53 protein-coding genes and 1 pseudogene (1 of these 54 running past the window's edge) are annotated in these 55484 nt (G+C 73.3%); 33 read left to right on the top strand and 21 right to left on the bottom strand.

Features of this window, described 5'->3' with window-relative positions; genetic code table 11:
- On the bottom strand, positions 1-1399 hold the 5' portion of the coding sequence (locus tag ACZ3YO_RS22250; protein WP_465571878.1) for a M28 family peptidase. 1811 nt of this gene lie to the left of the window's left edge; only the first 1399 of its 3210 coding nucleotides appear in the window; its start codon is at positions 1397-1399; its stop codon lies off the left edge, out of view.
- Positions 1400-1718: 319 nt separating this feature from the next.
- On the opposite strand from ACZ3YO_RS22250, the gene ACZ3YO_RS22245 reads away from it, so the two are divergent.
- A complete protein-coding gene (locus ACZ3YO_RS22245; RefSeq protein ID WP_465571875.1) occupies positions 1719-3119 on the top strand; it encodes a helix-turn-helix domain-containing protein in 1401 nt (466 codons plus the stop codon).
- Between the two features lie 134 nt (positions 3120-3253).
- Positions 3254-3730, top strand: coding sequence for a rhodanese-like domain-containing protein (locus ACZ3YO_RS22240; protein ID WP_465571873.1), 477 nt, complete (start codon positions 3254-3256; stop codon positions 3728-3730).
- Here the strand turns inward: ACZ3YO_RS22240 and ACZ3YO_RS22235 are convergent.
- Positions 3693-4220, bottom strand: coding sequence for a hypothetical protein (locus ACZ3YO_RS22235; RefSeq protein ID WP_465571871.1), 528 nt, complete (start codon positions 4218-4220; stop codon positions 3693-3695). The two genes, ACZ3YO_RS22240 and ACZ3YO_RS22235, sit on opposite strands and share 38 nt — an antisense overlap.
- Positions 4221-4252: 32 nt before the next feature.
- Between ACZ3YO_RS22235 and ACZ3YO_RS22230 the strand changes: the two genes are divergently transcribed.
- Positions 4253-4726 (top strand): hypothetical protein, encoded by a 474-nt coding sequence (locus ACZ3YO_RS22230; RefSeq protein ID WP_465571869.1) that lies wholly within the window; start codon positions 4253-4255, stop codon positions 4724-4726.
- 139 nt (positions 4727-4865) lie between these two features.
- A pseudogene (locus ACZ3YO_RS22225) lies at positions 4866-4958 on the top strand (integrase); the annotation flags it as partial.
- Positions 4959-5011: 53 nt separating this feature from the next.
- Here ACZ3YO_RS22225 and ACZ3YO_RS22220 read toward each other — a convergent pair.
- Both ACZ3YO_RS22220 and ACZ3YO_RS22215 read right to left on the bottom strand, forming a co-directional pair.
- Positions 5012-5818, bottom strand: a complete 807-nt coding sequence (locus ACZ3YO_RS22220; RefSeq protein WP_465571867.1) for an alpha/beta fold hydrolase — start codon at positions 5816-5818, stop codon at positions 5012-5014.
- A gap of 90 nt (positions 5819-5908) precedes the next feature.
- The gene (locus ACZ3YO_RS22215; RefSeq protein ID WP_465571865.1) at positions 5909-6445 is read right to left on the bottom strand and encodes a hypothetical protein; all 537 of its coding nucleotides are present in this window, start codon (positions 6443-6445) and stop codon (positions 5909-5911) included.
- Positions 6446-6695: 250 nt separating this feature from the next.
- Here ACZ3YO_RS22215 and ACZ3YO_RS22210 point away from each other — a divergent pair, with 250 nt between their 5' ends.
- A complete protein-coding gene (locus tag ACZ3YO_RS22210) occupies positions 6696-7373 on the top strand; it encodes a hypothetical protein (protein WP_465571862.1) in 678 nt (225 codons plus the stop codon).
- A 69-nt stretch (positions 7374-7442) separates the two neighbouring features.
- On the top strand, positions 7443-7970 hold the full coding sequence (locus tag ACZ3YO_RS22205) for a hypothetical protein (RefSeq protein WP_465571860.1): 528 nt from the start codon (positions 7443-7445) through the stop codon (positions 7968-7970).
- Positions 7971-8062: 92 nt separating this feature from the next.
- Here ACZ3YO_RS22205 and ACZ3YO_RS22200 read toward each other — a convergent pair whose 3' ends face one another.
- Positions 8063-8566 carry a hypothetical protein gene (locus ACZ3YO_RS22200; protein WP_465571857.1) on the bottom strand — a complete coding sequence of 168 codons (504 nt, stop codon included), beginning with the start codon at positions 8564-8566 and terminating at the stop codon, positions 8063-8065.
- 300 nt (positions 8567-8866) lie between these two features.
- Between ACZ3YO_RS22200 and ACZ3YO_RS22195 the strand changes: the two genes are divergently transcribed.
- The 5 genes from ACZ3YO_RS22195 to ACZ3YO_RS22175 all read left to right on the top strand — a co-directional run bounded on the left by ACZ3YO_RS22195 (position 8867) and on the right by ACZ3YO_RS22175 (position 12120).
- Complete coding sequence (locus ACZ3YO_RS22195) at positions 8867-9229, top strand: hypothetical protein (RefSeq protein WP_465543378.1); 363 nt, start codon at positions 8867-8869, stop codon at positions 9227-9229.
- Positions 9230-9464: 235 nt separating this feature from the next.
- A complete protein-coding gene (locus ACZ3YO_RS22190; protein ID WP_465571854.1) occupies positions 9465-10337 on the top strand; it encodes a heavy metal-binding domain-containing protein in 873 nt (290 codons plus the stop codon).
- Between the two features lies 1 nt (position 10338).
- Positions 10339-11202 carry a heavy metal-binding domain-containing protein gene (locus tag ACZ3YO_RS22185; protein WP_465571851.1) on the top strand — a complete coding sequence of 288 codons (864 nt, stop codon included), beginning with the start codon at positions 10339-10341 and terminating at the stop codon, positions 11200-11202.
- The gene (locus ACZ3YO_RS22180) at positions 11195-11587 is read left to right on the top strand and encodes a hypothetical protein (protein ID WP_465571848.1); all 393 of its coding nucleotides are present in this window, start codon (positions 11195-11197) and stop codon (positions 11585-11587) included. Before ACZ3YO_RS22185 ends, ACZ3YO_RS22180 begins: the two co-directional genes overlap by 8 nt.
- 119 nt (positions 11588-11706) lie before the next feature.
- Complete coding sequence (locus ACZ3YO_RS22175; protein WP_465571845.1) at positions 11707-12120, top strand: hypothetical protein; 414 nt, start codon at positions 11707-11709, stop codon at positions 12118-12120.
- Positions 12121-12266: 146 nt separating this feature from the next.
- On the opposite strand, the gene ACZ3YO_RS22170 is transcribed toward ACZ3YO_RS22175, so the two are convergent.
- Together ACZ3YO_RS22170 and ACZ3YO_RS22165 are read right to left on the bottom strand one after the other, a co-directional pair.
- Complete coding sequence (locus ACZ3YO_RS22170) at positions 12267-12479, bottom strand: DUF397 domain-containing protein (protein ID WP_465543368.1); 213 nt, start codon at positions 12477-12479, stop codon at positions 12267-12269.
- Positions 12476-13312 carry a helix-turn-helix domain-containing protein gene (locus tag ACZ3YO_RS22165; RefSeq protein WP_465571842.1) on the bottom strand — a complete coding sequence of 279 codons (837 nt, stop codon included), beginning with the start codon at positions 13310-13312 and terminating at the stop codon, positions 12476-12478. Before ACZ3YO_RS22165 ends, ACZ3YO_RS22170 begins: the two co-directional genes overlap by 4 nt.
- A gap of 112 nt (positions 13313-13424) precedes the next feature.
- Between ACZ3YO_RS22165 and ACZ3YO_RS22160 the strand changes: the two genes are divergently transcribed.
- From ACZ3YO_RS22160 to ACZ3YO_RS22145, 4 genes are all read left to right on the top strand, one after another.
- Positions 13425-13628, top strand: coding sequence for a hypothetical protein (locus ACZ3YO_RS22160; protein WP_465571839.1), 204 nt, complete (start codon positions 13425-13427; stop codon positions 13626-13628).
- A complete protein-coding gene (locus tag ACZ3YO_RS22155) occupies positions 13628-13876 on the top strand; it encodes a hypothetical protein (RefSeq protein ID WP_465571837.1) in 249 nt (82 codons plus the stop codon). The genes ACZ3YO_RS22160 and ACZ3YO_RS22155 overlap by 1 nt, the downstream gene beginning before the upstream one ends.
- A 107-nt stretch (positions 13877-13983) precedes the next feature.
- A complete protein-coding gene (locus ACZ3YO_RS22150) occupies positions 13984-14472 on the top strand; it encodes an NUDIX domain-containing protein (protein WP_465571834.1) in 489 nt (162 codons plus the stop codon).
- An 80-nt stretch (positions 14473-14552) separates the two neighbouring features.
- The gene (locus ACZ3YO_RS22145; RefSeq protein WP_465571832.1) at positions 14553-14981 is read left to right on the top strand and encodes a VOC family protein; all 429 of its coding nucleotides are present in this window, start codon (positions 14553-14555) and stop codon (positions 14979-14981) included.
- Between the two features lie 271 nt (positions 14982-15252).
- On the opposite strand, the gene ACZ3YO_RS22140 is transcribed toward ACZ3YO_RS22145, so the two are convergent.
- Positions 15253-15405: a hypothetical protein gene (locus tag ACZ3YO_RS22140; RefSeq protein ID WP_465571829.1), complete on the bottom strand. Its 153-nt coding sequence runs from the start codon at positions 15403-15405 to the stop codon at positions 15253-15255.
- A gap of 685 nt (positions 15406-16090) precedes the next feature.
- Here ACZ3YO_RS22140 and ACZ3YO_RS22135 point away from each other — a divergent pair.
- A complete protein-coding gene (locus ACZ3YO_RS22135; RefSeq protein ID WP_465543352.1) occupies positions 16091-16960 on the top strand; it encodes a nuclease in 870 nt (289 codons plus the stop codon).
- A 210-nt stretch (positions 16961-17170) separates the two neighbouring features.
- Here the strand turns inward: ACZ3YO_RS22135 and ACZ3YO_RS22130 are convergent, their stop codons facing one another.
- The gene (locus tag ACZ3YO_RS22130; RefSeq protein WP_465571826.1) at positions 17171-17818 is read right to left on the bottom strand and encodes a response regulator transcription factor; all 648 of its coding nucleotides are present in this window, start codon (positions 17816-17818) and stop codon (positions 17171-17173) included.
- The gene (locus ACZ3YO_RS22125; RefSeq protein ID WP_465571823.1) at positions 17803-19059 is read right to left on the bottom strand and encodes a sensor histidine kinase; all 1257 of its coding nucleotides are present in this window, start codon (positions 19057-19059) and stop codon (positions 17803-17805) included. Before ACZ3YO_RS22125 ends, ACZ3YO_RS22130 begins: the two co-directional genes overlap by 16 nt.
- A gap of 586 nt (positions 19060-19645) precedes the next feature.
- Here ACZ3YO_RS22125 and ACZ3YO_RS22120 point away from each other — a divergent pair.
- Positions 19646-20092: a hypothetical protein gene (locus ACZ3YO_RS22120; RefSeq protein WP_465571821.1), complete on the top strand. Its 447-nt coding sequence runs from the start codon at positions 19646-19648 to the stop codon at positions 20090-20092.
- Between the two features lie 121 nt (positions 20093-20213).
- Positions 20214-20720, top strand: coding sequence for a DinB family protein (locus ACZ3YO_RS22115; protein WP_465571818.1), 507 nt, complete (start codon positions 20214-20216; stop codon positions 20718-20720).
- Positions 20721-20855: 135 nt separating this feature from the next.
- On the opposite strand, the gene ACZ3YO_RS22110 is transcribed toward ACZ3YO_RS22115, so the two are convergent.
- Complete coding sequence (locus tag ACZ3YO_RS22110) at positions 20856-21647, bottom strand: TetR/AcrR family transcriptional regulator (RefSeq protein ID WP_465571815.1); 792 nt, start codon at positions 21645-21647, stop codon at positions 20856-20858.
- Positions 21648-21775: 128 nt separating this feature from the next.
- On the opposite strand from ACZ3YO_RS22110, the gene ACZ3YO_RS22105 reads away from it, so the two are divergent.
- Positions 21776-22483, top strand: a complete 708-nt coding sequence (locus tag ACZ3YO_RS22105) for an NAD(P)-dependent oxidoreductase (RefSeq protein ID WP_465571812.1) — start codon at positions 21776-21778, stop codon at positions 22481-22483.
- Between the two features lie 93 nt (positions 22484-22576).
- Here the strand turns inward: ACZ3YO_RS22105 and ACZ3YO_RS22100 are convergent, their stop codons facing one another.
- Positions 22577-23512 carry an oxidoreductase gene (locus ACZ3YO_RS22100; RefSeq protein ID WP_465571809.1) on the bottom strand — a complete coding sequence of 312 codons (936 nt, stop codon included), beginning with the start codon at positions 23510-23512 and terminating at the stop codon, positions 22577-22579.
- Between the two features lie 104 nt (positions 23513-23616).
- Between ACZ3YO_RS22100 and ACZ3YO_RS22095 the strand changes: the two genes are divergently transcribed.
- Positions 23617-24312: a TetR family transcriptional regulator gene (locus ACZ3YO_RS22095; RefSeq protein WP_465572182.1), complete on the top strand. Its 696-nt coding sequence runs from the start codon at positions 23617-23619 to the stop codon at positions 24310-24312.
- Between the two features lie 51 nt (positions 24313-24363).
- Here ACZ3YO_RS22095 and ACZ3YO_RS22090 read toward each other — a convergent pair whose 3' ends face one another.
- On the bottom strand, positions 24364-25161 hold the full coding sequence (locus ACZ3YO_RS22090) for a carotenoid oxygenase family protein (protein WP_465571807.1): 798 nt from the start codon (positions 25159-25161) through the stop codon (positions 24364-24366).
- A 471-nt stretch (positions 25162-25632) separates the two neighbouring features.
- Between ACZ3YO_RS22090 and ACZ3YO_RS22085 the strand changes: the two genes are divergently transcribed.
- The 4 genes from ACZ3YO_RS22085 to ACZ3YO_RS22070 all read left to right on the top strand — a co-directional run bounded on the left by ACZ3YO_RS22085 (position 25633) and on the right by ACZ3YO_RS22070 (position 36685).
- Positions 25633-28923, top strand: coding sequence for an amino acid adenylation domain-containing protein (locus tag ACZ3YO_RS22085; RefSeq protein WP_465571804.1), 3291 nt, complete (start codon positions 25633-25635; stop codon positions 28921-28923).
- On the top strand, positions 28920-34481 hold the full coding sequence (locus ACZ3YO_RS22080) for an amino acid adenylation domain-containing protein (RefSeq protein ID WP_465571801.1): 5562 nt from the start codon (positions 28920-28922) through the stop codon (positions 34479-34481). The genes ACZ3YO_RS22085 and ACZ3YO_RS22080 overlap by 4 nt, the downstream gene beginning before the upstream one ends.
- Before the next feature lie 70 nt (positions 34482-34551).
- Positions 34552-34761, top strand: a complete 210-nt coding sequence (locus ACZ3YO_RS22075) for an MbtH family protein (RefSeq protein ID WP_465571798.1) — start codon at positions 34552-34554, stop codon at positions 34759-34761.
- Between the two features lie 394 nt (positions 34762-35155).
- Positions 35156-36685: an MFS transporter gene (locus ACZ3YO_RS22070; RefSeq protein WP_465571795.1), complete on the top strand. Its 1530-nt coding sequence runs from the start codon at positions 35156-35158 to the stop codon at positions 36683-36685.
- Positions 36686-36803: 118 nt separating this feature from the next.
- Here the strand turns inward: ACZ3YO_RS22070 and ACZ3YO_RS22065 are convergent, their stop codons facing one another.
- Positions 36804-37082, bottom strand: coding sequence for a hypothetical protein (locus tag ACZ3YO_RS22065; RefSeq protein WP_465571792.1), 279 nt, complete (start codon positions 37080-37082; stop codon positions 36804-36806).
- A gap of 737 nt (positions 37083-37819) precedes the next feature.
- Here ACZ3YO_RS22065 and ACZ3YO_RS22060 point away from each other — a divergent pair.
- The 4 genes from ACZ3YO_RS22060 (at position 37820) to ACZ3YO_RS22045 (ending at position 40579) form a co-directional block, all read left to right on the top strand.
- Complete coding sequence (locus ACZ3YO_RS22060; RefSeq protein WP_465571789.1) at positions 37820-38860, top strand: cyanobactin maturation protease PatG family protein; 1041 nt, start codon at positions 37820-37822, stop codon at positions 38858-38860.
- A gap of 36 nt (positions 38861-38896) precedes the next feature.
- Positions 38897-39145: a hypothetical protein gene (locus ACZ3YO_RS22055; RefSeq protein ID WP_465543341.1), complete on the top strand. Its 249-nt coding sequence runs from the start codon at positions 38897-38899 to the stop codon at positions 39143-39145.
- A 99-nt stretch (positions 39146-39244) separates the two neighbouring features.
- Complete coding sequence (locus tag ACZ3YO_RS22050) at positions 39245-40201, top strand: S8 family serine peptidase (RefSeq protein WP_465571785.1); 957 nt, start codon at positions 39245-39247, stop codon at positions 40199-40201.
- A gap of 15 nt (positions 40202-40216) precedes the next feature.
- Positions 40217-40579, top strand: coding sequence for a hypothetical protein (locus ACZ3YO_RS22045; RefSeq protein ID WP_465571783.1), 363 nt, complete (start codon positions 40217-40219; stop codon positions 40577-40579).
- Between the two features lie 34 nt (positions 40580-40613).
- Here ACZ3YO_RS22045 and ACZ3YO_RS22040 read toward each other — a convergent pair whose 3' ends face one another.
- The 4 genes from ACZ3YO_RS22040 to ACZ3YO_RS22025 all read right to left on the bottom strand — a co-directional run bounded on the left by ACZ3YO_RS22040 (position 40614) and on the right by ACZ3YO_RS22025 (position 44766).
- Positions 40614-41204, bottom strand: a complete 591-nt coding sequence (locus ACZ3YO_RS22040) for a TetR/AcrR family transcriptional regulator (protein ID WP_465571780.1) — start codon at positions 41202-41204, stop codon at positions 40614-40616.
- An 80-nt stretch (positions 41205-41284) separates the two neighbouring features.
- On the bottom strand, positions 41285-43345 hold the full coding sequence (locus tag ACZ3YO_RS22035; protein WP_465571778.1) for a discoidin domain-containing protein: 2061 nt from the start codon (positions 43343-43345) through the stop codon (positions 41285-41287).
- Positions 43346-43557: 212 nt separating this feature from the next.
- The gene (locus ACZ3YO_RS22030) at positions 43558-43917 is read right to left on the bottom strand and encodes a zinc ribbon domain-containing protein YjdM (RefSeq protein ID WP_465543332.1); all 360 of its coding nucleotides are present in this window, start codon (positions 43915-43917) and stop codon (positions 43558-43560) included.
- A gap of 99 nt (positions 43918-44016) precedes the next feature.
- Positions 44017-44766, bottom strand: a complete 750-nt coding sequence (locus ACZ3YO_RS22025) for a FadR/GntR family transcriptional regulator (protein WP_465571775.1) — start codon at positions 44764-44766, stop codon at positions 44017-44019.
- A 334-nt stretch (positions 44767-45100) separates the two neighbouring features.
- On the opposite strand from ACZ3YO_RS22025, the gene ACZ3YO_RS22020 reads away from it, so the two are divergent.
- The 5 genes from ACZ3YO_RS22020 to ACZ3YO_RS22000 all read left to right on the top strand — a co-directional run bounded on the left by ACZ3YO_RS22020 (position 45101) and on the right by ACZ3YO_RS22000 (position 50935).
- Positions 45101-46552, top strand: a complete 1452-nt coding sequence (locus ACZ3YO_RS22020; protein WP_396321096.1) for an amino acid permease — start codon at positions 45101-45103, stop codon at positions 46550-46552.
- Complete coding sequence (locus tag ACZ3YO_RS22015) at positions 46549-47907, top strand: glutamine synthetase family protein (protein ID WP_465543329.1); 1359 nt, start codon at positions 46549-46551, stop codon at positions 47905-47907. The genes ACZ3YO_RS22020 and ACZ3YO_RS22015 overlap by 4 nt, the downstream gene beginning before the upstream one ends.
- A 156-nt stretch (positions 47908-48063) precedes the next feature.
- Positions 48064-48792, top strand: coding sequence for a gamma-glutamyl-gamma-aminobutyrate hydrolase family protein (locus ACZ3YO_RS22010; RefSeq protein ID WP_465571770.1), 729 nt, complete (start codon positions 48064-48066; stop codon positions 48790-48792).
- Positions 48789-50162 carry an aldehyde dehydrogenase family protein gene (locus tag ACZ3YO_RS22005; RefSeq protein WP_465571767.1) on the top strand — a complete coding sequence of 458 codons (1374 nt, stop codon included), beginning with the start codon at positions 48789-48791 and terminating at the stop codon, positions 50160-50162. The genes ACZ3YO_RS22010 and ACZ3YO_RS22005 overlap by 4 nt, the downstream gene beginning before the upstream one ends.
- On the top strand, positions 50159-50935 hold the full coding sequence (locus tag ACZ3YO_RS22000; RefSeq protein ID WP_465543323.1) for a 3-oxoacyl-ACP reductase: 777 nt from the start codon (positions 50159-50161) through the stop codon (positions 50933-50935). Before ACZ3YO_RS22005 ends, ACZ3YO_RS22000 begins: the two co-directional genes overlap by 4 nt.
- Before the next feature lie 93 nt (positions 50936-51028).
- On the opposite strand, the gene ACZ3YO_RS21995 is transcribed toward ACZ3YO_RS22000, so the two are convergent.
- The 3 genes from ACZ3YO_RS21995 to ACZ3YO_RS21985 form a co-directional block, all read right to left on the bottom strand.
- A complete protein-coding gene (locus ACZ3YO_RS21995) occupies positions 51029-51862 on the bottom strand; it encodes an MBL fold metallo-hydrolase (RefSeq protein WP_465571764.1) in 834 nt (277 codons plus the stop codon).
- Positions 51863-51903: 41 nt separating this feature from the next.
- Positions 51904-54747: an AfsR/SARP family transcriptional regulator gene (locus ACZ3YO_RS21990; RefSeq protein ID WP_465571761.1), complete on the bottom strand. Its 2844-nt coding sequence runs from the start codon at positions 54745-54747 to the stop codon at positions 51904-51906.
- A gap of 260 nt (positions 54748-55007) precedes the next feature.
- Positions 55008-55484: hypothetical protein (locus ACZ3YO_RS21985; protein WP_465571758.1), on the bottom strand; the 477-nt coding region annotated here is incomplete at its 5' end.

Here is a 55484-nt window from a genome sequence, read left to right as displayed (position 1 = left end):
GGCCGGCGTCCTTGATGCCGACGCCGGTGACCGAGGAGTTGTTGCAGGTCGGGCTGGTGGGCTTGCCGCCGCCCGGGTTGGAGCCCTCGGAGAGCAGGTAGAACCAGTGGTTCAGCGGGCCGGCCGCGGCGTGCACCTCGGTGCTCGGGATCGACGAGGAGTAGCAGTTCGGGTTGTTGCCCACCAGGGAGGGGTTGTACATGTTCCGGATCGGCCCGCTGCCGACCAGGTTGATCATCTCGCCGACGGTGAAGTCCGGGTTGTCGTACGGGGCCGGCTCGTTGGCGTAGGCCTCGGTGAGCGCGCCGAAGATGTCGCCGGTGGCCTCACCGAGGCCGTTCTCGTTGTTGGCGCCGCCCGGTGTGTACTGGTCCAGGCCGTGGCCGAACTCGTGGCCGACCACGTCGATCGCGGCGATCCACTCGTTGGCGTTGTTGTGGCCGATCGAGACGGAGGAGCCGTCCCAGTAGGCGTTGACGTCGTTCAGGCCCACCTTGACCGGCCAGCTGCCGCCGTTGCCGTTGTGGCCGTTGCGGCCCAGCCACTCGCGGAGCATGTCCCACTCCTTCTGCGCCGCGAACATCACGTCGGCGCAGCCGGTCTCCTTGCTGGTGGGGCTGCCGTTGCCCCAGGAGTCGCTCGATTTCGAGAACACCTGGCCGCTGCTGTAGTCCGCGCAGCTCAGCCCGGGCCGGCTGGGGTCGCGCAGCGAGTACGAACCGCCGGAGCCCGTGGTGCTGATGGTGACCGGGGCGGGGCCGTTCCACTTGCTGTCGGCGGTCCCGGCCTTGACGTCGTCGTAGCTGTCGATCACCTCGCCGGTGCGGGCGTCCACGAAGACGTGCAGCCGGCTCGGGGCCGCGGAGGTGCGCCCGGTGAGCACGGTCTCCCAGGCGAGCCGCCCGGTGCCGTCCTGGACCCTGACCACCAGGCGGCGCGTGTCCACGCCGTCGACCGCGGCCAGCCTGGTGCGGGCGGTCCTCTCCGCGTTGGCGGCGCTGACCAGCGGGGTGGTCGGCAGCAGGGCGGTCGCCCCGCCGACCGGGCCGGTGGCGGCGGACTGCAGGCCGCGGACCTTGCCCTGGCCGTCGGCTATCACGACGGCGTCGCCGCCGACCACCGGCAGGCCCCGGTAGGTGCGCTCGTACGCGACCGAGTAGAGGCCGCCGAGCCAGGGGGTGACGGACTGGCGCTCGTACGTCTCGCCGGGGCCCTTGGCCAGGGCGTCCAGGCCCGCGGCGGCCGCCCGGTCGGCGGCGTTGACGGCGGCGGCCAGCGCGCTCGGCGGCGCGGTGACGGCCGGTCCCGGGTCTGCGGCGGCCTGCCCGACCGCGGTGGCGGTGAGCATGCCGGCCAGGACGGTCAGGGTGGTCCCCGCCGTCAGCAATCTGCGTTTCATTCCGAGGCTCCTCGAACGTGGGGGTGCCCGACCGCGGAAAGGCGCGCCTGACCGGCGCTCACCTCGGGCCGCATCGGGGGACGGCCGTGCGGTCGTCCGCGTTCGGGTGCCGGAACCCTCACACGCCGTCATGCCCCGGTCAACGGGTCCGGCGGGCCGTCCGTGCGGTTGGCAAGTTCTGTCAAGCTGCGGGTTTTGTGAAGAGGTTGAGACCAAGAGGTCGAGACCAATTGAGGCCGCCTCATGTACGGGGGCAGGCCCGGTCCAGTACCGTCCTCCTCATCGGAAGGACCGGGATCGGACTCGGGAGGGCGGCCCCGTGCACCGGAACCACGCCGACGCACCGGTCGGTGACGCATCGTCAGCAGACTTACTGTGGCGGGCCTTCGGCGCGCGCCTGCGGCACTGGCGCCGCCGCGCCGGGCTCACCCAGGCGCAGCTCGGCGCCGAGATCGGCTACGACCACACCGCCGTGAGCAAACTCGAACACGGCACCCGCCGGACCAGCCCGCGGATCGCCGACCGGCTGGACGACCTGCTCGCGGCCGGCGGGGAACTGCGAGCCGCCTGCCGCCGGGCCGAGGACGGACCGCCGGAGGCCCCGGTCGTCCCGGTCGTCCCGGCCGGACCGGCCGGCTGGGCGCGGCCGCCGCTGCCGGGGCCCGCCGACGCCCCCCGGGCCGTCGCCTCCCCGCTCGCCGGGGGCGAACCGCCCCGCCGCCTCCCCGACTACGGGCTGCTCTGCCCGCTGCACGGCGCCGCCGGGTGCGCCGTCCCCGCGCCCGACGACCTCGCCGCCCTGCACGCCGCGTTCTGCGCCGCCGACCCCGACACCGCGCCCCCGCTGGACGCCGACACCGCCCACGCCCTCACCGGCCTGCTCGCCGCCCGCCTCCGGGCCGGTGAGCACGCACGGGACGGCACCGCCGTCGTGGAGGAGACCCTGCGCGCCGTCCTCGGCCGGCTCGCCCGCACCTCCTCCTCCGCCCTCGCCCGCCGGCCGCTCGCCCGGCTCGCCGCCGAGTACGCGCACGCCGCCGGCGCCCTGCGGATGCAACGCGGCCGCAACGCCACCGCGATGGCCTGCTTCGACCGGGCGCTCGGCTGGTCCGAACTGGCCGACGACCCGGCCACCCAGGTCGCCGCACTCAGCGACATGAGCACCCTGGCCCGTCTCGACGGCGACCCGGCCGCCGCCCTCGGCTACGCCCGCGAGATCGCCCGCGCCGCACCCGGCCGGCACTGGGCCGGGGCGATGTCCCAGGTCGGCCAGGCCCGCGCACACGCCCTGGCCGGCGACGTCCGCGCGACCGTCCGGCACATCGCCCGCGCCCGGCTCCACCTCGACCACATCGGCGAGCCCGACGAGGCCGACGCGCCCTGGCTCACCATCGCCTCGATGCGGCTGCGGGTGGAGTCCGGCGCCGCCGCCGCCCTGCGCGACGCCGCCGCGGCCGTCGACGACCCCCGGCTCGCGCTGCGGGCCGTCGACGCCGCCGAGACCGCGCTCCGGCTCCTGGGCCCCGGTCAACTCCCCACCACTCGCGTGCTCTTCACCATCCGGATCGCCGACTGCCACCTCTGCGCGCACGACCCGCAGGCCGCCGTCGCGCTGCTCGCCCCGCTGCTGGACGACGCCGCCGCGCTCCCCGCCCTCGCCCGTCACGAGTTGCGGGGGCTGCGGGCCCGGCCGGCCGCCGTCGGGCTGGCGGGATCTTGACGGTTGTGGGCGATCGCGCCGCTCGCGGGGTCGGGTCCGGACCGGCGAGGATCGAACCACCGCCGAACAGGGCGGGCCCCGGGGCGGGTTCGCCCCGGTGGGACTTCGCCCGCGCCGAGCCGAGGAGCACCCCGATGACCAGCCAGAGGACCACCAGCGCCGTTCTCGGCGTCCCCGCCGCCGACCCCGTCGTCGCCGCCGCCCACTACCTCGCCCGGCTGTCCTTCGAGGCCGACGTCTCCGACGTACACGCCGACCTGGCCGCGGGCGTCCCCGGCGTGGTGGTGGTCGACTCCCGCAGCGACACCGCCTGGTCGCAGGGCCGCATCCCCGGGGCCGTGCACATCCCCACCGCGCGGATCGCCGAACTCGCGCCGCGGCTGATCACCCCCGGCACGACCGTGGTCACCTACTGCTGGGGCCCCGGCTGCAACGGCGCCACCCGGGCCGCCCTCGCCTTCGCCCGGCTCGGCTACGCGGTCAAGGAGATGCTCGGCGGCTTCGAGTACTGGGCCCGCGAGGGCTTCGCCTACGACACCGACCACGGCACCGAGCAGCGGCCCGTCGACGACCTCACCGCGCCCCGCTCGGGCATCTCCTGCGCCTGCTGACGTGGCGGCTCCCGGCCTGGCGACCTGGCGACCTGGAGGCCTGCCGCCCCTGTTGACCTGGCGGCCCGTCTGGCCTTCCGGCCGGCCGGCCTCGCCTTGCCGACCTCGCCGGCGGCCGGCACGCAGCTCGGAGCGAACGCTGCGGTGCCGTCAGGCGCCAGGTCTCGGGCACGAGCAGCGAGGCGATCGAGGACAGGAGGATCGCCGCCGCGCACAGCAGCGTCGTCGTCTCGATCCCCAGCAGGGCGGTGAGCGGCCCGGCCGGCACCAGGCCGGCGGGGGCCATCGCCATGCTCCCCAGCCAGTCGTAGGAGCTGATCCTGGAGAGGGAGTCGGCGGGGACCTCCTGCTGGACGCGCCGGGTGACGAGCATGAGGGCATCGGCCGGTTGGAGCTCCTCGGGCGGCACGCACTCGGGCAGCAGGCCGCTCATCGCGGGGGCGAACAGGGCGCCCGCGGCACCGGCCGGAACGGCGCCGAGGGCCAGCACGAGAAAGCGGAAGGCCTGCTGTCATCGCCACGGTGAGAAAGCCGCAGGCCAGCGGGTACGAGATCCGCGCACACCATGAGGCGGGCTCTCGGAAGGCGGTCCGCGAGCACTCCGCCGAACAGCGGCAGGCCCTCGACGCGTGGATGGTCGCGTGGGCGGAGGAACGCCGCTTCTGGCGTCACGAGTACCGCTCCTCGCACGCCGGGCGTCTGCTGTCGATGATCGCCGCCACCCCGGGCGGAACGGACACCGGCGCCGGCCGGGCCACCCCGGTGCGGAGGGCCCCGGGCATCGTCGTGAGGGCGCGCCTCAGCGGTGACCACTACGTCGTCTCGGTCGACCACAAGGACATCAGGCTGCCCGCCGCCGTCGCCGAGGACGTGCGCGTCCTGCTCGGCGGCAAGCCGGTGCGCGCGCAGGACCTGCGGTCCCTCTCGGAGAAGAACGCCGACGCGTTGCTGCGCCGGCTCCTCCAGGAGGGGATCCTCCGACTCGCGGATTCCTGAACGCTTCTGATCGACACTCATGTCGGGCCGTCCGAGGGGCCCCCGGACGGCGGCCCGGCCGTGCGCACCGGCGGACCCGCCGCCACCCGCCGGGCCGCCGTCCGGCCTGCCGCTTCCCTGTGCCGGGGCCTGCCTGGACCTCGCCGACTCCGACCACCCGAACCACACGGTCCAGACCCGCGCACTCCACGCCTGCCTGCGCCGGCGCAACGCCAACGCCCGCCACCCGGACGCCGGCACCCGCAGCCTGACCAACCTGGCGAACCCGTGCGGTTACGGCGGCAGTCAGGAGTGCAGAATCCGTCGCGCCGTGTCCCGGATGGAGTCGGCCAGGGTGTCAGGAGCGGTCAGGTGGGCGATGTGTCCCTGGCCGGTGAGCGTGGCGATCCGCGCATTCGGCAGGGCTGCCACCAGGTCGGCCAGGCGTTCGCGCAGGTGGGACGGGCTGAGATCGCCCTGGATCAAGGTCGTCGGTGTTTCCAGCGTCGTGAAGCGATCGACATCGACACCAAGCGCGTCGATCGCCTCGTTGTCCGCGATCTGTGCCGCCGCGTACGCGCAGCACGCCGCTCGCAGGTGTTGGTCGGCGAACATGGCATCGACCACGTTCGCCGGCATGCGGACGATCTCCCTCATGTGGATCCGCATCGCCTCGACCGGATCGCCCGTGTCGAGAGCGGCACGGGCACGCGCTCCCGCCGTCCCTGCGACCAACTCCTTGGTGGGCATCGGAGGTTCGTAGAGCCACAGTCCGGCGAACGCCGACGGGTCCAGCAATGCGGCTTCCAGTGCGGCGACGGCTCCCGAGGAATGCCCCACGAGAAGCACAGGGGACTCCAGGAGCTCCGCGACGGCGACGATGTCGGCTGCCTCGAGAGCCATCGAATGAGGTAGTGCGATGTCTGCTTCGGGACCGTAGATCCGTCGGCGGATCCTGACGACACGGAAGTCCTCGGCGAGGTGGCGGGTGACGCCGTCCCAGGTCGTCACATCTCCGCCGCCCGGGTGAACCACTAGCAGGTTCGGCCCGGATCCGTCGTCGAGAGCGGTGATGGGGTGGCCGTCATCAGATGATGCGAGAAGCTCACTCATGCGCCCAAGCTTGCACGTCTCGGCCGGCATCGCGCCGGCAGAGTGCCGATATTCCGTATGGCGGACGGCGACCCGGTGAACCCCTCCAGTTCAGAGCAGCCAGGGCCTTCCTGCGGCGTGCTCCCGCAGGAAGGCGCCCGCGTAGGCGGCGGCCTCCTCCTTCGTCCCGTACCAGGTGTCGTCGCCGGCCGTGCCCTGCGATCCGTCGGCGCCCCGGCCCGTCCACGTCCAGTCGCCGGACGACGGCTCCTGCGTCAGTTCGGCCTCACCGCCGAACAGTCCCAGGGTGGTTGACGTCGCGGCCGAGGGGCGGCCGACGGCGTCGGGCCACTTCTTGCGGGCGCCCTGCCGGGTGATGCCCCAGGCCGCCCCCAGCTGCTCGTAGCTCGCGCCGTACGAGCCGGCGGTTCCCGCGGCGATCGCCGCCAGTCGTTTGACCTCGGCGTCCACCACCTTCCAGGTGGCGAGGACGGTCAGGGCCACCTCGGCCGGGTCCGCCTCCCACATGCGGCTCTCGGGGAGGCCGGTCAGCCGGGACCGGATCGCCGACGCGAGGGGATTGAGGGCGTCGAGGAGGGCCTTGTCGAGCTCGATCTGCTCGTCGGGGGTGATCTCAGGCACTGTCATGCGACAACTATAGTTAACGAAGGCTGGTATTGGTAACAAAAGTTCCCGGTCGTTTTCGCGGGTGTGCCGACAGGACACGTGGGCCGCGGGCCGACCCCTGCCGAATGGCAGGGGTCGGGGCGGAGGAGGGCGCCGAAGACCTGCCGGACGGCACATGGACCGGGCGGCGGGCCGGGCGGGAGGCTGGACCCGTCACCAGGAAGACGCCCCGGCCGCCGGCCGGCGGGCCCAGCAGACAAGGAAGTTCGCCATGTCCGTCACTCTCACCACCGCCCGTGCGAAGGCCTTCGGGGCGCTCGCCGCCACTGCTCTGCTGGTCGCCGTGGGAGGCGGCGCAGGGGCCTCCGCCTCCGCCGCCGGTACCGCGCCCGCCCCCAGGCCGTCCGGCGCGGCGGCGAAGACGGCGAAGGCGGCGGTGAGCGGGTCGGTGCGGATCGCCTACGCCTATTCGCCCGACGACGACATCCGCTTCACCTTCGACGTCGAGGCCGCGCCGTTCACCCGGCCGCTGCCGGGGTTGCCGCAGGGCCTGCCGACGGACGCGCGCGGCACCGTGCGGATCTCCCACCACGTCGCGGCGCTGAACCACACCGTGACCTCGGAGGCCGCCGTGGACTGCCTGGTGACGGGGGATCGGACGGCCTCGTTCACCGCCGTCATCACCCGGGCCGACCCCGAGGTGGCCGACACGGTCGGTCAGCGCCGAGGCTTCAGCGTCCTCGACGGCACCTCGCCCCGGCACCCCGACCGCGTCGGATTCTCCTGGGGTGTGGCGAACCTGGACACCGACCCCGCCGGCGGGCCGGCCGAGGGCAAGGTCGGCACCTGTATGGCCCCGGCCCCGTTCGCCCCGGTCATATCCGGCGGCCTGACCGTCCGCCCGGCCGGGCTTCCCCCGCTGCCCGCCACCCAGAGTGTTGAGAGGTAGCTCCGGCGGGGGAGGTGGATCGTGCGGCCGGCTGGCGCGGCATCGGCCGGGCCCGGCGACAGGGGAGTCATGCCGATCAACCTCTCTTCGGGCGAAACCGAGCGGCCGGTCCAGTCGTGGGCGCTCCGGCTCGCGAAGCTCCTTCCGTGCGTGGTCCTGCCGCACCGCCAGTGGCGGTTGCCGTTCGCCTTCGACTTCGAGATGGGGACGGTCGATCCGTCGGCGCCGCCCCTCCCATGGTGGGGCGCGTACTACGTCTTCGGGCTGAGCCTGTTCACCGAGGCGCTGGCCCTGCTCTGCACCGGCCTGGCCAGCGGGTGGGGTGAGACCGTCCCGGCCTGGCTGCCGTTGGTCGGCGGCAGGCGGATCCGGCCGGCTGCCGCGGTCGTCCCGGCCACCGTGGGCGGCCTGGGCCTGGTCGCACTCTGGGACCCCATGCCGCTCGCCTGGTTTGGTGTGCTCGGCTTCCACGAGGTGCCCTACAGCAACGGGTGGTGGAGGGCGCTGGCCCATGTGTGCATCGACCCGGTGATGCTGTGGGGCCCGATCGTGCTGGCCCTCGCTTACGCCTACGGCCGGCGCCGCCGCATCGGCTGATGGTCCGGTCCCGCCCCTGCCCGGTCCCCGCTCCGCCGGCTCCCGTCGAGTTCAGCGTGTCCCGGACCGGCCGGCCCGGGTCCCTGCTCCCGTCACTGGCAGACGGTGTGCTGCTGCTCGGCGAGGACGCTCTGCGCGAGCGATGCCAGTGCGCGTATGTGGTTGTCCTGGTCGGTGGAGGCCTTCGGCCAGATGCTGGGGTCGGACCGGACGGAGACCACCGTCGCCAGGTCGCGGGTGCCGGGGCAGAAGCCCGCCACCGAGGCACTGCCCAGGCTGGCCACCACACCCTGCTCGACCAGGCCCCCGACGGAGGGGGCGGTGGCGTCGGTTCCGCTCGGCCGGTCCGGGTCCTGGCCGGACATCAGGACACGGACCATCGCGTGACCGCCCACCGAGATCACACAGGAGAGCTGTGGGTGGCCCCCCATGGCACCGTCCGGCGAGACATTGCGCTCCTCGACCCCCGGCCGCCCCGCGGGCAGCATGGCGCCGAGCGCGGTCCCGTCCGCCCGCGGCAGCCCGCAGAGCGTCTGCCTCAACGCGGGCTCCCGCGCACCGACCACGAAGGTGCCGACCACCGCGGCAGTGGCCACGACCACGACCGCCGCCCCACCGACCACCCAGCCCCGGCGTACCCGGCCGCGCCTCACTCGGTCACCTGTCACCCTGCTCGGCCCCCACTCTCGGTTCTTGATCAGCAGAGCGTAGTGCCACGGAGAGCGGCGAGCCCGGCCGCCCTCCGTGGGTGACCGCCCGGTCCGACGACCACCGTCCGGTCCGACGACCGCGGCACGGTCCGACGACCGCGGCACGGTCCGATGACCGCGGCACGGTCCGGCGACCGCAGCGCCGGGCCCATTGCCCTGAGTGCGGAGGGCCGAAATCATGACGCCATGGCGAAGAAACCCGAACCACAGGCCTTGATCGTCAACAGGGTTCTCCGGGGAAACGGAACGAGCCGCGACATCGAGCAGGCCAAGGCGAACTTCCGGCAGTGGATGGTCAAGGAGTGGGGCGGCAGCGAGTACCGCGCCATCGCCGCCTGCGTGGGTGCGTTGGCCACGGCCTGCGGAAGTGACTGGAGCACCATCGAGGAACGCGACAAGGAAGCCCACATCTGGCTCTTCGGCTTCCTCTGCCCCAGCCCGGACGACATTCATTTCGAGGCCGGCGGCTACCGGGACGAGGTCCTCGTCCAGGGCGGCTTCCACCGGTTCGCGGTCCTCATCCGCAGGGTCCAGGGAATTCCGGAGTGACCGCCGCCCGCCCGCGCCCGGACGGCCCGCAGCTCCGTCGCACCCTGTCCCACCAGCGAATGTCGGGCAGGTCGGGGGATTCGGCGCCTTCGGACGGCGCACCCGCCCAACAGCCCGGCCGGGAAGATCCGTTGGAGAGCGTGATCGCCATGTCGGCGATCACTCCGATGACATAAGCTGCCGAATGGCGCCGCGATCCGCGCGGTGAGCCGAGAGGTCGATGGCACAGGAGCCGATGACACACCGACGAGACGCCGGCCCGCCGGGATCCACTGCCGACGCGACGTCAGAGCCCCGGGCCGGCAACACCTGGGACTCGGCGCTGTCGTCCGAGGAGTTCGCGGCGATCAAGGGTGCCGGGTTCGATCCGGTCGGGCAGGTACTCGGCACGGCCGTCTTCAACATCGGGTACACCGGCCTCTGGGGCTGCCCCGGCGCGTGGTCGGTCACCGACGGTGCGAAGGTGCCGTCCTCGGCGTGGGCGTCGTCCTACTCGTTGTTGGTGAGGACGATGTACGCGGCGCGCAGGCTGGCGCTGTCCCGCGCGGTCGCCGAGTGCCGCGCGCTCGGCGGCGACGGGATCGTCGGGGTCGAGCTGCGGGTCGAGGAGTTCCCGGCGGGGGGTCTGGAGTTCACCGCGTTGGGCACCGCCGTCCGGGCCCGCTCGCGGATCCGGCCGCGCCTGCCCTTCACCTCGCACCTGAGCGGCCAGGACTTCGCCAAGCTCATACACACCGGATGGGTTCCCACCGGGCTCGCCTTCGGCATCGCCATCGCGATTCGGCACGACGACTGGCGCACCTCCCGCCGGGTCCGCTGGACCGCCGGGAACCAGGAGGTCGACGGCTACACCCAGCTGATCAACCACGTCCGCCACGACGCCCGGAACCAGCTGGCCCTCGATGCGGCGAGGCACGGCGGCGACGGTGTGGTGCTGGACGACGTGGAGTTGACGGTGAGCGAGAGCGAGTGCCCCTCGTTCGGGTACTCAGGCGACTTCACCGCGGAGGCGGTCCTCGTCGGCACCTCCATCGCCCGGTTCGGCCGCTCCGGGCGGCCCGCCGGGCCCAGGCCACTGACCATCATGAGACTGGAGCGCGAGCACTGACATGACCGAACGAACGGGGCAGGAACCGTCCGGGGATCCCGCGCAGCCGGCTGCGGAGGGCGTGCCCGAGGACGCGATGCGGCGGCTTGCGCAGCTTCAGCCGGGGGAGAAGGGCTCGCTCTTCACGTCGGACCTGACGGTGAACGAGTTCCTGCTGGTGCGCGAGGCCGGCTTCCGCCCGCTCGGCCTGGTCCTCGGTTCCTCGGTCTACCACGTCGGCATCCAGCTCGGCCGGTGGACGAAGAACCAGGAGCTGACCAAGCTGTCACAGGCCATGTACCACGCGCGCGAGCTGGCGATGAGCCGGATGGAGGCGGAGGCGAGCGCTCTGGGGGCGGACGGGATCGTGGGGGTGCGGCTGGACATCGAGTTCAAGGAGTTCGGCTCGGACATCGCCGAGTTCATCGCGGTCGGCACGGCGGTGAAGGCGGACGGTGCGGACCCGGGAGCGGGCGGGACCTGGCTCAACAACAAGGGCAAGCCGTTCACCTCGGACCTCTCCGGCCAGGATTTCTGGACACTGATCCGCGCCGGATACGCACCCCTGGACATGGTCATGGGGTCGTGCGTCTACCACGTGGCGCACCAGCGCCTCGGCCAGGCGCTGAGCACCACGGGCCGCAACGTCGAGATCGAGCCGTTCACCCAGGCGCTCTACGACGCACGCGAGCTGGCGATGAGCCGCATGCAGGCGGAGGGGAAGGCCCTGGACGCCGAGGGGATCGTGGCGGTCCAGCTGCGGCAGCACTCGCACACCTGGGGGTCGCACACCACCGAGTTCTTCGCCATCGGGACGGCGGTGCGCCCGCTTCGCGACGACCACGTCATCGACCGACCGACCATGGTGCTGAGCCTCGATGCCTGAGATGGAAGTGGAACTGCTGGCCGCGGCGCTGCGCCAGGACAGCACGGACCTGAACCTCTACGCCACAGTGCTGTCGGCGAACCTGGCGGACTCGCTGCCGCCCGGCGCCGTGCGGGTCAAGCGCAGGCGTTCCGTCACGGAACGGGTGGCCGGGCGCGAGGGTTCGGTCACCGAGCTGGACGTCGCGCTCGGGGAGCAGCGGCTCTCGCTCCGGATGGACCGGGGCCGGGTGGCCGGCGAGATCTGCCACGAGGTGCGGGGCATCGTGCTCTCGCGGCGCCAAGTCGGCCTGGACGAGTGGATCGGTGCCCTGGCCCAGTCCCTGGCTGACGCTGCGGCGTCGAATGCCCGTGCCCGCGAGGCCATCGAGCGCTTCCTGGCCTGACGCCGCCGACCCGGTGGCGGCGCGGATCGTGGAACGGTCGTGACGGCCGCCGATCGTCAGCCTCGGGGTGGGGCACATGTCGGTAGCCCGGACGGATCCGGCATGAGAGCCTCACGATCATGGCCACTGAATCCGAGGTAGGCGAGCTGCTGCGCCGGCGCGGCTGGCGGACGGCGTTCACGGTCGCCGATAGGGCGAACGCGTGGGCGGACCTGGTGAGTTCCGTCGAGCGCGGCTATGACGAGGACATCGACGAGTACACCAACGACCTCTACAGCCGGAACTGGCTCCACGAGGCGTGGCTCCTGCTGGACGAACACGTCGTGCAGCTCTGGACGCCGCGGATCAAGGCCGTGGACGACCGGTACAAGGCCGCGACCTTCGACGACGGCGGCCAAGCACTCGACCGGTTCCACAGGCTGCCCGACGCCGACCTGTGGTGGTGGCGGAGACACCCCCGCACCCTCACCGGAGAGCTCGGGCGAGCACTCCGTTCGGTCGGCGCCGTCGGCATCGACCCGGACACGGCTTGACCCTCGGCCTGCGGGACTGCGGAACAGGCCCGTCCCGGCCGTTCGCTCCCGGGCCCGCCCCGCATCCCCTTCCCCGGCGAGTCGAGGATCGGCCCGCCTGGTGGCACAGGAAGTCGGCGGGTCCGACTTCCTGTGCCGCCCTTTGCTCAGTTGGTCCCGAACTCGCCTGCACGGATGGCGGTGACGAAGGACTGCCAGGCGTCGGCGGGGAACAGGAGGGCGGGGCCGTTGGGGTCCTTGGAGTCGCGGACCGGCATGACGTCGAGGTGTCCGGGGGCCACCTCGACGCACTGGCCTCCGTCGGTGCTGTGGGAGGACTTGACCCAGCGGGCCGATGACAGGTCAAGGCTTGAGCTCATGGTGCCAGTTCCTTCCGGATTCTTCTGATCAGGGCCAGGGATTCCGCCTGGGGAGGCGCGTCCACCTGCAGCCGATCGTATCTCCTGCGCCAGAGCACGACACTGGCTCGGTCCCGCTCCAGAAAGCCGCGATGAAGCGTTTCCGTGTAGCCGAGTTGGCTGTGATCGCTGACGGTCAGCAGGGTGACGGCCGACCGGAAGGAGCGGAGGCCTCCCATGCTGAACGGTACGACCTGCAACAGGATGTGGGCCTCCTCCGCCAGCTCTTCAAGGCGATCAAGCTGCTGGGCCAGAACGGCCGGGCCACCGAGCTGCCAGCGGAGCGCGCTCTCATCCAGAGCGGCGTAGATAAGGGGCGGAGGTTTCCGGGACAGTAGCTTCTGCCTGGCCAAGCGGAAGTTGAGTCGCTCGTCGGCCTGATCTGCCGTGACCTCGCCTCGTTCGACTGCCCCGGCCAACTCGGCTTCGGCGTAGGCCCGGGTCTGGAACAGCCCTGGGATGGCCCCGATTTCGAACAGCCTTATCTCCGTGGCCTGCGCTTCGTGTCGAGTGAACTCAGTGAATCCCTCGGCGAGGCCGGCGGAGTTGGAGGCCTGCTGCCACATGAGGGCCAGCGTGCCCTGCGTTCCGAGGGCTTGGTCGGCCGCGCGGGCCAGGCGTAGGGAGGGCTGCTTCGTGGCAAGTTCGGCGAAGGAGATCGTCGAGTAATGGAACCCGGTTCGCTCCGCCAGCTGGGCCTGCGTAAGGCCCACCGCCTCGCGTGACCTGCGGAGTTGAACACCGAAGGGTGCCCATCGTCCTGCCGATGGATCAAGTTCTTTGAGGTTCACCATGGTTGCTCCAACTTGGGCAGCCGGAAATTCAAAACCAACTTCGGTTCCGATGCTAGTCGCGACCAGGCCAGGATGAGCACAGAACGTGAAACTCCAACTGCGGAGGGTTGTCATGAGAACCGCCCCTACCCACCCGTCCACCAAGCTCCACGGCTACGGCATGCGGTGGGACCCTGCCGCCCGCCTCTACCGGGTGCGCAACGAGATGACCGGCGACTGGCTGCTCGACTCCTCCGGCGAACTCGCCGGCTTCCCCACCATCTCCGCCGCCGAATCGGCCTGGCGCGCCTTCGAGCCCCGGCGGCGGGCCGCCTGATGGGGCCGGTCCTCAACCGGGCGACCGCCGAGCAGCGCCGGGAGGCCGCCCTGGCCGTCGAGGAACTCCTCGCCGTCCTCGCCCTCGCCGAGGCCACGCTGCCCTCTGTCGAAGTCGACTGGGACCACGGCCGGTTGACCGGCGCCTACCTGATCAACCTCGGCTCCGCCCGCACCGCCCAGATCCTGCGCATCACCGACCTCCTGCGGATGGGCCTGCGCTACGAGCGCCAGGCCGATGCGCACTGAAATCCTCGCCGCCGCCGGCCGGCTCCTCTGGTGGCTGCTCTTCGCCGCCACCCTCATCGCCGGCCTCCACCGCCTCGCATCGCGAACCCCCGAAAGCGAAAACGACCGTGCGCCCCGCCCGTGACCCCCGCCTTCTCGCCAAGCCCCCCGCCTGCCGCCTCGGTGCCCTCGTCCTCCTGCGCAACCCGGCCGGCCACGTCCTCCTCGTCGACCCCGACTTCCTCGACGGCCTCGTCCTCCCCGGGGGCGCCGCGCTCCCCGACGAGCCGCCCCACCTCGCCGCCGCCCGCCACCTCCACGCCCAGACCGGCCTCCACCGCCGCCTGACGACGCTCCTCGCCGTCGACTTCACCCCCGCCGACCGCTACCTCGAACGCCTCAACCTCGTCTTCGACGGCGGCACCATCACTGACCACGACGCGAAGCGCCTCACCGTCCCACCCCAACGCCACTCCCACCTCCACGGCGCCCGGTTCGCCGACCCCGCCACGCTCGCCACCCTCATGAGCCCCGCCCAGAACGCCCGCCTCCGACAGGCCCTCGCCAACCTCGGCCGCGCCCTCCCCCTCCTCCTCCACGGCCAACGCGCGGCCTGACGAACCGATGAGAACACGGCCCAGCTCCCGGTTCGTCGTCACCGCTACCGGAGGAGCGGTGCCGCTGCTAGCGTGCACCGATGTCAGCGATCAAGAAGTTCCAAGTCGCCTTCGACTGCGCGGAGCCTGAGCGCCTCGGTCGTTTCTGGTGCGAGGTGTTGGGGTACGTCGTAGCGCCGCCACCGGAAGGGTTTGCCACGTGGGACGACTTCAACGGCTCGCAGCCACCTGAGCAGCGGGATTCGTGGTTCGCCTGCGTGGATCCCTCAGGAGTGGGCCCGCGGCTGTACTTCCAGCGTGTCCCCGAAGGGAAGGCGGCCAAGAACCGGCTGCATCTTGATGTGCGGGTCGGCACCGGTCTCGTGGGCAAGGAGCGCCTCGCCGCACTTGAGGCCGAATGCGCGCGACTGGTCCCGCTCGGCGCGGTCCACGTGCAAACGCTGTATGACGGAAATGACTCGTGCATCCCGATGCAGGACATCGAGGGAAACGAGTTCTGTATCGACTGAGCGTTCTCCGAGCGGCGGGCGAGGTCTGCAGCCGGGCGATGCCGAGCACGGCCGTGTGAACGGTGTCGCCACCCTCTCCGGCGGACGTGTGCGTGGAGGCTCGCGGCCGCCGGGCGCGTCGATCTCTCGGCTGTGCTGCCCCCGGCGTCCGGGTTTCCGGGTCCGGCCGCCCCGGCGGTGAGCCGGGGCGGCCGGAGAATGCTGGTGTTGCCGGGTTGTCAGTCCGCCAGGTGCGGTGAGCCGTACTGGTGGCGGAAGAAATACCTGCGTGTCAGCAGGTGGTGAGGCCGTCGATCATCGGCTTCTTCGCGAAGCTGAAGACGAACAGATCCTTGGTCACGCCGGGAGCGAGAGTCAGGCAGCCGTAGGGGTTGTAGTTGTTGACGCTGTCGTAGATGAGCTTGAAACTCTGAGTCGTGAACAACCATTGGTCACCTTGGCCCTCGCGTAGTCGAGCCAGTAGTCGGCGTTGACGTACGTGACGCAGCTCGGCACGGCCTGGGTCGTCGCCGGGGCCGAGGCCTGTGCAGTCCCCTGCACCGCGGCGAGTGTGCGTGCGAGGTAGGGCCCTCTATCATCGCGCCTCCCAAATCCGGAAACTCCCATGTGAAACCGGAATGCAGTGAACCGCTTGGAGGAGTTGCCCAGGTTGAACTCGCCTCGTCGCAGGTGCCGGCGGTCTTGACCTCTGGGGTGTGGCATCGGGCGGCGGTGGACGCATGGGGGCGGTTGACCGTCTCGGCGCAACAGCGTCGGAGGCGGGTCGGCTGGAGGCCGCTGAGCGTGCCGGGCGGGGGCGACAGCGCGACCGCGGAGAGCCTCGCCGGCTCGCGGGCGACCGGCAGCTGCCGGAGCATGTGGTCAGCGTCCCGCCACCCGGGGCCCGGCTCGGCCGGGGCCTCGCCCGGGCCGCCCGGCGCCCGATGTCCGCACTCCGCGGCGGGTGCCGCCCGGGCCGTCACCCGAACGGAGCAGCGTCCGCGCCAAGGCGGACGGTGCGGGAGCCGGCCCGCGGAGGCGTCCGCCCGAGGAGGCGGCCTCTCCGGCCGGACTCGCCGGGCGCGTACTCCACCCCGGCAGCCACCCCGACAGAGCAGCAGGGAGTCACCATGTCGATGCTGTTGATCAAGGGCTCGTTCCACGTCTCCGCCAAGGCCAAGCCGGACGGCGACACCATCGCGTTCGTCCCCGACTACGTGGGGGAGTGGAAGCTCGTCCACGGGAACGAGCTCAAACCCGGCCCCGACGGTCACGTCAACGTCCGGCTGGAGGCCATCGACGCCCTGGAGACCCACTACCCGGGCGCCAACAAGCACGACGAGCACCAGCCACCGGCGTTCGCCCACGCCGCCGCCGACGAGCTGCTCGACTGGCTCGGGTTCGTGGACATCCAGCGCCACGCCGACGAAACCGTCAGCGTCACGCCCGACCAGGTGCCCGGCTACATCCTCACCCGCGGCACCGACAGCCTCGGCCGCTGCGTGGCGCTGGTCGGCCGGGGCCGCACTCCGGGCGCCAGCGGCTACGAGATCAACGTGGACGACAAGCTGCTGGCGAGGACCGCCAACTACCACCTGCTGGCGAAGGGGTTGGCGTACCCGACCTTCTACAAGGGTTTCCCCGGTGATCTGCGCCGCATCCTGAAGGACCTCGTCCTCCAGGTTCGCGCCGCCGCGCCCCCCGCCGACGGCCTCTGGTCGCAGGACGTGACGGTCAAGGGCGCGAAGGTCGCCGACATGAACTCGATCACCACGGACGCGGTGATCCTCCCCAAGCTCTTCCGCAGGCTCAAGGACTACCTGGACCTCGGCAACAACGCGCTGGACTGCCTCCCCGCGTTCCTGGCCGGGGCCAACGACGTCTTCACGCTCCCCGACGGCACGGAGTGCTCAGGCCTGCACCGCATTCTCGAAATCACCGACGGGCAGACCCTGCGCTTGACCCACCCCGCGGAGGACCTGATCTTCGACGAGAAGTGAGCCGTGAGGTCCGGCCCGTGCTCGCCCGGCGGCTTCGGGCGGCTCCGCGACGGCCACCGGCGCTCAGTCGCCGAGCCGTCCGGAGCCGCCGAGCCCTCCGGCGCCCGTTGAGCCCCGTCCGGAGCCGCCGGAGTGCCCACCGCCGTTGACCGCCCCGCCGTTGACCGCCCCGCCGTTGAAACCCCGCCCGCTTCCGCCCGCCCCGACGCGTCACGGCTTGTTCAGGTAGGTGAGGACGGCGCGGACGCGGCGGTTGCTGTCGTCGTCATCGCGGAGGCCGAGTTTGACGAACATCGAGGTGGTGTACTTGCTGATGGCGCTCTCGCTCAGGAAGAGCCGCCGGCCGATGGCCTGGTTGGACAGTCCTTCGGCCATGAGGCCGAGCACGGAGAGTTCGCGCGGCGTGAGCCGTTGGAGCCGCCGGTTGGAGGGTCCGGCGGAGAGCAGGGTGGTGATGACGGCCGGGTCCATCGCGGTCCCTCCGGCGGCGACGCGCTCCAGTGCACCGATGAACTGATCGCCGTCGAACACGCTCTCCTTGAGGAAGTAGCCGACGCCGCCGGAGCCGCCGGCCAACAGCTCGCGGGCGTAGAGCTGTTCGACGTGCTGGGAGAGGATCAGGACGGGCAGCCCGGGTATGCGGTGGCGGGCGGCGAGCGCCGCACGCAGGCCCTCGTCCGACTGGGTCGGTGGCATGCGGACGTCGACGACGGCAACGTCAGGACGCCACGTCAGCAGCGCGTCGAGCGTCTCGGGCCCGGTCGTCGCGGTCGCCACCACCTGGTGTCCGTACGCGTCGAGGAGGCGGACCATCCCGTCGCGCAGGAGGTAGAGGTCTTCGGCTACGACGATTCGCATGGCACCACCATGGTGACGCGGGTCGGCCCGCCTGCCGGACTGACGATCTCCAGTGTGCCGTCGAAGACCGCGAGGCGGCGGTGCAGCCCCGTGAGACCGCCGCCGGTGCGCAGGCCGGCTCCGCCGCGGCCGTCGTCCTCGACGGTGACGACGATGCCGGTGTCGCTGCGGGCGATGGAGATCCGCGCCCGGGTCGCGCGGGCGTGCCTGACCGCGTTGGTCAGCAGTTCGGCGATCCCGAAGTACAGCGCGGACTCGACCGGCGGGTCCAGGAGGAGCCGGGGGCCGGCGCTGACGGCCACTTCGAGCGGGCTTTCCAGGGCCAGCGAGCGTACGGCGTCGACGAGCCCCCGCTCGGTCAGCACCGGCGGGTTGATGCCCCTGACCAGCTCGCGGAGCTCGGCCAGTGAGGTCGCGGCGCCGGTTCGTGCCTCCCGCATCAGCGCCCTGGCCCGGTCGGGGTCGGTCTCCATCAGCTTCTCCGCGGTCGTCAGGGAGAGCCCGAGCGCGACCAGGCGGGCCTGTGCCCCGTCGTGGAGGTCCCGCTCGATCCGGCGGATCTCGGCGGCCTGCGCGACCGTGGCGTCGGCTCGCTGGGCGGTGAGTTCGTCCACCCGTTCCGTCAGCAGCATGGCGCGCGACGGGGACAGGAAGCGGACGGACACCGGGCCGACGGCCCGCCAGGCGTACGGGGCGCCGGCCACGGCGACGACCAGGCCGAGCGCCCCGACGGCGCGGGCGGAGAGCGTCGGCCCGGACAGTCCGACGATCGCGGCCGCGACCCCGGCCGGCGGGACGGCGGCGACCACCCCGACGGTGACCGGCGCGATCGCGGTGAACCGCAGGTCGCGCCAGGTCGCCGGATCGCCCCAGCGGACCCTCCACCGCTGCTCCTGCCGGGCGGCCCGGGCGCTGCGGGTGTAGGAGTAGCCGTTCCACCAGTACCCGGTCGACATCCGCACGACCGGAGGGGCCTGACGGTACCCGTCGGGTATGACGACGCCCGTCCACCGCGCGACCAGGAGCCGGAAGGCCCGGCAGACGGGGCGGGACAGGCCGAGGGTGCCCGAGAGTGCCGGCACGAACAACCCCACCCAGGACCACGGGTTGCCGGCCCAGAGGACCGCCACCGCCACCGCCACGGCCCACACGGCCGGGACCGGCATGCTGACGGCCACCACCACGCAGGCCCGTACGAGGCCCACGCCGACACCCGCCACCCACGACGTCAGTTGTCGCATGGTCATTCCTTCCTTCCCGCTCCTGGTCTCCGACCGGGCGTGAGCACCGGGTGCTGCCGCACGGTCCCGATCGCGCCGGTCCGACCCGGGGACTCCACTCTGCACTGCGCGGAGTCCGATCCCCGCCGGATCGGCCCGGGAGTGGGTCTGGCCCCACCCACCCGTACGTCCAGGCCCATATCCCGCCACCTGTGCGCTCCCTGGCGTCGAAACCACGACAGCGGCCGGCGGCGGCCGGCGGCACGACGACGGCGGCGCGACCACTGAACGCGTGACCCCGAGGTGTCGCTGACGCGTGCGCGCCTAGGTCGCGCCGCATGGTGTGGAGCGACATCCCGGTCCGGCGGAGCGGTGTGCGCCGCCGGACCGGTGTCCGTGAGGGGAGCGCTTGTGACCGCGTTGGAGCACCGGCCCGCACCCGGGTCGGCCTCAGGGCCCGCACCACAGCCCGCACCACGACGCCGTCCGATGCTGCCAAGCCCCCTTCTGGCCGCAGAGCCTCACCCCCGGACGCGTCTGCGGGAGCGCCGCCTGCACCGCCGCGCTCCAGGACGCGATCGCCATCTCCACCGGGGACACCCACGGTGTGGCGCCGCGCTCCGACGGCACCGTCGGCAGCGGCCGGCACAGTCAGGGTCTGGTCCGGCCGCTCGCCGACCTGTCCCTCGCGATCGGCACCGCCCCCGAACCGGTGCCCAACGGAACGTCCCTCACCTACACGGTCACCGTGCACAATGCCGGACCGGCCGCCGCGGAGCACGTGACCTTCACCGGCACCCTGCCGGCCAACGCCAGGTTCGTCAGTGCCACACCGTCCACAGGCAGCTGCAGCACCCCGCCCGCCGGCTCCACCAACTCCGTGACGTGCCTCCTCGGATCGCGCCCCGGCGGCTCCGACACGACCACCACCATCGTCGTCAAGGCCGTCGCGGTCGGCGGCGGCAGCATCACCACCACCGCCGAGGTCACCAGCACCACCGCGGACCCCGGCTCCGACAACAACGCCGCGACCATCATCACGGCCGTGAACTGACGGACAATCAGATCCGATCGCCCGACCGCCCGGCCGGTCGGGCGCCGTCGCCAGGCGGCCGTGGAGGTCTCGTTGATGTCGTCGCGCATGGGTGCCAGACTTGGCGCCCATGAGAGCCCCCGTGCCCGAACCAAGCCGTCAGCTGTCCGATCCGCAGGAACTGCTGCTCGGCTACCTGGACTTCCTCCGCTCGGCCGTCACCGCCAAGATCGAGGGCATGCCCGAGAAGGAGCAGCGTTCCAGCCGGCTGCCCTCGGGCTGGAGCCCGCTGGAACTGCTCAAGCACCTCGTGTTCATGGAACGGCGGTGGCTGCGCTGGATCTTCGAGGGTGAGCCCGTGCCGGAGCCGCACGGGGACAAGGACGAGTCCGGGCGCTGGCGCGTCGGCCCGGACGAGACGGCCGCGGAGCTGATCGCAGCCCTGCATGCCGGGGGCGAGCGGACCCGTGCCATCGTCACGGGCGCGGCCCTGGCGGCGGAGAGTGCCGAGGGCGGCCGGTTCTCCGCAGGAGATCAGGAGGTCAGGCCGTCGCTCGGCTGGATCCTTTTCCACGTCATGCAGGAGTACGCGCGGCACGCGGGGCACCTCGACATCGCCCGGGAGCTCGCCGACGGCGTGGGACAGTAGCCCGCCGCGACGTGACGCGACGCGCCTCGAGGCCGGTGCCCGGCGGCGCCGAGGCACCCGCCGCCGTGGCCTTGGCCGCCGCGCCCGTGCCGCAATGCCGCCGCGGCGCAATGCAGGGCTCTCCGGCCGGGTCGGTCAGGCCTGCGGCTGGATGCCCAACGTCCGGGTGAGTTGCGCCAGTTCCTCGTCGAAGAGCTTGTCCGGGCTGGCGAGCTGGCTGCGCAGGTGGCCGTAGACCTCCAGTGACACCAGGCCGTGGAGGTGCCCCCAGAGGCGCAGGGCCAGGGCGACGCCGGCCGGGGGGAGGTCGGGGAAGGCCGGGCGGATCTTGTCGAGCAGGCCGGGGTCGAAGTCGGCCCAGGTGAACCGGCTGTCCTGGTGGTGCTGTTGGGTCTGGGGCCAGGCCGCCGCGGCCAGGGCGGCGAGACCGGTGCAGGTCCGGAGGGCGGCGGCCGGCGCGGGGCCGCCCTCGGGGGCCTGGTAGCCGGGGACGGGGTCGCCGTAGACGAGCCGGAAGCCCTCGGGGTTGGCCAGGGCCCAGTCCCGGAACGCGCGGGCCCAGGCGGTGATCCGGGTGGCCGGGTCGGCGGAGGCGGAGGACTCCCGGGCGGCGTCCACGGCGTCGGCGAGCGCGGTGTACACGTCGCCGATGAGTGTGGTGACCAGGTCGTCGCGGGTGGGGAAGTAGCCGTAGATGGCGTTGGCCGTCATGCCCATCTCGCGGGCGATGGCCCGGAGGGTGATGGCGGCGGGGCCGCCCGTGGCCATCAGTGCCAGCGCGACGCTCTTGATCTCGGCCGTCGTCTCGGCCCGTAGCCGTTCGCGCCTGCCGGTGCTCGTCCTGCCGGTGCTGGTCGTGTTGGCGCTGGTCGTGCCGGTGCCCGTCCTGCCAGTGCTCGCTCCGCCGGTCACGGCTCTCCCTGTCACGCGGGCAACTCTACAGCGTCACTGCCATAGGTGCCGTATCCAAACTTCACGGCGTATAGTTTCGCCACGGCGTCACCGACCGGATGGTGTGGCGCCCGAATCCGCATGCAGAGGAACAGGGGAGAACCATGCACATCGGAGTCATCGGCGCGACGGGGACCATCGGCAGCAGGGTCGTCACGGAGGCCCTCGGCCGCGGCCACCGCGTCACCGCGTTCAGCCGCGACGCGTCGGAGGCGGGGCTCGACGAACGCCGGGAGAACGTCGCCTGGGCCGACATCGACGTGCTGGACGCGGCGAGCATCGCCGCCGTCCTGCCCGGCCTCGACGTCCTGATCAGCGGCTACCAGCCCGGCAACGCCGCCCGGGACTTCGCCGACACCGTCGAGCGCTCGATCGCCGATCCCGGCGTCCACGTCACCGCGGCGCGGGCGCTGCTGGCCGCGCTCGACCGCCACCCCCGGACGCGGCTCATCGTGATCGGCGGCGCGGGCAGTCTGGAGGTCGAACCGGGGGTGGTGCTGGCCGATTCGGAAGAGCTCCTGCACAAGACCCTCGACGAGCTCGGTCTGCCCCGCGGGTACGCGGCCTCCGTGCGTGGCGCACGGGACGGCCTGAACGTCCTGCGAACCTCGAACCGGCTCTGGACGTACTTCAGCCCCGCCGAGTACATCGCCCCGGGCGAGCGCACGGGCCGCTTCCGGATCGGCGGTGACCAGCCGGTCCGCGACGCCGAGGGACGCTCCCGCATCTCGGCGGAGGACGCGGCGGTCGCCCTGGTCGACGAGGCGGAGCTGCCGCGCTTCGTCCAGCGCCGGTTCACGATCGGCTACTGAGTACCGGGCGGCAGGGTGCTTCGCGCGCTCCGGCCCCGGGTGCTCCACGTGCCCGGGGCCGCGCCGTAGTGCAGGGGCGCGGTGGCGGCGGCGTCAGGGGGCGGCCGGGAGGCCGTACCGGACGTCCGTCAGCTCCTCCGACAACTCCCAGAGCCGGCGCCCGGTTTCGGGGTCGGCGGCCGAGGGTGACAGTCGCACCCGGGCGGGCCCGCCGCGCAGCTCGGCGAAGCCGTCCGGGCCGATGAACTCGCCGCCCCGGACACCCGGTTCGGTCGCCGCGTAGAGCTGCGGCAGGGCGCCCCGGGCGGGGGTCTGGGCGAGCGGGCGGGCGAGGTGGCCGAAGAGCAGCCGGTACAGGGCGGTCGGTGCGCCGGTCACGATGTTGGTGGCGGCGTAGCCGGGGTGGGCGAGCAGGCTGCGCACGGGGCTGCCCGCGGCGGTGAGCCGGAGGTGCAACTGACGGCCGAAGACGGCGTTGGCCAGCTTGGACTGGTTGTAGAAGGCCATCGGCGCGTACCCGTGCCGGCCGTCGAGGTCGTCGAACCGGATCCGCCCGCGCCGGTGGTTGATCGAGCTCACCGTGACCACCCGCGGGTCGCGTCCCCCGGCCAGCAGGTCGAGCAGCAGGCCGGTGAGGGCGAAGTGGCCGAGGTGGTGCGCGGCGAACTGGAGCTCGTGCCCCTGGGCGCTCAGCGTCCGCGGCGGGGCCATCACGCCGGCGTTGTTGACCAGCACGTCCAGCCGGTCGTGGTCGGTGTGGAGGCCGTGGGCGAAGGTGCGGACGGAGTCGAGGTCGGCCAGGTCGAGCCGTCGCACCTCCAGCCGGGCGGCCGGCTGCTCGGCGGTCAGCTCCGCGACCGCCCGGCGCCCCTTCTCCTCGTCGCGGACGGCGAGTACCACGTGGGCGCCCCTGCGGGCCAGGGCCCGGGTGGTGGCGAGGCCGAGGCCGCTGTTGGCTCCGGTGATGACGACGACCCGCCCGGTCTGGTCCGGGATCCGCTCGGCGGTCCAGCGCTGATGCTCTGTCATACGGCACATGCTGTCCTCCGTGTCACTCGGTGTCAATACGCTCCCGAGTGTCACCCAAGGCATCGCGATACCATGACGCGGTGACCACCCGCCCCGAACTGTCCATGGCCGAGCGCAAGCGGCGGCTCGTCTCCGGCGAGCTGGCCGAGGCCGCGCTGCAACTGCTGGCGGAGAACGGGTTCGACGCCGTCACCATCGACGAGATCGCGGGCGCCGCCGGCGTCTCGAAGCGGACGTTCTTCCGGTACTTCGCCTCCAAGGAGGACGTGGTCGTCCAGGTCCTGGCCGACCTGGGCCCCGAGATGCGCGCCGTGCTGGCCGCCCGGCCGGGCGGGGAGCGGCCCTCCGTCGTGCTGCGGCACGCCGTCTGGGTCTCGCTCGCGGCCTGCGCCGCACGCTCGAACGGCGCCGCCCACGACGGCCACACCGGCCACACCGGCCACACCCACGGCGACGGCCACACCGGCCCCGCCGCCCCCATTGGCCAGTCCGGTCACGACGACCGGGCGCTGCGCGTGGTGCAGCTGATCCTCCGCACGCCCGCCCTGCTGGGGCGGTTCCTGGAACGCCAGGTGCAGTGGCGCGACGAGCTGGCGGCGGAGCTGGCGCACCGCCTCGGTCTCGACCCCGCCACCGCGATGTACCCGCGGCTCGCCGCCGGGATGGCGCTGACCGCGTTCGACACAGCGCTGCGCCGCTGGAGCGAGAGCGACGGTGCCGAGGACCCGGCCGTACTGCTCGACGAGGCGTTCGCCGTCGTCGCCCCGGCGCTCGACACCGTCGGGGCTCCCCGGGCATGACGGAGTCCGCCCCGGCGGCACGGTCGGGGCGGACTCGGGTCACGACCGTGGTCAGGCGTCCGGGATCCACGAGCCGTGGATCATCGCCGGTACCCGGCGCGGCAGGTGGACGGTGGCGACCGGCGGTACGGAGAGGTCGGAGGCGTCGAGCACCAGTAGCCTGGACGCGTCGGCGTTGAGGTCGCTGACGACGGTCAGCAGGTAGCCGGCGTCCTCGTCCGACGCGCCCTGGGCCGGGACGAAGACGGCCTCGCTCGGCAGTTGGCCGTTCCCGACCGGCAGCTGCTGCCGGGCGCCCGTGCGGCGGTCGTACTTCACCAGCGTGTGGTTGCCGATGCCGCGGTCGTCCGGGAAGGAGAGCGCGTACTGGTACCGGTGTTCCGGGCCGGTGTACGCGTCGTTGGTGGTCGGGAACTCGACGGTCAGGTCGTCGGTCCGCTCCTCCCGGACGGCGCCCGACGCCGGGTCGACCGTCCAGCGGTGGCCGTGGGCACCGGAGTTGGGCTCGGCGCCGCGGCCGGGGGCGCCGACCCACCAGTTCCAGGAACGCTGCCAGCCGTCCCGGCCCACCGCCGGGCCCTCGACCACGATCCGGCCGGCGGCGTCCTCGTAGGCGTTGGCGAGGTGCATCGCGTAGCCCTGGCCGATCTCGTACCAGCGGACCTCGGCCGCGCCGCCGGCGCCCCGCGGCATGATCCCGATCCGCGAGGCCTGCACGTCGCTCCAGCCGTAGGGGATGCCCGAGTGGTCGGAGAGGTCGAGGGTGACGGAGCCCTCCAGGAAGACCACGTAATGCTCGGTGATCGCGAAGTCGTGCTTGAGCGCCGCGCTCGCCCCCGGGACGCACACTTTCTCGTGTCAACGCCCCGTCAGCCGCGCGCCCGGGCGGTCGTGCCTCATCGGCCGTGCACCCCGTCAGCCGTGCACCCGTCGGCCGTGCGCCCCGTCGGCCGTGCACCTCATCGGCCGTGCACCCCGTCGGCCGTGCACCTCATCGGCCGTGCGCCCCGTCGGCCGTGCACCTCATCGGCCGTGCGCCCCGTCAGCCGTGCACCCGTCGGCCGTGCGCCCCGTCAGCCGCGCGCCCGGGTGGCGCCGCCGCGGCCGGGTGCCGAATCCCGTCCCGGATAGCTGGTCCAGACCATTGACGCTCGCCGACCCCGCTCCCTAGCATGATCCGCACCGCGGCGGCCGTACGGGGGCCCGCCGCCCCGCCGAGCGCGCAGCTCCCTCCCACCCACAGGGCACGCGGCCGAGCCATGTCCGAGCCATGTCCGAGCCCCGCCGTCTGCCGGCAGCCGGCGCGTCCTGAGGAGCACGATGAGCACGTCCGTTCATGTGGCCGACCACGGGCCGGCCCGGGGATCCGCCGGTTCCACCGAGCCGGCCGCCCTGACCGTCGGACAGGAACGCCTCTGGTTCCTGGACCAGTTGGACCCGGGGGACCCTTCCTACAACATCCCGCTCGTCCTGCGGCTCACCGGCGCGCTGGAGCCGGCCGCCCTTCGCGCCGCCCTGGACGCGGTGGTGGCCCGGCACGAGGCGCTGCGCACCCGGTTCCCGAACGAGGACGGCCGCCCGGCCGCCGTGGTCGATCCGCCGGCCCCGGTCCCGCTGGAGGAGGTGGACCTGCGGGCCGAGCCGCAGCAACTCCCCGCGGCCCTCGCCGGACGCACCAACCGCGGCTTCGACCTCGCCGCCGGACCGCTCCTGCGCGCCGCGCTGCTGCGCACCGGCGACCAGGAACACGTGCTCTGCCTGGTCGTCCACCACATCGCCGCCGACGGCTGGTCACTCGGCCTGCTGCGCACCGAACTCGCCGACCGGTACGCCGCCCACCGGGCCGGCCGCCCGCTCGACCTGCCGCCGCCACCCTCCTACCTCGCCCACGCGGCCGCCGAACGCGCGTGGCTGGCCGGGCCGGAGGCACAGGACGCGCTCGCCTACTGGCGCGACCGACTGGCCGACGCCCCCGCCCTCGAACTGCCGCTGGAGCGGCCCCGGCCCGCCCACCCGGGCAGCGCCGGCGCCTTCTACACCCGGACCCTGCGCGGTGTCGGTCCCGAGCTGGACGCCTTCGCCCGTGCCCGCCGGCTGACGCCGTTCATGGTGCTGGCCGCCGCCTACCAGGCCGTACTGCACCGCTGCACCGGCCAGGACGACTTCTGCCTCGGCGTGCCCACCGCCGCCCGCACCACCGTCGAGGCCGAGCAGACGGTCGGCTACTTCTCCAGCGCGCTGGTGCTGCGTGCCGACCTCTCCCCTCGCGTCGACGGGGATGCCCCGACCGGTGCGCCGACCTTCGCCGACCTGCTGCGCCGCACCCGCTCCGGCTGGCTCGGCGCGCTGGGCCACAGCCAGGTGCCGTTCGAGCAGCTCACCGAGGAGCTGCGGCTCGAGCGCGACCCCGGCCGCACGCCGGTCTTCCAGACCCTGCTGACCGTCCACACCCAGAGCGGCGGCGCACTGGACGAGCACGCCTTCGCCGACCTGCGCTGCACCGAACTCGACGGCGGCTACAGCGCGGCCAAGTTCGAACTCACCCTGGACGTCCGGTGGGACGGCGAGGACCTGCTGGCGATCTTCGGTTACCAGACCGAGCTGCTCGACGAGGCCTGGATCACCCGGCTGGGCCGCTGGTTCGACACCCTGTTGCGCGACGGCCTCGCCGAGCCCGAGACGCCCGTCCACCGGCTGGCGATGCTGGACGCCGCCGAACTGGCCGCCACGGCCGCCGCCGAGGCCGGTCCCGTGCTGCCGGCACACCCGGAGACGGTGCTCGCCGCGATCGACCGGGCCGCCGCCGAGGCCCCGGACGCGACCGCCCTGGAGAGCCGGGGCGAGCGGCTGACCCGCGCCCGACTGGCCGAGGAGTCCGGCAGGTTGGCCGCCGCACTGGCCGCCTCCGGCGTCCGGCACGGGGACGTGGTTGCTTTCTGCCTGCCGCGCGGGCCGCGCGCGGTGGTCACCATGCTGGCCGCCTGGCGGGCCGGCGCAGCCTACCTGCCGCTGGACCCGGAGTACCCGGCCGCGCGGCTCGCCCTCATGCTGGCGGACAGCGGCGCGAAGGTCCTGGTCACCGCCGACGGCCGGCCCGTCGAGGGCCTGAAAGCGGACGTCGAGGGCCTGCAGGCGGACGTCGCGGTGCTCGCCGCGGGCGCCTCCGCCACGGAGGCGCCGCTCCCGGCGGGCGCCGCCGCCCACGGGGACGACCCGGCCTACCTGGTCTATACCTCCGGCTCCACCGGAACCCCCAAGGGCGTCCTGGTGCCGCACCGCGCGCTGGCCGCCCGGGTCGCCTGGATGCGCGAGGGCTACGGGATCACCGCCGCCGACCGGGTGCTCCAGTTCGCCTCGCTCTCCTTCGACACCTGCGCCGAGGAGGTGTTCCCCGCGCTCGCCGCGGGCGCCACCCTCGTCGTCGCCGAGCCGGGCGCGGCCCTGCCCGAGCAGCTCGCCGAACCCGGCGCCGCCGGGCTGACCGTGCTCGACCTGCCCACCCCGTACTGGCACCAGCTGGTCGCCGACCTCGACGCCACCCCCTGGCCGGCCGGGCTGCGGCTGCTGGTCCTCGGCGCCGACCAGGTGCGGGCGGAGGCCGTCGCCACCTGGCGCGCCCGGTTCGGCGACACCGTCCGGGTGGTCAACTCCTACGGGCCCACCGAGACCACGGTCATCGCCACCACCGCCGAGCTCGGCGCCGCCGACGCCACCGCCCGCCCGCCGATCGGCCGGCCGATCGGCGCCGCTACCGCGGCCGTCCTCGACCGGTACGGCACCCCCGCACCGCCCGGCACCCCCGGCGAACTGGTGGTCGGCGGCGACGGCGTCACCTACGGCTACCTGGGCCGGCCCGGCGCCACCGCCCGCGCCTTCGTACCCGACCCGGACGGCCCGCCCGGCGCCCGCCGCTACCGCACCGGCGACCTCGTCCGACGGCGCGCCGACGGCGCACTGGAGTTCCTCGGCCGGCTCGACAGCCAGGTCAAGGTGCGCGGCTTCCGGATCGAGCCCGGCGAGACCGAGAGCGCCCTGCTCGCCCTGCCCGGCGTCGGCCAGGCCGTGGTGACCGTCCGCGGCGACGCCCTGGTCGGCTACGTGGTGCCCGCCGCCGGCGGCCCCGCCCCCGCACCGGACGCGCTGCGCGCCGGGCTCGCCGCCGTCCTTCCGGCCCACCTGGTGCCGAACGCCCTGCTCGTCCTGGACGCGCTGCCGCTCACCCCCAACGGCAAGCTCGACCGCCGGGCCCTGCCCGCCCCCGAGAGCCGGCCCGAACTGCGCGCCGCCTACGTCGCCCCGCGCACCGAGGCCGAGGAACTGGTCGCCGAGGTCTGGCAGGAGGTGCTCGGCCTCGACCGGGTCGGCGCCCTGGACGACTTCTTCGACCTCGGCGGCCACTCCCTGCTGGCCACCCGCGTCGTCGCCCGGATCCGCTCGGCCGTCGACCTGGCCGTGCCGCTGCGCACCCTGTTCACCCACCGGACCGTCACCGCCTTCGCCGACGCCGTCGAAGCCGCCCTGGTCGCCGAACTCGCCGAGCTGTCCGAGGACGCCGCCGAGGAACTGCTCGCCGCGCAGGACTCCCCGGAAGGGACCAACACGCAGACATGAGCACCGACACACCGACCCCCGCGGCGGGAACGGCCCCGGCGGCCGGCCTCTCCGCGGCCAAGCGGGAGCTGCTCAGCCGCCGCCTCAAGGCCCGCACCGCCCCCCGCCAGGCCGTCCCGCGCCGGGCCGCCGACGCGCCCGTCCCGCTCTCCTTCGCCCAGGAACGCCTCTGGTTCATGGAGCAGTTCGCGCCCGGCACCGCCGCCTACAACATCCCCGTCACCCGCCGGCTCCGCGGCCCGCTGGACACCGACGCGCTGCGCCGGGCGCTGGACGCCTCGGTGGCCCGGCACGAGACGCTGCGCTCGCGTTACCCGGCCACCGAGGACGGCCGCCCGGTGCTGGAGATCGCCGAGCCCGCGCCGTTCGGGCTGGTCACCGCCGAGGCCGCGGACGAGGAGGAGGCCGGCCGGCTGGTCGACGCCGAAGCCGCCCGTCCGTTCGACCTGGAGACCGGCCCGCTTCTGCGCGCTCTGCTGGTCCGGCTGGCCGAGGACGACCACCTCCTGCTGCTGGTGGTGCACCACAGCGTGAGCGACGGCTGGTCCAGCGAGGTGCTGGTCGGCGAGGTGCTCCGCGGCTACGCCGCCCACGTGGCCGGCAGACCCGACCCGCTGCCGGAACTACCCGTCCAGTACGGGGACTTCGCGATCTGGCAGCGGGATCGGCTGAGCGGCGAGCGGCTCGCGGCCGAGGTCGCCCACTGGGCCGGCGAGCTGGCCGGCGTCGAACCGCTCGAACTCGCCTTTTCCCGCCCCCGCCCGCCCCGGCAGACCTTCGACGGCGCCGGCTACGGCTTCCGCGTCGACCGTGCCCTGCTGGACGGGCTCACCGCCCTCGGCAGGCGCCACGACGCCACCGTCTACATGGTGCTGCTCGCCGCCTTCCAGGCGCTGCTCGCCCGCTACAGCGGGCAGAGCGACTTCGCCGTCGGCTCCCCCATCGCCGGCCGGCCCGAGCCCGAACTCGAACCGCTGGTCGGCATGTTCGTCAACGTGCTGGCACTGCCCGCCCGGCTCGGCGGGGACCCGTCCTTCGCCGAGCTGCTCCGGCGCACCCGGGAGACCTGCCTGGAGGCCTACGCCCACCAGGAGCTTCCCTTCGCCCAGCTGGTCACCGAGCTGAAGGTGCCCCGCGACGTCAGCCGCCCGCCGGTCTTCCAGGCCGTCCTGGCCGTGCAGAACTACGCCACCACCCGCGAGGGCCTCGGCGAACTCCCGCTGGACGTCGAGCCGTTCGGCGTGCGAGCCAGCGGCACCCGGTTCGATCTGGAGCTGTTCCTCCAGGAGTGGCCGGACGGCCTGGCCGGCGCCTTCAACTACAACACCGACCTCTTCAGCGAGGACGACATCGCCCGGCTCGGCAGCCACCTCGGGCGGCTGCTGGCCGCCGTCGTCGCCCGGCCGGACGATCCGGTCTCCACCCTCGACGGGTCGGCCGAGGGCGAACGCGCCTTCGAACTGGACGAGTTCAACCGGACGGCGGTCGAACGGCCGGACACCACGCTGACCGCGATGATCGCCGAGCAGATCGCCCGCACCCCGGACGCGGTCGCCGTCGCCTTCGAGGGCGAGCCGGTCCTGACGTACAGTCAACTGGACGCCGCGGCCGACCGGATCGCCGCCCGGCTGGCCGCCGAAGGCGTCGGACCGGGCAGCCTGGTCGCCGTCAGCGCCGAACGCTCGCCCGAACTGGTCGCCGGTCTGCTCGGCGTACTGCGCACCGGCGCCGGATACACCCCGCTGGATCCCGAGTACCCGGCCGAGCGCCTCGCCTTCCTGCTCGCCGACAGCGCCGCGCCCGTCCTGCTCACCCAGCGCAGACTGCCCACCCCCAAGGGCTGCGCCGCCCGCGTCCTGCTGCTCGACGACCCCGCCGAGTGGCCGAAGGCGAGGACCAGGCCTGCCGGGCCGGACCCCGACGACACCGCCTACCTGATCTACACCTCCGGCTCCACCGGCCGGCCCAAGGGCGTGCCCAACACCCACCGCGGCATCGCCAACCGGCTCCGGTGGATGCAGGACGCCTACCGGATCGGCCCCGGCGACGCCGTCCTGCAGAAGACCCCGGCCGGATTCGACGTCTCCGTCTGGGAGTTCTTCTGGCCGCTGGCCACCGGTGCCCGGCTCGTCCTCGCCAAGCCCGGCGGCCAGAAGGACGCCGGCTACCTGCGCGACCTGATCGCCCGGGCCGGCGTCACCGTCGCCCACTTCGTGCCCGCCATGCTCACCGTCCTCCTCGCCGAGGACGAGGTGGAGAAGTGCACCACGCTGCGCCGCGTCGTCTGCAGTGGCGAGGCCCTCCCGCCGGACACCGCACGGGAGTTCACCACCCGGCTGCCCGACTGCGCGCTGGCCAACCTGTACGGGCCGACCGAGGCCGCCGTCGACGTCTCCTCCTGGGAGTGCGAAGGCCCGCTGGAGACCGTCCCGATCGGCCTGCCGATCGACAACACCCGGCTCTACGTGCTCGACCGGGCGCTGCGGCCCGTCCCGCCCGGCGCCCCCGGCGAACTCCACATCGGCGGCACCGCCGTGGCGCTCGGCTACCACCGCCGCCCCGGCCTCACCGCCGCCCGCTTCGTCCCCGACCCCTACGGCCCGCCCGGCTCCCGGCTCTACCGCACCGGAGACCTCGCCCGCCGCCGCCGCGACGGCACCCTCGAACACCTCGGCCGGACAGACCAGCAGGTCAAGATCCGCGGCCTGCGGATCGAACCCGGCGAGACCGAGGCCCTGCTCCGCGCCCAGCCCGGGATCGCCGACGCCGTCGTGATCGTCCGTGAGGACAACCCCGGCGACAAGCGCCTGGTCGGCTACGTCGTCCTGGCGCCGGGCGCCGAGGAGCCCGACCCGGCCGCCCTGCGCGCCACGCTCAGGCTCTCGCTGCCCGACCACCAGGTGCCCACCGCCTTCCCCGTGCTGGACGCCCTGCCGCTCACCCCCAACGGCAAGCTGGACCGCCGCGCGCTGCCCGCCCCCCGGCTGCGCCGCGCCGACGGCGGCGTCCGGAAGCCCGCGACCGAGGCCGAGCGGGTGCTCGCCGCGATCTGGGCCGAGGTGCTCGGCCTGCCGGAGGTCGGCACCGACGAGGACTTCTTCGACCTCGGCGGCCACTCGCTGCTCGCCACCCAGGTCGTCGCCAAGGCCCGCAAGCGGCTCACCGAGGCCGGCGCCCGCCCGGTCAGCGTGATGGACCTCTTCACCTGCCGGACGGTGCGCGACCTCGCCGCGCTGGCCGACCTCTCCGAGCAGGACCGCGGCCCGCGCAGGCTGCTGCACCGGCTCACCCGCCCGGTTCCCGCCGCACGCCGCCGGCTCACCCTGGTCTGCGTCCCGTACGGCGGCGGCAGCGCGGTGGTCTACCAGCCGGTCGCCGACGTGCTGCCGGCCGACACCGAGCTGTGGGCGGTGGCCATCCCCGGCCACGACATCGGAGTCACCGAGCAGCACCTGCCCTTCGACGAACTGGCCGCCCGGCTGGCCCAGGAGGTCCGCGAGCGGGTCGAGGGCCCGGTGGTGGTCTACGGCCACTGCGGGGTCGGGACGGCGCTGGCGGTTGCCACCGCCCGGCTGCTGGAGGCCTCCGGACGTGAGCTGGAGGCCGTCTACGCCGGGGCGCAGTTCCCCTTCGCCAAACCGCGGAGCAAGGTGCTCACCACCCTGAGCAACCTGGCCTCGCTGGAGCCGCTTCTCGGCGACCGGGTCTACGTCAACTGGCTCACCGGCATGGGCGTCGACACCTCCGAACTCGACCAGGACCAGATCCGGTTCATCGTCGGCAACATGCGCCGCGACTCCAGGGCCGCCGAGGAGTACTTCACCCAGGCGATCGCCGAGGTCGACGCGGGCGCGCCGAGGCTGAAGGCGCCGATGATCTCGCTGGTCGGCGACCGCGACCCGGCCGCCGACTTCTACCAGGAGCGCTACCGTGAGTGGCTGCTGCTCGCCGAGCGCTCCGCCGTCGCGGTGCTCGACCAGGGCGGCCACTTCTTCGTCAAGTACCGCGCGGACGAGGTCGCCGAGGCCGTCACCACCGTGCACCGGGCCGTCCTGGACGGCGCGACCGGCCGGCTGCCCGCGCCGGGCCCGGACTCCTCCTGGTGGTTCCACGGCGAGACCGGGCCACCGGCCCCCTCCCAGGAGGAGCCGGAGCACGCGGCGGGTGCCGTGCCGGAGGACGGCCCGGAGCCCAGCATGCGGCGCTTCCTGGCCGTCGCCGCCGGACAGCTGGTCTCCATCATCGGCTCGGCGCTCACCGAGTTCGCCCTGCCGGTCTGGATCCTGCTGGAGACGGGTTCGATGGCCCGGTACGCGCTCTACGCGGTGATCGCGATGCTGCCCGGGATCGTCGTCGGCCCGCTGGCCGGCGCGCTGGTGGACCGGCTCGACCGCCGCAGGGTGATGCTGGCCGGCGACATCGCCGCGGGCGCCACCCAGGCCGGGATGCTCGCTCTGCTGCTCGCCGGGCGACTGCACTCCTGGGAGATCTACGTGCTGCTCGGGGTGCTCTCGGTGGCGCTCACCTTCCAACGGCTCGCCTACGCCTCCGCGGTGCCCCAGATCGTGCCCAAGCAGTACCTCGGCCACGCCAACGGCATCGTCCAAATGGCCTTCGGGGCCGCCCAGTTCATTGTCCCGCTGGTGGCGGTGGCGCTGATGGCGGCGATCGGCCTGCGCGGCATCCTGGTCATCGACGTGGTGAGCTATGCGCTGGCGATCGGCATCCTGCTCGTGGTCAGGTTCCCGAGGACGCTGCCGTGGACGCGCCGCGAGTCGCTGGTCGAGGAGATCAGGCACGGCTTCGGCTACTCCTGGCGCAACCGGGGCTTCCGCTCCATGCTGCTCTGGTTCGCCGGCCTGAACATCTTCCTCTCCCCGCTGTTCCTGCTGGTCACCCCGATGGTGCTGGCCTTCTCCGACCTCGACGGCGCCGCCCGGGTGGCCGTCGCGGGAGGGGCCGGGGCGCTGCTCGGTGGCATCGCGATGGGCTTCTGGGGCGGGCCGCGCCGGCACCGGCTGCGCGGCATGCTCGGACTCGCCGCGCTGCTCTCGCTGGCCTGCGCCCTCACCGGCCTGCACGCCGGCCTCTGGGCGGTCGCGGCCGGGGCGTTCGGGATGTCCTTCGCGCTCACCCTGGTCAACGGCGTCTACTCGACCATCGTCCAGGTCAAGGTGCCGCAGCGGTTCCACGGCCGGGTGTTCGCGCTCAACACCCTGGTCGCCTGGTCCACCCTGCCGCTCGGGCACGGCGTGATCGCCCCGCTCGGCGCGTCGCTGTTCGGCCCGCTGATGGACGACGACGGCGCGCTCGCCGGGGTGTTCGGCCCGCTGCTCGGCACCGGGCCCGGGCGCGGCATCGCCCTGATGTACCTGCTGTTCGGCCTGGCGATGCTCGTCCTGGTGGCGGTCGGGCTGCGCCTGCCCGCCCTGGCCCGCTTCGACCGCGACGTGCCCGACGCCGAACCGGACGACCTGGTCGGCCTGCGCGAACGCGCCCGTCTCGCCGCGGCCCGCCGGGCCGCGCAGGCCGAGCGCCCCGAGCCGGCCTCCGTCTGACCCCGCCGAAGAAGCCCGGCGGCCGGCTCCCCGGCCGCCGGGCCCCGCCCCCTCTGCAGAGGAGCATCCCGTGACCACCGCAGCCCACTACCAGGTCGTCGTCAACGACGAGGAGCAGCACGCGCTCTGGCCGGCCGGTGCCCCGTTGCCCGCCGGCTGGCGGGCGGAGGGCTTCACCGGCAGCGAGGAGGAGTGCACCGCCCACGTCGACCGGGTCTGGCCGGACATCCGCCCGCTCAGCCTGCGCCGCCGCCTGGCCCGGCAGGCCGGCCGCGAGTGAGCGGCGCCGGGGCCCGCCGGGCCGGACGGACAGGATGCCCACGTACGAGCCCCCGCCGTGGCGGCACCCTCGCCACCACCGGGTTCTTCGTGACGGAGGCCGGAAACCCGGCGCTGCGCCAGGTCATGCGGCAGGCCTGAGGGACCGTAAACTACACCGCTGTCGAACAGTCGCCCTGCCGGCGTGCGGGGCAGCCGTTCGGGTGACATAGTGTCCGCTGACCGGTAGGACACCGTGTCAGTTCGCGGTACGGGCAGGGCCGGACGGGGTGAACCGGAGGCGAAGCCATGCCGCCTCACCCATCGAACGAAAGGGACGGGAACCCGTGCGGTCCGAGAACGCCCCGGCCACCTCCACACCCGTGGCCGCCAGTCAGTCATTGACGCTGGCAGGCATGCTCTTCGCGGTCTCGATGACCTTCATCGACCAGACCATCGTCTCCATCGCCGCGCCCGACATCATCCACGAACTCGGCCTCTCCTCGGCCGGCATGCAGTGGGTGGTCAACGCCTACCTGCTGGCGCTGGCGGCGTTCTTCGCCCTCGGCGGGCGGCTGGCGGACGTGCTCGGCCACAAGCGGATGGCGATCGTCGGCACGCTGACCTTCGTCGTCGCCTCGGCCCTGTGCGGGGCGGTGCCGACCGGAGGTGCGGCGCAGACCTGGCTGATCGCCTTCCGGGCGCTCCAGGGCGTCGGCGCGGCGCTGATGTTCCCGGCCGCGCTGGCCGTGGTGGTGGAGGTCTTCCCGGTGCAGCGGCGCGGCCGCGCGCTGGCGCTCTTCTTCGGTGTGGCCGGCGGCCTCACCGCGGTCGGCCCGATCCTCGGTGGCTTCCTGACCAGCTGGACCTGGCGGGCGATCTTCTGGGTCAACGTGCCGATGGCCCTCATCGCGATCGTCCTGACGCTGATGGCGAAGATCCGCAACACGCCGCGCCGGGAGCCGATCGACTGGGCGGGCGCCGCACTGGTGGCGGTCGGCATGGCCCTGAGCGTGCTCGGCCTCCAGCAGGCCGCGACCTGGGGCTGGGACAGCGCGGCCACCTGGCTCTGCATCGTCGGCGGCTTCGCGGTGCTGGTCCTGTTCGTCCTGTTCGAGCTGCGTACCCGGGACCCGCTGATCAAGCTGCGGGTCTTCGCCGACCGTGCCTTCGCGGCCGACAACGCGGTGCTGTTCTTCGCGATGATCGCCTTCGTCCCGGTGTTCTTCTTCGCGTCGGTCTACTCGCAGGTGGCGCTCGGCCAGTCGGCCAACGACGCGGGCCTCTACCTGCTGGTGTTCTTCGCCGGCTTCGCCCCCGGCTCGCAGATCGGCGGCCGGCTCCTCGACCGGGTCGGCGCCCGCCCGCCGATGCTGGTGGGCACCGCGCTCGCCGCCGTCGGCTTCGCGCTCTGGGCCGGCAAGATCACGGACCTCTCGCTGGGCGCCCAGTGGCCCTACATCGTGATGTCCGGCGCCGGCATCGGCCTGCTGCTGACGCCCGCCTCGACGGACGCCGTCAACCGGGCGATCGGCGCCTCGTACGGCGAGGTCACCGGCATCACCCAGACCGTGCGCAACTACTCGGCGAGCCTGGGCCTGGCGGTGCTGGGCACCGTCCTGCTGCACAGCACCACCGCCAACGTCCAGGACGCCCTGCGGGCGCACGGCGTGCCGGCGGAGGTCGCGCACAGTACCGCCGAGGAGATCACCAAGAGCATCACCGGCCACGGTGAGGGCGGCCAGGGTGCGTCCGGGGCCTCCGCGGAGATGATCGACGCCGTCCGCGGGGCCTTCGCCGAGGCCAACGGCCCGGTGCTGTACGGCATGGCGGCAGCCCTCGGGGTCGCGTTCCTGTGCGCGCTGATGCACCCCGGCACGCGCGTCACCGCGGAGACGGAGCCGGTTGCCGAGCCTGCCGCGCCGGTGGCCGGTCCGGGCGCCTGAGACGCACGGCGAACACCCGGGCCCCGCGGCGCCGGGAGCGTGACGCAGGCGGCCGGTCTCCCCGAGACCGGCCGCCTTCGCGCGCCCGCGGGCCCCGCGTCCGGTTCGGGTCCGGAGCTCAGGTCTGCAGGCAGTCGTCGTACTGCTGGTTGCATTCGTCGTGGCACAGCTGCCACTCGTAGAAGTTGCCCATGTCGAGCTGGGGCTGGCACTGCTGATCGCAGGAGTCGAGGCGTTGGCCGCACCTGATCAGCCGCTGCCGCTCCTCCTCGGTGAACATGGGGACGATCCGTTCTCCGGTGGCGCCGCCGTGCGGGCCCGCCGGCGGCCGGGTCGTCGCGTACCGGCCGGCACCCGGCCGGAGGGAGGCCTCAGCGTGGAAGCCGGGGATGGCCATGATGATGCTCCCGTCAGGTGGTCCGATGGAGACCGTCGGCACCAGTCGGCCGGCGCTCCTTCGCGGGCCTCCCCGGGCGCCTCCGGGTGAACGGCCCGCTCCGTCCAGGCTACGCCGCAGGGCCGTCCCGAACCGGCCCCACCGGCCCCGGGGTTTGCACGTCCGGCCTGGCGGGAGCAACCTGGAAGCAGTGGATGACCGCGGGCGACCGAAGCCAGGTCTCCCCGGCTCCCCCCACGCGAGTGAGTCCGGTCCTCGCGTCCGAACGGCCCGGCACGTTCCACGACCCGGCACGTTCCACGACCCGGCACGTCCTGACGTCCCTGTCCCCGCGGCACCCGCGAGGGCGTCCGCTGCCACAGCGCTGCGCCCGGACGGTGACGGTGCGACAGGCGACGTTGAGGGCGGTGACGGTGAGGGAGATGACCGATGACCGACGGTGAGAGGCGGGACGACCCCGCCCGCGGCGGCGAGGCCCACCGTCCGCGCAGGGTGCGCGTCCCGGGCTTCATCACCGACGAGGAGATCGGCCTCGGGGACGCCGTCAGGCGAGTGACGAGCACGATCGGGATCAAGAGGCCCTGCGGTGGTTGTGAGCGGCGTGCGGCCGCGCTCAACCACCGGGTGGTCCTGTCGCGGGGCCGTGCTCACCAACCGTGAGCGCGGTGACGGACCGTGACGTGAAATCCGTGACGGTCCGCAAAGGCTTGACGCGAGCGTGACGTGAGGAGTCACCGATGGAGCAGGAGTACCAGGAACGCCCCGACCTGTTGGACGACCTGCCGATGGAGCAGGAGTACCAGGAACGCCCCGACCTGTTGGACGACCTGCCGGCGGACGACCCCGACCGCCTCGGGCCGGCCCTCGCACCGCCCGCCGCCACCGCTGCGGCCGCTTTCGTGACCGCCGCCGCGATGCCGGACGGCGGCTGCGGACACCACTGCGAGAGCGGGGACCCGACCGCGGAGGCGGCCGGGGACGACTCCGGGCAGGGCGGCCGCTACTCGGCCGGCGGCTACGTCTACGTGCTCGGCCAGGTCGACTACCGGTTCCCGAGCCTGGCGGTGGAGAAGGAGGTCGCCCAGGCGGTGTACCGGTCCGACAGTGCCGAGCTGACCGACCGGCAGGCAGTGCACGCGGTCGTCTCCCAGCCCGAGAACCGCTACCTCGCACGCCAATTGTGCTACGTCCTGAGCGTCCAGGGGATCGAGACCTACCTCCTGAGGCCGCGGGACCCGGTGGAGTTCGACAGCCTGGTCGCGGCCGTCCGGCCGGAACCCAAGGGCTCCGACCTCGACGTCGTCATCGGTCACCGGGGGCCGCTCGCCCCGTCCGGTCTCTGCAACGGCCTGACGCTTCCGGTCGTCTCCTTCGACCAGATCTACTCCTTCGACACGGAGGAGCTGGTGGCGGCGATCGACCGCCCCGAGGGGATGCCCGAGGCGCTGTTCGAGGCGTCCTCCAGGGAGCTGCTGCACCGGGTGATGCAGCTGGGGGACAACGCGGGCGACACCGACGAGCACCGCGCGTTGAACTACCTCGCGGTCCGCTACCCGCGCATCTACGAGAAGACCGTGGAGGCCTTCGCCGCCGACTCCTCGCTGAGCGGGGTGAGCTTCCGAGACTCCCGGCTGAGCGGCGCCCGCAGGATCATCGACGTCCTGTTCTGCTACACGGGCCGCCGGACGGACGTCACCGAGAAGTTCTTCGTCCGGGTCGACGTCACGGAGCAGTTCCCCTTCCTGGTGAACAAGCTGTGCCCCTACTACGACCGTTGACCCGCGCCGGCCGGGCGCGGAAGAAGGAAAGAGGAGATGACGATCCCGGGATTCACCGCCGAATCGGCGCTCCACCACACGGGCGGGCACTACCGGGTGTTGCGCCACGGCTCCGCACGGGGCCCGCAGATGATCGAGGGGCAGGGCGAGTTCCTGACGCCGCTCTGCGAGCTGGAGTGCCGCGGGGCCTGCTCCGGCGTGTGCTCGCGCAACCCCGGCGGCCTCCGCTGCAAGCAGTGCCGGAAGTGGTGTCTGGACGACTGCGACACCGGCCCCCTCGGCTGACCGGACAGGGCACGACCCGGAACGGACCGGGCCGCGGCCGGCCGGGCCCGCGCGTGCGGAGAACGCAGACGGGATGAACGACGCACAGGGGACGCCCCGATGACGACACCGTTCGAACAGGTCGGCCTCGCGCGGCTGATGGCACGGGGCGCGGGCAGGCCGGAGGTCGTCGTCGCGGTGGTCGACGGCCTGGTGGCCCTGGACCACCCGGGCCTCGCCGGGCGGCGGCTGCGCCTCCTGACGGATGGCGGGAGGGGCGGCAGGCCCAGCGGGTGCAGCCGCTCGGGCGGCGGCCCGGCCTGCCGCCACGGCACTTTCGTCACCGGTCTGCTCGGCGCTGGGCGCGGGTGGGAGCCGCCCGGCATCTGCCCCGGCTGCACCTTCCTGCTGCGCCCCGTCTTCGCGCCCGACCGCCCGGGCTCGCGCACCGCCCCTGCCACGCGGCTGGAGGACCTCGCGGCCGCCGTCGTGGAGACCGTCGACGCGGGCGCCCGCGTGCTGAACCTGAGCGTCGCGCCGGACCGGCCCGCCGGCACCGGGCACCGCGAGCTGGAGTGGGCGCTGGACCACGCCGCCAACCGCGGCGTGATCACGGTCGTGGCCGCCGGGAACCAGGGTGCGGTCGGCACCTCCGTCCTCACCCGGCACCCCTGGACGATCCCCGTGATCGCCTACGACCGACGGGGGCGGCCGATGAGCCTCTCCAACCTGGGGGGATCGATCGGTGGGCGCGGCATCGGCGCACCGGGCGAGGCCGTCAGGGGCCTCGGCACCGGGGACCGCCCGCTCGTGCTCACCGGTACCAGCGCCGCCGCCCCGTTCGTGGCGGGCACGGTCGCCCTGCTGCTGTCGGAGTTCCCCGCGGCGCCGCCGGCCGAGGTGCGGGCGGCCGTCCTGCGTACCGGTTCCGGGCGGCGCCGGACGGTGGTGCCGCCCCTGCTGGACGCCTGGGCGGCGTACACCGAGCTGCTGCGCCCCGGACCGCCCGGGGCGCGGCCCGTTCGCGGACCGGAGGGCCGGCGGGTCACCTCCCGTGCTGCGACCGGTCCCCGATGAACTGGAGTTCCGCTGATGATCACAGTTTTCCGTATCGATGCACCCCCGACCGGGATCGAGCTCAAGGGGGACGGGAACCCCGCCCCCGAGCGGATCGAGGAGGAGAAGGAGGCCCGGCAGGCCTTCCTGGACGCGGTGTCGCCCTATTTGGCGGCGCTGCCGGAACGGCCGGTCAGCCATTCCGGCAACGTCGCGAAGGTGGAACTGCTCGGCGAGGACGTGGTGTCCCGGATGAACCGGTACCTGCTGCTGGTGACCGTCGACATCGGCGATCCGCGCATCGATTTCGAGTCCTTCGTGCCGCACGGGACCACGGTCACTCCGGTGGAGGGATTCTTCAGCCCGATCTCCCGGTGGCCGGACGGCGATCGGCGGTGATCCGCGGCCGGCCCGCCGCCCCGGGCGGGGCCCGTCACCCCCGGGCCAGGCCGGCGACGTGGTCGGCGATCAGGTCGAGCATCTGCGCCGAGCCCTCGTCGCCGAGCACGAGCAGGTTCAGCGTCAGCCCGTCCGTCACCGCGGCCAGGTAGCGGGCCAGTACGTCGGTGGGGACGCGGAGTTCGAAGCCCGCGTCGCGGCGGAGCCGGTCCAGGAGTTCGGTGTAGGCGGCGGAGTACAGCTCGTACTGCCGTCGCGCCAGCTGCTCGAATCCGGGCCGGCGCAGCGCGTACTGGGTGAGTTCGTAGGTGAGCATGTGCTCGCCGGGGTTGGCGGCCACGTGGTCGCGGTAGGCCTGGAAGCCGGCCCGGACGGTCTCCCGCAGGGTGGCCCGGGGCCGGATCGCCTCCCGCACCACCGTGACGGAGTGGTCGGTGATCGTCGCGATGACGGACTCCAGCAGGGCCTGCTTGGAGTCGAAGCAGTAGTGGAAGACGCTCAGCGACACGCCCGCCTCGGCGGTGACCGAGCGGGTCGTGGTGGCGGCGACACCGTCGCGGGTCATCGCCCGGATCGCAGCCTCGGTGAGCTGCCGGCGCCGCTCGGCGGACGGCATCCGTGTCATGGGGTTCCTCCCGGTCGCGGCCCCGGCCCCCGGCGGCCCCGGTCGAGAGGGACCGGGGCCGCCGGGGGCCGGGAGGCCCGTCAGGTGCTGTAGACGCCGACCTCGTGGAGCGAGTAGCCCCACTGGGTGCCGCGCTGCAGCCCGTGGACGCGGATGTACCGGGCCGGGACGCCCGTGAACCGTGCGGTGTCCAGGCCGCCGTCACCGGTGGTGGTTGACCAGACGGACTGCCAGGTGGTGCCGTCGGTGGAGACCTCGATGCGGTAGGCCTTTCCGTAGGCGCGCTCCCAGTCCAGGGTGACGCGCCCGACCAGGCTGGTGCCGCCGAGGTCGACCTGGAGCCACTGGTCGTCGCTCCAGTCGCTGGCCCAGCGGGTGCCCGGGTCGCCGTCCACGGCCCGGCCGGGTGCGTAGCTGGTGAACGGGTTCCACTCCGAGGAGGCGGCCGAGGCGGGCGAGCCCGCCGCCAGGTTCACCCCGGCCCGGTGGTGCTCGGACGCCCCCCAGGTGGTGAGGTAGGACTCGGCGCCGCGGAAGAGGTCGTCCACCACGTCCTGGCCGCCGACCAGCCGGATGTCCTCCAGCCAGTCCGGGACGAGGCCGTAGTGAGCGGCGCCGTCGGTGTTGATGTCCCAGGTGCGGGAGCCGGTGGTCTGCCGGTCGATGACGGAGCCGCCGTCCATGCTGCGGAACGGGTACTTCACCGGGTTGGCGGTGTCCGCGCCGCGCGGGCCGGGCCAGCCGCCGACGCCGTTCATGTCGGTGCCGTAGCCGTAGCCCACGTGGTACTGGTCGCGCAGCGCGTCGGTGCGCTTCGCCTCCGTGCTGAACGCCTCGGCGCCGTTCATGTACTGGGCGACGAAGCCGCCGAGCTTGTAGACCCGCTCGGTCCAGTCGAGGTCCATCCAGCTGTGCGAGGAGATCACGCCCGGGTACGACTCGGATTCGAGGATGTCGAAGGAACGGTCGGCCGCCTTGACGCTCATGTGGTCGACCTCGAGCATCATCTTGCGTTTCATCATGCCGCGCACGGCGTACTCGCCGAGCTCGGTCAGCCCGCGGGTGTTGCACTGGGCGTCCGTGGCGTAGGACGGGACGGCGACGCCCGGGGGCAGTTGCTGCTGGGCGGCCGGCGCCGGGGCGAGGCCGATGGGGTGGTCGTGCTGCGGCCCGGCGCACTTCTCCGTCTGCCAGAAGGTGCCGGTCGACAGGAACTGGCCGACGTTGATCGCCGTACCGAGGGCGCCCTCGTCGAAGCGGACCCCGCACAGCGCGTTGTCGAACTTGTGGCAGAGGAACATGCTGCGCACGCCCAGCCCGTAGAGCTCGTCAAGGCCGCGGTCGATGTCGGCCCGGCTGCACTGCGGGACGTCCAGGATCTGCTTGCAGCCGAAGGGTTCGGAGGTCTCCACGCCCAGGACGACGGCCAGCTTGCCCTGCTTGACCACCTCGCGGGCCTGCGCGCTGTCGGTGACGATCCGGAACCAGCCCTTGCCCGGTCCGCCGTACATCGTGTCGATGTAGGCCTGCAGGTCGTACGTCTTCTGGGCCTGCAGGCGGATGGAGGTCATCTCGTCGCAGCTGCGGTCCTTGAAGAAGTAGACCGAGCAGATCACGCCGTTGGTGACCAGGTCGTTGACGAGCACCCGCTGGCCGCCGCGCCAGGCCCGTTCGATCCAGGCGTAGTAGTTCTGCTGGTGAGTCAGCGAGTCGTGGGCGGGCCAGTCCGCGAAGGTCGGCCAGCCGACGGGGTCGTGCTTGCCGTCGCCGCCCTTGGTGATGAAGTCGAAGATCGCGAGCGAGCCGTCCGGGTAGTGCTCCGGGCAGTCCTTGAGCGCGTCGGCGACCCCGGCGGGGGAGAAGGACTGCCCGCAGATGAGCCGGCCGCCGAAGGCCTCGTTGGCCATGATGTGGTCGTGCGCGTCGACGAAGCCGCGGACCTTCCCCTGGGCGTCGGTGCCCTTGAAGGGTTCGCCCGTGACGTTGATCTGCGAGTCGGGTGAGGGCCGTGCGGTCGGGTTCCACCAGCCTGCCTCGCTCGCCGCCCCGGGGGCCGGTGCGGCGAGCGCCACGGCGATCAGGGCGAGGAGGGAGGCCAGGAGGGTGACGAGTCTGAGCCTGCTGTGGGGGAGTTGAGTCATGGTCACCACTCGGGTCCGATGAGCGGATGACGCGGTCGAGGAGCCGGATCGTCCGGGGGCGCAGCCCGTCCGGCCGACTGTCATGTCCCGCGTACTCGGTGTGACGAGAATCGCCACTGTTGGACTCCGAGTCAATAGTCCGGGATGGATGACCTGATGACACGTCAAGGGCGCCCGGCGTCACCGTCCGACGCGGGCGCCCACTCCCGGGGTCAGGCCTTCTTGACCACGCTCGACTTGAGCTGCATGGGGCCGAAGCCGTCGATCTTGCAGTCGATGTCGTGGCCGTCGACCCCGTCGACCAGCCGGATGTTGCGGACCTTGGTGCCCGCCTTGATGCCCGAGGGGCTGCCCTTGACCTTGAGGGCCTTGACGACGGTCACGGTGTCGCCGTCGCTGAGCACGTTGCCGACCGAGTCCTTGACCACCCGGTCGCCGGCGGCACCCGACTCCTCGGCCGCGCCCTCGGCGGGCACCCACTCGTTGCCGCACTCGGGGCAGACCATGAGGGCGTTCATCTCGTAGGTGTACTCGCTGGAGCACCGGGGACACGGGGGCAGGTTCTCGCTCACCCGGCCAGAATATCCGAACGCGGCTACGAGTCGCGCTCCGTGGTCACCCGGATGCCCTGGGTGGTGGTGCCGGCTCGCAGCGGACCTCCGGCGCAGACCTCAGACCAGGAAGCCCCGCAGTAGTGCGGCCGTCGCGGCGAGGTGCTCCTCGGTGGCGCGGCGGGCGGCCTCGCCGTCGCCGTCCAGGATCGCCCGGACCATCGCCCGGTGCTGGTCGGCGGCGTGCTCGATGTTGCGGTCCAGCATCGGGATGGCGTTGAGCAGGTCGTTGAGGCGCATCCGGGCCTCGGCGATGCCGGCGGCCAGCGTGCGCGAGCCGGTCAGCTCGCCGACCGCGAGGTGGAAGCGCGAGTCCAGCTGCCGGTACTGCTCCGCGGGCGCACCCTCCAGGTCGGCCAGCCGGCGTTCCAGGTAGGCCCGCTGGTCGGGGGAGAGGGCGCGCCGGGCGGCGGCCTCGGCGGCGCCGGCCTCCAGCACCAGGCGGTAGGTCAGCGCGTCCTCCAGCTCGCCGCCGAGGTCGCGGGCGGCCCGGCGCAGCTCGGCGACGTCCGGCGGCGGCATCCGGTAGGTGACGAAGGTGCCGCCGTAGCGGCCGCGGCGCGGCTCGACGCAGCCGGCCTGCTGGAGCGTGCGGAGCGCCTCGCGCAGGGTCTCGCGGCTGACCCCGAGTCGGGCGGCGAGGTCGCGCTCGGCGGGCAGTCGGTCGCCGTGGCCGAAGACGCCCAGTTTGATCGCCTGGAGGAGGCGCTCGACGGTCTCCTCGAAGGCGTTGCCGGTCCGCACGGGCCGGAAGATCGCCCCGGCCTGCCAGTCCACGCGGGCCTGCTCGCGTGCTTCGTCGACGTCCACGCCGGAATCGTACCTATGAGCGCTCCCCGCAGCCGCCCCCCGCGCCGCTCTTGACGCGGCCCCGGCGGGGGGTGAACGATGCTGCTCACCACCCCAATGGTCTGAATGCAGGCCATTGAAGAGCCGCCCGACCGTCTCGCCCGCCGGGGAGGCGCGCCACATCGACGTGGCCGCGCACCGCCCCGGCACACCTCAACCCCCAGGGGTGCCCATGACCGACGAACGCTCACCCGACCACCCTTCCCCGCCGGTGTTTCCGGTAGGCACATCCCCCGTTTCCGCCGACGAACAACGGCTCCGCGAGCTGGGATACACCCAGGAGCTCGCCCGTTCGATGTCGGGCTTCTCCAACTTCGCCGTCTCCTTCTCCATCGTCTCGATCCTGTCCGGCTGTCTCACCCTGTACGGGACGGGGATGAACGCCGGCGGGCCCGCGATGATCATCTGGGGCTGGCCGGTGGTCGGCCTGCTGACGCTCTGCGTCGGGCTGGCGATGGCCGAGATCTGCTCCAGCTACCCGACCGCGGGCGGCCTGTACTACTGGTCCGCCAAACTGGCCCGCAGCCGCGGCCCTGCCTGGAGCTGGTTCACCGGCTGGTTCAACTTCCTGGGCCAGGTCGCGGTGACCGCCGGCGTCGACTACGGCGCCGCCTTCTTCGCCAACGCCTTCCTCACCCTCCAGTTCGGCTTCGCGGCCACCCCCGCGCACACCGTGGAGATCTTCGCCGTCATCCTGGCGCTGCACGGGCTGCTCAACACCCGCGGCGTACGGCTGGTCGCCTTCCTCAACAACCTGTCCGTCTGGTGGCACCTGGTCGGCGTCGCCGTCATCGTCGGCGCGCTCGTCCTGCTGCCCGACCAACACGCCTCCGCCTCCTTCGTGTTCACCGAGTTCGTCAACAACACCGGCTTCCACAACCAGCTCTACGTGGCCATGCTCGGCCTGCTCATGGCCCAGTACACCCTCACCGGCTACGACGCCTCCGCCCACATGACCGAGGAGACCCAGGACGCCGCCCGCTCCGGCCCGCGCGGCATCGTCAACGCCATCACCGTCTCCCTGGTGGCCGGCTGGATCCTGCTGCTCGGCATCACCTTCGCCATCCGCGACTACGACGGCGCGCTCGACAGCGAGACCAAGGTGCCGCCCGCGCAGATCTTCATCGACGCCATCGGCACCAACGGCGCCGAACTGCTCCTGCTGATCGTCATCGGCGCCCAGTTCTTCTGCGGCATGGCCTCCGTCACCGCCAACTCCCGCATGATCTACGCCTTCTCGCGGGACGGCGCACTGCCCGGATCCTCCCTCTGGCACCGCATCGACCCGCGCACCCAGACCCCCACCAACGCGGTCTGGCTGGCCACCGGCGGCGCCCTGCTGCTCGGCCTGCCCGCGCTGTGGAACTCCACCGCGTACACCGCCGTCACCTCGATCTCGGTGATCGGCCTGTACATCTCCTACGTCATCCCGGTCTACCTGCGGCTGCGCCAGGGCGAGGCCTTCCCGCGTGGCCCCTGGCACCTGGGCCGCTGGAGCCGGATGATCGGCATCGTCGCGGTCGGCTGGACGGCCGTGATCACCGTCCTGTTCATGCTCCCCACCGTCAACCCGATCACCGCCGAGAGCTTCAACTACACGCCCGTGGCCGTCGCCGTGGTCGTCGGCTTCGCCGGCATCTGGTGGCTCGCCTCCGCCCGCCACTGGTTCACCGGCCCCCGCCTCCACGAGACACCGCCGGGGCCCGCCGCACCGGACGCCGAAGACGCCGAACTGGAGATCCGTTGAACAGCCCCAGGCTCACCCTCGACGAGCTGCGCAGCCGCGTGGCCGACGGCTCCGTCGACACCGTCGTCCTCGCGATGACCGACATGCAGGGACGCCTCCAGGGCAAACGCGTCGCCGCCGGGTACTTCCTCACCGACGTCGTCCCGAACGCCGCCGAGGGCTGCGGCTACCTGCTCGCCGTCGACGTCGACATGAACACCGTGGACGGCTTCGAGATCTCCTCCTGGGAGGGCGGCTACGGCGACCTCGTGTTCCGCCCCGACCTCGCCACCCTGCGCACCGTGCCCTGGCACCCGGCCACCGTCATGGTCCAGTGCGACATCACCCACCACGACGGCACCGCCGTCGCCGTCTCCCCGCGCCAGATCCTGCGCCGCCAGCTGGAGCGGCTGGCCGGGTACGGCTGGCAGGCCCACGCCGCCACCGAGCTGGAGTTCATCGTCTTCCGGGACACCTACGAGCAGGCCTGGGACAAGGACTACACCCGGCTCACCCCGGCCAACCAGTACAACGTGGACTACTCCGTCCTCGGCACCGGCCGGATCGAACCCCTGCTGCGCCGGCTGCGCAACGGGATGGCCGGCGCCGGCCTCACCGTCGAGTCGGCGAAGGGCGAGTGCAACCTCGGCCAGCACGAGATCGCCTTCAAGTACGCCGACGCCCTCACCACCTGTGACGACCACTCCGTGTACAAGACCGGCGCCAAGGAGATCGCCGCGCAGGAGGGTTACAGCCTCACCTTCATGGCCAAGTACGACGAACGCGAGGGCAACTCGTGCCACGTCCACCTCAGCCTCCGTGACGAGCAGGGCGCGCCGGTGTTCGCCGGGGACCGGCCGCACGGGTTCTCCCGCACCATGGAGCACTTCCTGGCCGGACAGCTCGCCTGCCTGGCCGACTTCGCGCTGCTGTTCGCCCCCACCGTCAACTCCTACAAGCGGTACGTGCCCGGCAGCTTCGCGCCCACCGCGATCGCCTGGGGGCGGGACAACCGCACCTGCGCCCTGCGGGTGGTCGGCCACGGCCCGTCGCTGCGCTTCGAGAACCGCGTCCCCGGCGGCGACGTCAACCCGTACCTGGCGGTCGCCGCCCTGATCGCGGCCGGGCTGCACGGCGTCGAGCAACAGCTCGAACTCGAACCGGAGTTCACCGGCAACGCCTACGCCTCCGACGCCCCGCGGGTGCCGGCCACCCTGCGCGACGCGGTCACCGCCTTCGAGCAGAGCGCCGCGGCGGGCGAGGCCTTCGGCAAGGACGTCGTCCGCCACTACGCCCACGCCGGCCGGGTCGAACTCGCCGCCTACGACCGGGCGGTGACCGACTGGGAGCGGCGCCGCGGATTCGAACGACTGTGAAGCCGCGACGAACTCCGCGACCGGCGTCGCTTCCGGCGTCGCTTCCGACGCCCGACCTGCCGCGCCCGACGCCGCGACCGACGCCGCGACCGATGTCGCGACGAACTCCGCGACCGACGCCCGACCTGCCGTGACCGTGAACCCCAGAGAGCGACCGTGACCCGTGACCACCGCCGACGCCCCCTGATCGGCATCACCAGCTACCAGGACGAGGCCGCCTGGTCCGTCTGGCGCCAGCGCGCCTCGCTCGTCCCGCAGACCTACGTGGACGCCGTCGCGGTGGCCGGCGGCACGCCCGTGCTGCTGCCGCCGCAGCCCGGCGGCGTCGGCCACCTGCTGGACGCGCTGGACGGCCTCGTCCTGGCCGGCGGCCCCGACATCGACCCGGCCCGCTACGCGGCCGCCGCCGACCCCCGCACCGGCCCGCCGCACCACGCCCGCGACGACTGGGAGCTGGAACTGCTGCGGGGAGCCCTCGTCCGCGACCTGCCGCTGCTCGGCGTCTGCCGCGGCATGCAGCTGCTGAACGTCGCCCTCGGCGGCACCCTGCGCCAGCACCTGCCCGAGCGCAGCCACCAGATCGTCCCGGCCGAATTCGTCCGCCACCGGGTCGGCGTCCACGACGGCAGCCGGCTCGCCACCGTCCTCGGGCCCGCCGCCGAGGTCTCCTGCTACCACCACCAGGCCGCCGACCGGATCGGAGCCGGGCTGCGCGCCACCGCCCGGGCCGCCGACGGGACGGTGGAGGCGCTCGAACTGCCCGGCCACCGCTTCGCGCTGGGCGTGCAGTGGCACCCCGAGACGGACCCCGACGACCACCGCCTCTTCCGCGCACTCGTCGACGCCAGCTTCGTTCCTGCCAGCGACAGGGAGACAATCCGATGACCGACCCCGACCTCTACACGGTGGTCAACCCCGCCACCGAGGAGGTGATCACCACCGTCGAACTGGCCGGCCTCGCCGAGACCGACGCCGCCGTCGCCCGCGCCCGGGCCGCCTTCGACACCTGGCGCAGGGTCGCCCCCGCCGACCGGGCCCGCCTGCTGCGGGCCTTCGCCTCCGCCGTCGACGGCGACCGCGAGCACCTCGCCGCCCTGGAGGTCGCCAACGCCGGCCACACCATCGGCAACGCCCGCTGGGAGGCCGGCAACGCCCGCGACGTCATCGAGTACTACGCCGCCGCCCCCGAGCGGCTCTTCGGCCGGCAGATCCCGGTCGCCGGCGGCCTCGACGTCACCTTCCAGGAGCCGCTCGGCGTCGTCGGCGTCATCGTGCCGTGGAACTTCCCGATGCCGATCGCCGCCTGGGCGCTGGCCCCCGCCCTCGCCGCCGGCAACACCGTCATCGTCAAACCCGCCGAACTCACCCCCCTCACCGCCCTGCGCCTCGGCGAACTCGCCCTCGAAGCGGGCCTTCCCGAGGGAGTGCTGCAGATCCTGCCCGGCCGCGGCCCGGTGGTCGGCCGGCGCTTCGTCACCCACCCGGACGTGCGGAAGGTGGTCTTCACGGGCTCCACCCCGGTCGGCAAGGAGATCATGGCGGGCTGCGCCGCCCAGGTGAAGCCGGTCACCCTCGAACTCGGCGGCAAGAGCGCCAACATCGTGTTCGCCGACGCCGACCTCGCCAAGGCCGCCGCCACCGCCCCCTACGCCGTCTTCGACAACGCCGGCCAGGACTGCTGCGCCCGCTCCCGGATCCTGGTCGAGGCCTGCGCCTACGACGAGTTCATGGCGCAGCTGGAGCCCGCCGTCCGGGCGGTGCGGGTCGGCGACCCGGCCGACGAGAAGACCGAGATGGGCCCGCTGATCTCCGCCGCCCACCACGCCCGGGTCGCCTCCTACGTCCCGGACGGGTCGGCGGTCGCCTTCCGGGGCAGCGCCCCCGACGGGCCCGGCTTCTGGTTCCCGCCGACGGTGCTGGCGCCGGTGCGGCACGACGACCGGGCGTTCACCGAGGAGATCTTCGGCCCGGTCGTCACCGTCGTCCCCTTCCGCGACGAGCAGGACGCCCTGCGCATCGCCAACGCCACCGAGTACGGCCTCTCCGGCTCCATCTGGACCAGGGACGTCGGCCGCGCACTGCGGGTCTCACGCGGGGTGGAGGCCGGCAACCTCTCCGTCAACTCGCACTCCTCGGTGCGCTACTCGACGCCCTTCGGCGGCTTCAAGCAGTCCGGTCTCGGCCGCGAGCTCGGCCCGGACGCCCTCGACGCCTTCACCCAGACCAAGAACGTCTTCATCTCCACGGAGGAATGATCAGCATGAGCGAGCGACTCGACGGCCGGGTGGCCGTCATCACCGGCGCGGGCAGCGGCATCGGGCTGGCCACCGCCCGGCGGTTCGCCGCCGAGGGGGCCAAGGTGGTCTGCGCCGACCTCGACCCGGAGACCGGTGCCAAGGCCGCCAACGAGGTCGGCGGCCTCTTCGTCCAGGTCGACGTCACCGACGAGGACGCGGTGCGCGACCTCTTCCAGCGGGCCGTGGACGAGTACGGGCGGCTCGACATCGCGTTCAACAACGCGGGCATCTCCCCGCCGGACGACGACTCGATCCTCACCACCGGCCTGGACGCCTGGAAGCGCGTCCAGGAGGTCAACCTGACCAGCGTCTACCTCTGCTGCAAGTACGCGATCGGGCACATGCGTCGCCAGGGCAAGGGCTCCATCATCAACACCGCCTCCTTCGTGGCCGTGATGGGCGCGGCCACCTCGCAGATCTCCTACAGCGCCTCCAAGGGCGGCGTGCTGGCGATGTCACGCGAGCTGGGCGTGCAGTTCGCCCGCGAGGGCATCCGGGTCAACGCCCTCTGCCCGGGCCCGGTCAACACCCCGCTGCTCCAGGAGCTCTTCGCCAAGGACCCGGAGCGCGCCGCGCGCCGCCTCGTCCACATCCCCCTCGGCCGCTTCGCCGAGCCCGAGGAGATCGCCGCCGCGGTCGCCTTCCTGGCCTCCGACGACTCCTCCTTCATGACCGCCAACACCTTCCTCGTCGACGGCGGCATCTCCGGCGCCTACGTCACCCCGCAGTAACCCGCCACGCCACCACGGCCGGCCGGGGCACCCCAGGGAGCCCCGGCCGGCGCACCTGTGCCCGGGCGTCCCGCCTGTGCCCGGGCGGCCCGCCTATGCCCGGGCGAAGCGGTCGAAGTCGGCGGTGTCGTGGGCGCAGATCAGCTCCACCTCGTCCTGGCGCGTGCGGCGCAGCTCGCGCAGGCGCTCGCGGTTCTGCAGGCGGGCACGGCCGTCCACGGCCATCATCCGCTGGAAGGCGCTCAGCACGGGCGGCCTGCGCGGCGAGGCGGGATCGGTGTCGGCGCGCGAGAAGTAGGCGTCGCCGCAGTGCAGCAGCCAGCGGTCCGCGTCCGCGTCCCGGACGGCGACGCCGCAGTGGCCCCGGGTGTGCCCGGCCAGCGGGACCAGCAGGAGGCCGGGCACCTCGCGCGGCAGTACGGGGAGCGCGCGGAAGCCGTACCAGTCCTCGGTGGCGTCGTCCGCCCGGTGCTCCGCCCAGCGCGGGCTGTGCGCCCACTGGACGGGGCGGTAGCGGTCCCGCTCGCCGCGGGTCGGCGGCGCGGTGGCGGCCCGCAGTTCGTCGGCCAGGACGTGCACCTCGGCGTGCGGGAAGTCGCCGATCCCGCCCGCGTGGTCGGGGTCGAGGTGGGTCAGCACGATGTGGCGGACGTCGCGCGGGTCGTGGCCGAGTGCGCGTACCTGGTGCAGGGCGGTGCGGGCGGGTTCGAGCCGGGGGCGGACGGCCCCCAGCAGCGCGCGGCCGAGCCGGCGGGGGTCGGCGACGTCGGCGGTCCCGAACCCGGTGTCGACCAGGACGAGCCCCTGCGCGCCCTCCACCAGCAGGCAGTGCGCCGACAGCCGCCCGACCAGCGGGCCGCCGCTGCCCAGCAGCAGCCGGCCCCCGAGCGGGCACATGGTGGCGCAGTCCAGGTGGTGGATGGTCATCTTGCCTCCGGGGTTTCGGATACGGGTGCCGCGCAGCTGCTTCAGGCGGTCCGCAGGTGGTCGTGGGCCGGGGAGCCGCCGGCCGCGCCGGCGGGCGGCCGGGAGAGCAGCCGGTCCAGCTCCTCGGCCGGCCGGACGTCCCCGTGCGCGGTGTACAGCTCGCCCGCCGCCCGCAGGTGCTCGCGGGCCTCGGCGGCCCGGCCCGTCCCGGCCAGGAACTCGGCGAAGTGGCGCCGGGTCAGGGCGTGGAGCCGCACGTTCCCGGTCGACCCGCACAGGCGCAGGGCCTCCCGCCAGACCCGCTCGGCCGCCGTCCGCTCGCCCAGTGCCCGGAGGGCGAGGGCCTCGCTGACCATCGCCCACAGGTGGGCGTTGGCGGTCGGGTTGCCGGCCAGCAGGGCGCGCGTCTCCCGGGCGTGCTCCAGCGCGGCCACGGGCTCGCCCAGGACGACCTTGAGGGCCGCCGCGTTGCTGAGCACGGTCGCGGCGTGCTCGCTCGGCCCGCTCGCCCGGATCAGCGCGAGCGCGGCCTGCGAGAGCCGGTCGGCGCCGGCCGGATCGCCGGACAGCGCGGTCATCGAGGCGCGGACGGAGAGGGCGTGGACGTGCAGGTCGCCGTCGTCCGGCGTGGTCCGCGCGACGGCCTGCGCGGCGAGCGGCAGTGCCTCAACGACGCGTCCGGTGGAGCCGAGCGCGCACGCCGTCGCCGCCTCCATGGCGGCGAGCCCCTCCCGGCCGCCGTCCAGCCGGGCGGCCCGCAACCCGATCCGCAGGCAGGCGAGCCGGTCGAAGACCCGCCCGGCGCCGTAGTACAGGGTGGCCGTCACCCGGGCCATACGCCAGGCGCGCTCGTACTCGCCGCGGTCGGTGGCGGCCGTCACCAGGGCGCGCAGCACCGGCTCCTCGGCGTGGCACCAGGCGAGCGTGGACGGGACGTCACCGAGCCGTGGCAGCGCCCGCGGCCCGGGCCCCGCCGGCCGGAACGGCTCGTGGAGCGGGTTGATCCGCCGCACCGCCAGGCCGGCGGCGACCAGCTCGTAGTCGACCAGGCTCCGGAACGCCTGCCGCCGCCGCTCGGCGGGGAGCCGGTCGAACAGCTCCGCGCCGTAGAGCCGGACGAGGTCGTGCCGCCCGAAGCGGCCGGGCGCGGGCTCCGACAGCAGATGGTGGGCGGTGAGCGGGCCGAGCGCGTGCCGGGCCCCGTCGGCGTCCGAGCCGAGCAGGGCGGCCGCCGCGTACGGGTCGACCTCGGCCCCCGGGTGCACGGCCAGCAGGGCGAGCAGGCTCCGCGCGTTCTCGGGCAGGTGCTGGTACGTCAGGGAGAGCGCCGTCCGGACGCCGGCCGCCCCGCCCGGGGTACCGAGGGCGGCCAGCCGGGTGCGCTCGTCGGTCAGCTCCGCCACCAGGTCGGCGACCGGCCGGCCGGGCCGGGCGGCGAGGCGGCCGGCCACGATCCGCAGGGCCAGCGGCAGCCGGTCGCAGAGCTCGGTCAGCCGCCCGGCCGACTCAGGCTCGGCCGCCAGGCGCTCGGCCGTCAGCGCGCGCTCCAGCAGGCGGTACGCGTCGGCGGCCGGCAGGGCGGCGAGCTGGCACAGGGCGGCGCCGTCGGTGACCACCAGGGCCTCCAGGCTGTTGCGACTGGTGACCACCGTGGCGCAGCCGGGCCCCGAGGGCAGCAGGCCGGCGACGTCGTCGGCGCACCGCGCGTTGTCCAGGACGACGAGCAGCCGGCGGTGCCGGGTCTGCTCCCGGAAGAGCGCCGCCCGCGCGGCCCGGTCCTCGGGGATCGCCGCCTCGGGCAGGCCCAGCGCCCGCAGGAAGCTCCCCAGCACCTGGCCCGGGTCGCCCGGGCCGGCCGGGTCGAAGCCGCGCAGGTCGGCGAAGAGCCGGCCGTCCGGGAAGCCCGCCGCGGCGCGGTGCGCCCAGCGCACCACCAGCGCGGTCTTGCCCACGCCGGCGGGGCCGGCCACCACGGCCAGGCCGTCCCCGGTCCGCTCCGGCCCGCACTGCTGGTCCAGCCAGTCGTCCTCGGCGTCGCGGCCGACGAAACCGCGCGGCGGCGCGGGCAGCCGGCCGGCCACCGGTACCGCGGGCGGGCCGGGCTCCCCGGCGGCTCCGCCGGGTGCTGCGCTGGGCCGGCAGGGCGGGTCGGCGGCCCGGTCGGCGGCCAGGACCTCGGCGAGGGCCTGTTGCAGCGCGGGCCCCGGGGTGACGCCCAGCTCCTCGCCCAGCCGCACACGGGAGCGGTGGTAGACGCGGAGCGCGTCGGGGCTGCGGCCGCTCCGGTGCAGACAGCGCATCAGCAGGGCCGTCATGGGCTCGGACAGGCCGTCCGCGCGGACGGCCTGCTCCAGCGCGGGGACGGCCGTGTGGCCCTGCCCGAGGCGCAGCTGCCGCCGCGCCCACGCGGTCAGGGCCCCGGTCCGGGCGTCGTCCAGCCCGTCGGCCAGGGCGCCGCGGAGCGGGGTGGCCGGGAGGCCGGCGAGGGCGGCGCCCCGCCAGAGCCCGAGCGCCTGCCGGAGCAGTGCGGCGGCGGCGGTGTCGTCGGTGGTCCTCGCGGCCCGCGCGGCCAGCTCCGCGGCGGCGACCGCGTCGACCGCGCCGGGGTCGCCGGTGAGCCGGTAGCCGGGCGCGCGGGTGAGCAGGGTGAAGCCCGAACCGGTCAGGAGCTTGCGCAGCGCCGCGATGTGGCCCTGCAGCGCCGCCTTCGCGTGGGTCGGCGGTTCGTCGCCCCAGAGCAGCTCGAAGAACCGCTCGACCGGCACCGCCCGGCCCAGCTCCAGCGCGAGCAGGGCGAGCACCGCCCGCCGCTGCGCGCCGCCCACCGCGAGGGCCTCGCCGTCCGCGGTGCACAGATCGACCGGGCCGAGCAGCCGTATCTCCATGGTTCCCGTCCTGACCTTCCTGTGTGCCGCCGGCGCGGCCGTCCCGGCGAAGGGGCCTTGGGCAGCCTACCGGCGAGTAACGGCGAGGTGGCACCCGCCGCCCGACGGGGTCCGGCGCCCCCGCCGTTCACTCCGGGCGTGGATGGAGGGGGCTGCCCGGCTCACGGAGACCGCGCCTCCCGGGCGGTCACCTGCCCCGGCGCGTTCGGTCCCCGGGTCGGGAGGACGCCCTCGCTCTGCTGCCGACCCGGGGTGCGCTGTCATCCGGAGGCCGGTGGGCCGCCCGCCAGGATGTCCGCGATCCGGTCGGCCTCGGTCATCTGTGGGACCGGCGTCGAGTCGGGCTGCTGCCCACGCGTGTTCGTCTCCTGAGCCGTGGTCGTGGCGGCGAGGTATGTCAAGGGGACCGTGGCCGGCCGGGCCGGGTGGTCGGACGTCAGCTCGTCGGGGAGGGGAGTGGCGATGGGCTCGGTCGCGGTGTCTGCGAACGGACTGCTACCGATGGAGTCGAAGAGGTCGAGGTCGAGGCCGTCCGGTTCGTCGAGGAGGTCGTGCTGGGTGGGTTCGATGGGTGGTTCGGGTTGGGTGCGGGTGTTTTGGGTGCGTCGTTCGGTGGTGGTGGTGAGGTTGCGTTGTTCGTTTTCGGTGCGTTGCTGGACGATGTCGGTGTAGGTGGCCTTGATGGTTTCCGTGGTCGTGAAGAGGTCGGCCAGGGTTTGGAAGCGTTTTTCCTTGGC

The sequence above is a fragment of the Kitasatospora sp. NPDC022785 genome, assembly GCF_055561295.1.
This window is presented reverse-complemented; position numbering and strand designations above follow the sequence as displayed.

Excerpts from the sequence above, each read along its gene's own strand:
- ACZ3YO_RS22185 (WP_465571851.1), top strand. The coding sequence starts at position 10,339 with ATGACCGAACGAACGGGGCAGGAACCGTCCGGGGATCCCGCGCAGCCG.
- ACZ3YO_RS22065 (WP_465571792.1), bottom strand. The coding sequence starts at position 37,082 with ATGGCCATCCCCGGCTTCCACGCTGAGGCCTCCCTCCGGCCGGGTGCC.
- ACZ3YO_RS22215 (WP_465571865.1), bottom strand. The coding sequence starts at position 6,445 with ATGACAGTGCCTGAGATCACCCCCGACGAGCAGATCGAGCTCGACAAG.
- ACZ3YO_RS22165 (WP_465571842.1), bottom strand. The coding sequence starts at position 13,312 with ATGGTGAACCTCAAAGAACTTGATCCATCGGCAGGACGATGGGCACCC.
- ACZ3YO_RS22105 (WP_465571812.1), top strand. The coding sequence starts at position 21,776 with ATGCACATCGGAGTCATCGGCGCGACGGGGACCATCGGCAGCAGGGTC.
- ACZ3YO_RS22170 (WP_465543368.1), bottom strand. The coding sequence starts at position 12,479 with ATGAGCTCAAGCCTTGACCTGTCATCGGCCCGCTGGGTCAAGTCCTCC.
- ACZ3YO_RS22195 (WP_465543378.1), top strand. The coding sequence starts at position 8,867 with ATGGCGAAGAAACCCGAACCACAGGCCTTGATCGTCAACAGGGTTCTC.
- ACZ3YO_RS22080 (WP_465571801.1), top strand. The coding sequence starts at position 28,920 with ATGAGCACCGACACACCGACCCCCGCGGCGGGAACGGCCCCGGCGGCC.
- ACZ3YO_RS21995 (WP_465571764.1), bottom strand. The coding sequence starts at position 51,862 with ATGACCATCCACCACCTGGACTGCGCCACCATGTGCCCGCTCGGGGGC.
- ACZ3YO_RS22145 (WP_465571832.1), top strand. The coding sequence starts at position 14,553 with ATGTCAGCGATCAAGAAGTTCCAAGTCGCCTTCGACTGCGCGGAGCCT.
- ACZ3YO_RS22135 (WP_465543352.1), top strand. The coding sequence starts at position 16,091 with ATGTCGATGCTGTTGATCAAGGGCTCGTTCCACGTCTCCGCCAAGGCC.
- ACZ3YO_RS22240 (WP_465571873.1), top strand. The coding sequence starts at position 3,254 with ATGACCAGCCAGAGGACCACCAGCGCCGTTCTCGGCGTCCCCGCCGCC.
- ACZ3YO_RS22155 (WP_465571837.1), top strand. The coding sequence starts at position 13,628 with ATGGGGCCGGTCCTCAACCGGGCGACCGCCGAGCAGCGCCGGGAGGCC.
- ACZ3YO_RS22040 (WP_465571780.1), bottom strand. The coding sequence starts at position 41,204 with ATGACACGGATGCCGTCCGCCGAGCGGCGCCGGCAGCTCACCGAGGCT.
- ACZ3YO_RS22070 (WP_465571795.1), top strand. The coding sequence starts at position 35,156 with ATGCTCTTCGCGGTCTCGATGACCTTCATCGACCAGACCATCGTCTCC.
- ACZ3YO_RS22125 (WP_465571823.1), bottom strand. The coding sequence starts at position 19,059 with ATGCGACAACTGACGTCGTGGGTGGCGGGTGTCGGCGTGGGCCTCGTA.
- ACZ3YO_RS22060 (WP_465571789.1), top strand. The coding sequence starts at position 37,820 with ATGGAGCAGGAGTACCAGGAACGCCCCGACCTGTTGGACGACCTGCCG.
- ACZ3YO_RS22000 (WP_465543323.1), top strand. The coding sequence starts at position 50,159 with ATGATCAGCATGAGCGAGCGACTCGACGGCCGGGTGGCCGTCATCACC.
- ACZ3YO_RS22160 (WP_465571839.1), top strand. The coding sequence starts at position 13,425 with ATGAGAACCGCCCCTACCCACCCGTCCACCAAGCTCCACGGCTACGGC.
- ACZ3YO_RS22100 (WP_465571809.1), bottom strand. The coding sequence starts at position 23,512 with ATGACAGAGCATCAGCGCTGGACCGCCGAGCGGATCCCGGACCAGACC.
- ACZ3YO_RS22220 (WP_465571867.1), bottom strand. The coding sequence starts at position 5,818 with ATGAGTGAGCTTCTCGCATCATCTGATGACGGCCACCCCATCACCGCT.
- ACZ3YO_RS22035 (WP_465571778.1), bottom strand. The coding sequence starts at position 43,345 with ATGACTCAACTCCCCCACAGCAGGCTCAGACTCGTCACCCTCCTGGCC.
- ACZ3YO_RS22085 (WP_465571804.1), top strand. The coding sequence starts at position 25,633 with ATGAGCACGTCCGTTCATGTGGCCGACCACGGGCCGGCCCGGGGATCC.
- ACZ3YO_RS21990 (WP_465571761.1), bottom strand. The coding sequence starts at position 54,747 with ATGGAGATACGGCTGCTCGGCCCGGTCGATCTGTGCACCGCGGACGGC.
- ACZ3YO_RS22055 (WP_465543341.1), top strand. The coding sequence starts at position 38,897 with ATGACGATCCCGGGATTCACCGCCGAATCGGCGCTCCACCACACGGGC.
- ACZ3YO_RS22005 (WP_465571767.1), top strand. The coding sequence starts at position 48,789 with ATGACCGACCCCGACCTCTACACGGTGGTCAACCCCGCCACCGAGGAG.
- ACZ3YO_RS22180 (WP_465571848.1), top strand. The coding sequence starts at position 11,195 with ATGCCTGAGATGGAAGTGGAACTGCTGGCCGCGGCGCTGCGCCAGGAC.
- ACZ3YO_RS22210 (WP_465571862.1), top strand. The coding sequence starts at position 6,696 with ATGTCCGTCACTCTCACCACCGCCCGTGCGAAGGCCTTCGGGGCGCTC.
- ACZ3YO_RS22205 (WP_465571860.1), top strand. The coding sequence starts at position 7,443 with ATGCCGATCAACCTCTCTTCGGGCGAAACCGAGCGGCCGGTCCAGTCG.
- ACZ3YO_RS22045 (WP_465571783.1), top strand. The coding sequence starts at position 40,217 with ATGATCACAGTTTTCCGTATCGATGCACCCCCGACCGGGATCGAGCTC.
- ACZ3YO_RS22050 (WP_465571785.1), top strand. The coding sequence starts at position 39,245 with ATGACGACACCGTTCGAACAGGTCGGCCTCGCGCGGCTGATGGCACGG.
- ACZ3YO_RS22190 (WP_465571854.1), top strand. The coding sequence starts at position 9,465 with ATGACACACCGACGAGACGCCGGCCCGCCGGGATCCACTGCCGACGCG.
- ACZ3YO_RS22175 (WP_465571845.1), top strand. The coding sequence starts at position 11,707 with ATGGCCACTGAATCCGAGGTAGGCGAGCTGCTGCGCCGGCGCGGCTGG.
- ACZ3YO_RS22020 (WP_396321096.1), top strand. The coding sequence starts at position 45,101 with ATGTCGGGCTTCTCCAACTTCGCCGTCTCCTTCTCCATCGTCTCGATC.
- ACZ3YO_RS22130 (WP_465571826.1), bottom strand. The coding sequence starts at position 17,818 with ATGCGAATCGTCGTAGCCGAAGACCTCTACCTCCTGCGCGACGGGATG.
- ACZ3YO_RS22095 (WP_465572182.1), top strand. The coding sequence starts at position 23,617 with ATGGCCGAGCGCAAGCGGCGGCTCGTCTCCGGCGAGCTGGCCGAGGCC.